62 protein-coding genes (2 of these 62 only partly in view) are annotated in these 54061 nt (G+C 67.8%); 25 read left to right on the top strand and 37 right to left on the bottom strand.

Annotation, left to right across the window (positions count from 1 at the left end; translation table 11 throughout):
• A protein-coding gene (locus Q0044_RS08900; protein WP_298161550.1) for an Hsp33 family molecular chaperone crosses the window boundary here: on the bottom strand, positions 1-530 show its 5' portion. The gene continues 412 nt to the left of window position 1, outside the view; only the first 530 of its 942 coding nucleotides appear in the window; it begins with the start codon at positions 528-530; its stop codon lies beyond the left edge, outside the window.
• A 172-nt stretch (positions 531-702) separates the two neighbouring features.
• On the opposite strand from Q0044_RS08900, the gene Q0044_RS08895 reads away from it, so the two are divergent.
• The 6 genes from Q0044_RS08895 (at position 703) to Q0044_RS08870 (ending at position 9228) form a co-directional block, all read left to right on the top strand.
• On the top strand, positions 703-2148 hold the full coding sequence (locus Q0044_RS08895) for an SDR family oxidoreductase (protein ID WP_298161549.1): 1446 nt from the start codon (positions 703-705) through the stop codon (positions 2146-2148).
• Positions 2149-2197: 49 nt separating this feature from the next.
• Entirely contained in the window at positions 2198-4090 is a 1893-nt protein-coding gene (serA, locus tag Q0044_RS16990; RefSeq protein WP_298161548.1) for a phosphoglycerate dehydrogenase, read from the top strand.
• Between the two features lie 91 nt (positions 4091-4181).
• Entirely contained in the window at positions 4182-5987 is a 1806-nt protein-coding gene (locus Q0044_RS08885) for an SGNH/GDSL hydrolase family protein (protein ID WP_298161547.1), read from the top strand.
• Between the two features lie 215 nt (positions 5988-6202).
• Positions 6203-6811, top strand: a complete 609-nt coding sequence (locus tag Q0044_RS08880) for a M23 family metallopeptidase (protein WP_298161546.1) — start codon at positions 6203-6205, stop codon at positions 6809-6811.
• A gap of 69 nt (positions 6812-6880) precedes the next feature.
• The gene (locus Q0044_RS08875) at positions 6881-7846 is read left to right on the top strand and encodes an ABC transporter ATP-binding protein (RefSeq protein ID WP_298161545.1); all 966 of its coding nucleotides are present in this window, start codon (positions 6881-6883) and stop codon (positions 7844-7846) included.
• Positions 7843-9228, top strand: a complete 1386-nt coding sequence (locus tag Q0044_RS08870; protein WP_298161544.1) for an ABC transporter permease — start codon at positions 7843-7845, stop codon at positions 9226-9228. The genes Q0044_RS08875 and Q0044_RS08870 overlap by 4 nt, the downstream gene beginning before the upstream one ends.
• A gap of 256 nt (positions 9229-9484) precedes the next feature.
• Here the strand turns inward: Q0044_RS08870 and rpsU are convergent, their stop codons facing one another.
• Positions 9485-9724 (bottom strand): 30S ribosomal protein S21, encoded by a 240-nt coding sequence (rpsU, locus tag Q0044_RS08865; protein WP_298161710.1) that lies wholly within the window; start codon positions 9722-9724, stop codon positions 9485-9487.
• Positions 9725-9909: 185 nt separating this feature from the next.
• On the opposite strand from rpsU, the gene Q0044_RS08860 reads away from it, so the two are divergent.
• Positions 9910-10587 carry a COQ9 family protein gene (locus Q0044_RS08860; protein ID WP_298161543.1) on the top strand — a complete coding sequence of 226 codons (678 nt, stop codon included), beginning with the start codon at positions 9910-9912 and terminating at the stop codon, positions 10585-10587.
• 25 nt (positions 10588-10612) lie between these two features.
• Here the strand turns inward: Q0044_RS08860 and Q0044_RS08855 are convergent, their stop codons facing one another.
• Together Q0044_RS08855 and purE are read right to left on the bottom strand one after the other, a co-directional pair.
• On the bottom strand, positions 10613-11713 hold the full coding sequence (locus Q0044_RS08855) for a 5-(carboxyamino)imidazole ribonucleotide synthase (protein ID WP_524536154.1): 1101 nt from the start codon (positions 11711-11713) through the stop codon (positions 10613-10615).
• Positions 11714-12205, bottom strand: coding sequence for a 5-(carboxyamino)imidazole ribonucleotide mutase (gene purE, locus Q0044_RS08850; protein WP_298161542.1), 492 nt, complete (start codon positions 12203-12205; stop codon positions 11714-11716). It lies immediately after the preceding gene.
• A 121-nt stretch (positions 12206-12326) separates the two neighbouring features.
• Between purE and Q0044_RS08845 the strand changes: the two genes are divergently transcribed.
• A complete protein-coding gene (locus Q0044_RS08845; protein ID WP_298161541.1) occupies positions 12327-12905 on the top strand; it encodes a GGDEF domain-containing protein in 579 nt (192 codons plus the stop codon).
• A gap of 117 nt (positions 12906-13022) precedes the next feature.
• On the opposite strand, the gene Q0044_RS08840 is transcribed toward Q0044_RS08845, so the two are convergent.
• Genes Q0044_RS08840 through Q0044_RS08830 form a run of 3 tightly spaced genes read right to left on the bottom strand, consistent with a single transcriptional unit; the run spans position 13023 to position 14361 of the window.
• A complete protein-coding gene (locus Q0044_RS08840; protein ID WP_298161540.1) occupies positions 13023-13247 on the bottom strand; it encodes a YdcH family protein in 225 nt (74 codons plus the stop codon).
• A 39-nt stretch (positions 13248-13286) separates the two neighbouring features.
• Entirely contained in the window at positions 13287-13766 is a 480-nt protein-coding gene (locus Q0044_RS08835; protein WP_298161539.1) for a TIGR02444 family protein, read from the bottom strand.
• Positions 13759-14361 carry a UbiX family flavin prenyltransferase gene (locus tag Q0044_RS08830; protein ID WP_298161538.1) on the bottom strand — a complete coding sequence of 201 codons (603 nt, stop codon included), beginning with the start codon at positions 14359-14361 and terminating at the stop codon, positions 13759-13761. Before Q0044_RS08830 ends, Q0044_RS08835 begins: the two co-directional genes overlap by 8 nt.
• Before the next feature lie 138 nt (positions 14362-14499).
• Here Q0044_RS08830 and Q0044_RS08825 point away from each other — a divergent pair, with 138 nt between their 5' ends.
• Complete coding sequence (locus tag Q0044_RS08825; protein WP_298161537.1) at positions 14500-14673, top strand: YdcH family protein; 174 nt, start codon at positions 14500-14502, stop codon at positions 14671-14673.
• Positions 14674-14811: 138 nt separating this feature from the next.
• Here the strand turns inward: Q0044_RS08825 and Q0044_RS08820 are convergent, their stop codons facing one another.
• Positions 14812-15477: a DUF1013 domain-containing protein gene (locus Q0044_RS08820; RefSeq protein ID WP_298161535.1), complete on the bottom strand. Its 666-nt coding sequence runs from the start codon at positions 15475-15477 to the stop codon at positions 14812-14814.
• A 215-nt stretch (positions 15478-15692) separates the two neighbouring features.
• On the opposite strand from Q0044_RS08820, the gene Q0044_RS08815 reads away from it, so the two are divergent.
• Positions 15693-16451, top strand: coding sequence for a beta/gamma crystallin-related protein (locus Q0044_RS08815; protein WP_298161534.1), 759 nt, complete (start codon positions 15693-15695; stop codon positions 16449-16451).
• 43 nt (positions 16452-16494) lie between these two features.
• Here Q0044_RS08815 and Q0044_RS08810 read toward each other — a convergent pair whose 3' ends face one another.
• Complete coding sequence (locus Q0044_RS08810) at positions 16495-17484, bottom strand: NAD(P)H-quinone oxidoreductase (RefSeq protein WP_298161705.1); 990 nt, start codon at positions 17482-17484, stop codon at positions 16495-16497.
• A 40-nt stretch (positions 17485-17524) separates the two neighbouring features.
• Here Q0044_RS08810 and Q0044_RS08805 point away from each other — a divergent pair, with 40 nt between their 5' ends.
• Together Q0044_RS08805 and rcdA are read left to right on the top strand one after the other, a co-directional pair.
• Positions 17525-17767 (top strand): DUF1192 family protein, encoded by a 243-nt coding sequence (locus tag Q0044_RS08805; RefSeq protein WP_298161533.1) that lies wholly within the window; start codon positions 17525-17527, stop codon positions 17765-17767.
• Between the two features lie 117 nt (positions 17768-17884).
• Positions 17885-18394, top strand: coding sequence for a protease adaptor protein RcdA (gene rcdA / locus Q0044_RS08800; protein ID WP_524536161.1), 510 nt, complete (start codon positions 17885-17887; stop codon positions 18392-18394).
• A gap of 49 nt (positions 18395-18443) precedes the next feature.
• Here rcdA and Q0044_RS08795 read toward each other — a convergent pair whose 3' ends face one another.
• On the bottom strand, positions 18444-20021 hold the full coding sequence (locus Q0044_RS08795) for a L,D-transpeptidase family protein (protein WP_298161531.1): 1578 nt from the start codon (positions 20019-20021) through the stop codon (positions 18444-18446).
• A gap of 155 nt (positions 20022-20176) precedes the next feature.
• The gene (rpmE, locus tag Q0044_RS08790) at positions 20177-20401 is read right to left on the bottom strand and encodes a 50S ribosomal protein L31 (protein ID WP_298161530.1); all 225 of its coding nucleotides are present in this window, start codon (positions 20399-20401) and stop codon (positions 20177-20179) included.
• 139 nt (positions 20402-20540) lie between these two features.
• Here rpmE and Q0044_RS08785 point away from each other — a divergent pair, with 139 nt between their 5' ends.
• Positions 20541-22391: an ABC transporter transmembrane domain-containing protein gene (locus tag Q0044_RS08785; RefSeq protein ID WP_524536160.1), complete on the top strand. Its 1851-nt coding sequence runs from the start codon at positions 20541-20543 to the stop codon at positions 22389-22391.
• On the opposite strand, the gene Q0044_RS08780 is transcribed toward Q0044_RS08785, so the two are convergent.
• The 6 genes from Q0044_RS08780 to Q0044_RS08755 form a co-directional block, all read right to left on the bottom strand.
• A complete protein-coding gene (locus Q0044_RS08780) occupies positions 22388-23398 on the bottom strand; it encodes a glycerophosphodiester phosphodiesterase (protein ID WP_298161527.1) in 1011 nt (336 codons plus the stop codon). The genes Q0044_RS08785 and Q0044_RS08780 overlap by 4 nt on opposite strands.
• A gap of 40 nt (positions 23399-23438) precedes the next feature.
• On the bottom strand, positions 23439-24245 hold the full coding sequence (locus Q0044_RS08775; protein WP_298161526.1) for an inositol monophosphatase family protein: 807 nt from the start codon (positions 24243-24245) through the stop codon (positions 23439-23441).
• A 105-nt stretch (positions 24246-24350) separates the two neighbouring features.
• Positions 24351-24920, bottom strand: a complete 570-nt coding sequence (gene efp / locus Q0044_RS08770; protein WP_298161525.1) for an elongation factor P — start codon at positions 24918-24920, stop codon at positions 24351-24353.
• Positions 24921-25005: 85 nt separating this feature from the next.
• Positions 25006-25563: a tryptophan-rich sensory protein gene (locus tag Q0044_RS08765; RefSeq protein ID WP_298161524.1), complete on the bottom strand. Its 558-nt coding sequence runs from the start codon at positions 25561-25563 to the stop codon at positions 25006-25008.
• 66 nt (positions 25564-25629) lie between these two features.
• The gene (locus Q0044_RS08760) at positions 25630-25872 is read right to left on the bottom strand and encodes a helix-turn-helix domain-containing protein (RefSeq protein WP_298161523.1); all 243 of its coding nucleotides are present in this window, start codon (positions 25870-25872) and stop codon (positions 25630-25632) included.
• On the bottom strand, positions 25872-26369 hold the full coding sequence (locus Q0044_RS08755) for a DUF2975 domain-containing protein (protein WP_298161522.1): 498 nt from the start codon (positions 26367-26369) through the stop codon (positions 25872-25874). The genes Q0044_RS08760 and Q0044_RS08755 overlap by 1 nt, the downstream gene beginning before the upstream one ends.
• Before the next feature lie 92 nt (positions 26370-26461).
• Between Q0044_RS08755 and Q0044_RS08750 the strand changes: the two genes are divergently transcribed.
• The 3 genes from Q0044_RS08750 (at position 26462) to Q0044_RS08740 (ending at position 29100) form a co-directional block, all read left to right on the top strand.
• Positions 26462-27406, top strand: coding sequence for an ABC transporter ATP-binding protein (locus Q0044_RS08750; protein ID WP_298161521.1), 945 nt, complete (start codon positions 26462-26464; stop codon positions 27404-27406).
• Positions 27406-28131, top strand: coding sequence for an ABC transporter permease (locus Q0044_RS08745; protein ID WP_298161519.1), 726 nt, complete (start codon positions 27406-27408; stop codon positions 28129-28131). Before Q0044_RS08750 ends, Q0044_RS08745 begins: the two co-directional genes overlap by 1 nt.
• A gap of 372 nt (positions 28132-28503) precedes the next feature.
• On the top strand, positions 28504-29100 hold the full coding sequence (locus tag Q0044_RS08740; protein WP_298161517.1) for a CPBP family intramembrane glutamic endopeptidase: 597 nt from the start codon (positions 28504-28506) through the stop codon (positions 29098-29100).
• A 2-nt stretch (positions 29101-29102) separates the two neighbouring features.
• On the opposite strand, the gene bfr is transcribed toward Q0044_RS08740, so the two are convergent.
• Positions 29103-29603, bottom strand: coding sequence for a bacterioferritin (bfr, locus tag Q0044_RS08735; protein ID WP_298161516.1), 501 nt, complete (start codon positions 29601-29603; stop codon positions 29103-29105).
• A gap of 144 nt (positions 29604-29747) precedes the next feature.
• The gene (locus Q0044_RS08730; RefSeq protein WP_298161515.1) at positions 29748-29933 is read right to left on the bottom strand and encodes a (2Fe-2S)-binding protein; all 186 of its coding nucleotides are present in this window, start codon (positions 29931-29933) and stop codon (positions 29748-29750) included.
• A 74-nt stretch (positions 29934-30007) separates the two neighbouring features.
• Here Q0044_RS08730 and thiE point away from each other — a divergent pair, with 74 nt between their 5' ends.
• Positions 30008-30685 (top strand): thiamine phosphate synthase, encoded by a 678-nt coding sequence (thiE, locus tag Q0044_RS08725; protein WP_298161513.1) that lies wholly within the window; start codon positions 30008-30010, stop codon positions 30683-30685.
• Positions 30686-30756: 71 nt separating this feature from the next.
• Positions 30757-32442: a sensor histidine kinase gene (locus tag Q0044_RS08720; protein ID WP_298161512.1), complete on the top strand. Its 1686-nt coding sequence runs from the start codon at positions 30757-30759 to the stop codon at positions 32440-32442.
• Between the two features lie 195 nt (positions 32443-32637).
• Here Q0044_RS08720 and Q0044_RS08715 read toward each other — a convergent pair whose 3' ends face one another.
• Positions 32638-33273, bottom strand: a complete 636-nt coding sequence (locus Q0044_RS08715) for a hypothetical protein (protein ID WP_298161510.1) — start codon at positions 33271-33273, stop codon at positions 32638-32640.
• Here Q0044_RS08715 and Q0044_RS08710 point away from each other — a divergent pair.
• Positions 33263-33595 (top strand): hypothetical protein, encoded by a 333-nt coding sequence (locus Q0044_RS08710; protein ID WP_298161508.1) that lies wholly within the window; start codon positions 33263-33265, stop codon positions 33593-33595. The two genes, Q0044_RS08715 and Q0044_RS08710, sit on opposite strands and share 11 nt — an antisense overlap.
• Here Q0044_RS08710 and Q0044_RS08705 read toward each other — a convergent pair.
• The 9 genes from Q0044_RS08705 to Q0044_RS08665 form a co-directional block, all read right to left on the bottom strand.
• A complete protein-coding gene (locus Q0044_RS08705; protein ID WP_298161506.1) occupies positions 33592-33996 on the bottom strand; it encodes a YkgJ family cysteine cluster protein in 405 nt (134 codons plus the stop codon). The genes Q0044_RS08710 and Q0044_RS08705 overlap by 4 nt on opposite strands.
• Positions 33993-34334, bottom strand: a complete 342-nt coding sequence (locus tag Q0044_RS08700; protein WP_298161505.1) for a VOC family protein — start codon at positions 34332-34334, stop codon at positions 33993-33995. The genes Q0044_RS08705 and Q0044_RS08700 overlap by 4 nt, the downstream gene beginning before the upstream one ends.
• Before the next feature lie 196 nt (positions 34335-34530).
• Positions 34531-35520, bottom strand: a complete 990-nt coding sequence (locus Q0044_RS08695; RefSeq protein ID WP_298161504.1) for an alpha/beta hydrolase — start codon at positions 35518-35520, stop codon at positions 34531-34533.
• On the bottom strand, positions 35520-36707 hold the full coding sequence (locus Q0044_RS08690; RefSeq protein WP_298161702.1) for a thiolase family protein: 1188 nt from the start codon (positions 36705-36707) through the stop codon (positions 35520-35522). The genes Q0044_RS08695 and Q0044_RS08690 overlap by 1 nt, the downstream gene beginning before the upstream one ends.
• Positions 36708-36779: 72 nt before the next feature.
• The gene (locus Q0044_RS08685; protein ID WP_298161503.1) at positions 36780-37001 is read right to left on the bottom strand and encodes a hypothetical protein; all 222 of its coding nucleotides are present in this window, start codon (positions 36999-37001) and stop codon (positions 36780-36782) included.
• Entirely contained in the window at positions 36998-37492 is a 495-nt protein-coding gene (locus tag Q0044_RS08680) for a hypothetical protein (protein WP_298161502.1), read from the bottom strand. Before Q0044_RS08680 ends, Q0044_RS08685 begins: the two co-directional genes overlap by 4 nt.
• A gap of 23 nt (positions 37493-37515) precedes the next feature.
• Complete coding sequence (gatA, locus tag Q0044_RS08675) at positions 37516-38994, bottom strand: Asp-tRNA(Asn)/Glu-tRNA(Gln) amidotransferase subunit GatA (protein ID WP_298161501.1); 1479 nt, start codon at positions 38992-38994, stop codon at positions 37516-37518.
• Between the two features lie 2 nt (positions 38995-38996).
• Positions 38997-39284, bottom strand: a complete 288-nt coding sequence (gene gatC, locus Q0044_RS08670) for an Asp-tRNA(Asn)/Glu-tRNA(Gln) amidotransferase subunit GatC (protein WP_298161500.1) — start codon at positions 39282-39284, stop codon at positions 38997-38999.
• 74 nt (positions 39285-39358) lie between these two features.
• Positions 39359-39886, bottom strand: coding sequence for a hypothetical protein (locus Q0044_RS08665; RefSeq protein WP_298161499.1), 528 nt, complete (start codon positions 39884-39886; stop codon positions 39359-39361).
• A gap of 73 nt (positions 39887-39959) precedes the next feature.
• Between Q0044_RS08665 and ruvX the strand changes: the two genes are divergently transcribed.
• From ruvX to Q0044_RS08645, 4 genes are read left to right on the top strand one after another with little or no spacing between them, the layout of a single operon-like run.
• A complete protein-coding gene (gene ruvX, locus Q0044_RS08660; protein ID WP_298161498.1) occupies positions 39960-40439 on the top strand; it encodes a Holliday junction resolvase RuvX in 480 nt (159 codons plus the stop codon).
• Positions 40436-41359, top strand: a complete 924-nt coding sequence (locus tag Q0044_RS08655; RefSeq protein WP_298161497.1) for an AEC family transporter — start codon at positions 40436-40438, stop codon at positions 41357-41359. Before ruvX ends, Q0044_RS08655 begins: the two co-directional genes overlap by 4 nt.
• A gap of 23 nt (positions 41360-41382) precedes the next feature.
• Complete coding sequence (locus tag Q0044_RS08650) at positions 41383-42363, top strand: aspartate carbamoyltransferase catalytic subunit (RefSeq protein ID WP_298161496.1); 981 nt, start codon at positions 41383-41385, stop codon at positions 42361-42363.
• Entirely contained in the window at positions 42360-43637 is a 1278-nt protein-coding gene (locus Q0044_RS08645; RefSeq protein ID WP_298161494.1) for a dihydroorotase, read from the top strand. The genes Q0044_RS08650 and Q0044_RS08645 overlap by 4 nt, the downstream gene beginning before the upstream one ends.
• 288 nt (positions 43638-43925) lie before the next feature.
• Here Q0044_RS08645 and Q0044_RS08640 read toward each other — a convergent pair whose 3' ends face one another.
• From Q0044_RS08640 to Q0044_RS08630, 3 genes are read right to left on the bottom strand one after another with little or no spacing between them, the layout of a single operon-like run.
• Positions 43926-44168, bottom strand: a complete 243-nt coding sequence (locus tag Q0044_RS08640; protein ID WP_298161493.1) for a DUF2164 domain-containing protein — start codon at positions 44166-44168, stop codon at positions 43926-43928.
• Positions 44165-44593, bottom strand: a complete 429-nt coding sequence (locus Q0044_RS08635; protein WP_298161492.1) for a hypothetical protein — start codon at positions 44591-44593, stop codon at positions 44165-44167. Before Q0044_RS08635 ends, Q0044_RS08640 begins: the two co-directional genes overlap by 4 nt.
• Complete coding sequence (locus Q0044_RS08630; protein WP_298161490.1) at positions 44590-46503, bottom strand: ABC-F family ATP-binding cassette domain-containing protein; 1914 nt, start codon at positions 46501-46503, stop codon at positions 44590-44592. The genes Q0044_RS08635 and Q0044_RS08630 overlap by 4 nt, the downstream gene beginning before the upstream one ends.
• A 149-nt stretch (positions 46504-46652) precedes the next feature.
• Between Q0044_RS08630 and ndk the strand changes: the two genes are divergently transcribed.
• Positions 46653-47072, top strand: a complete 420-nt coding sequence (ndk, locus tag Q0044_RS08625; protein ID WP_298161489.1) for a nucleoside-diphosphate kinase — start codon at positions 46653-46655, stop codon at positions 47070-47072.
• A gap of 84 nt (positions 47073-47156) precedes the next feature.
• Here ndk and Q0044_RS08620 read toward each other — a convergent pair whose 3' ends face one another.
• From Q0044_RS08620 to purM, 4 genes are all read right to left on the bottom strand, one after another.
• Positions 47157-49217 carry a M13 family metallopeptidase gene (locus Q0044_RS08620; protein ID WP_298161488.1) on the bottom strand — a complete coding sequence of 687 codons (2061 nt, stop codon included), beginning with the start codon at positions 49215-49217 and terminating at the stop codon, positions 47157-47159.
• A 71-nt stretch (positions 49218-49288) separates the two neighbouring features.
• Positions 49289-49891 (bottom strand): phosphoribosylglycinamide formyltransferase, encoded by a 603-nt coding sequence (purN, locus tag Q0044_RS08615; protein WP_298161487.1) that lies wholly within the window; start codon positions 49889-49891, stop codon positions 49289-49291.
• Positions 49888-51264, bottom strand: a complete 1377-nt coding sequence (locus tag Q0044_RS08610) for a M28 family metallopeptidase (protein ID WP_298161486.1) — start codon at positions 51262-51264, stop codon at positions 49888-49890. The genes purN and Q0044_RS08610 overlap by 4 nt, the downstream gene beginning before the upstream one ends.
• 179 nt (positions 51265-51443) lie before the next feature.
• Positions 51444-52475, bottom strand: coding sequence for a phosphoribosylformylglycinamidine cyclo-ligase (gene purM, locus Q0044_RS08605; RefSeq protein WP_298161485.1), 1032 nt, complete (start codon positions 52473-52475; stop codon positions 51444-51446).
• An 80-nt stretch (positions 52476-52555) separates the two neighbouring features.
• Here purM and rnd point away from each other — a divergent pair, with 80 nt between their 5' ends.
• Positions 52556-53704 (top strand): ribonuclease D, encoded by a 1149-nt coding sequence (gene rnd, locus Q0044_RS08600; RefSeq protein ID WP_298161484.1) that lies wholly within the window; start codon positions 52556-52558, stop codon positions 53702-53704.
• Positions 53705-53707: 3 nt separating this feature from the next.
• Here rnd and Q0044_RS08595 read toward each other — a convergent pair whose 3' ends face one another.
• Positions 53708-54061, bottom strand: the 3' portion of a protein-coding gene (locus tag Q0044_RS08595) for a VOC family protein (RefSeq protein WP_298161483.1). 12 nt of this gene lie beyond the right edge of the window; 354 of the gene's 366 nt are visible here — the last part of the coding sequence; its start codon lies beyond the right edge, outside the window; its stop codon occupies positions 53708-53710.

Here is a 54061-nt window from a genome sequence, read left to right as displayed (position 1 = left end):
CCGACGGCGAGGCGGACCTTGGTCGGGATCTGCTCGGACTGGACGAAATAGTGTTCGGCCGCCAGCGACAGGCTCTCGCCCTCGATCGGGGTGATGCCCTGGGTGCGCTCGAAGTCGGGACCGCGATCCAGGGTCATCACGAAGACGCCCTGGCCCAGCAGGGTCTTCGCGCCGGGACGCGCGAAACCGGAGGAGGCGGCCGCGACCTCGTCCTCGTCGAAACGGCAGTAGCCGCGCAGATGGCCGTCCGTGTCGTAGTCGGCGACCACATATTTCACCGGACCGTCGCCCTGGGCCTGGACGATCAGACGGCCCTCAAATTTGAGAGCGGACCCGACCAGGGCGGCGAGCGCGCAGGCCTCGCCCAGCAAGGCCGCGACCGGCTCCGGATAGGCATGGGCGGACAGGATCGTGTCGATCGCGTCGCCGAGGCGTACGAGGCGGCCTCGCACGGGCCAGCCCTCGATCTGGAAGGCGGCGGCGAGGTTGTCGGTCGGCGCGGAAACGGCGGGGAGCTCGTGATCGGTCACGGCGGGTCCTTAGCAGGCGAAGATGTCGAGAACGGCGCAAGATAGGAAGTCATGGGGCGGTTGGTAAGGGCGATCGCCTGTCGTCTCGCGCGGACGCGCTGGCGTGCTATCTGTCGCAACCGGGCGCACGGTCCGCCCGTTCTCGATGCCGACACCGACGAAAGCCTGTCCCATGCCCGCCAAGCCGAATCTGAAACCCGTCAGCCAGCAGGCCATTGTCATTACCGGCGCCACGTCCGGCATAGGGCTGGCCACCGCCCGCCGGGCGGCCAGGACCGGCGCCTGCGTCTTCCTGATCGCGCGCGGCGAGAGCGACCTGAGGGCCCTGGTCGAGGAGCTGCAGCAGGAGGGGGCGCGGGTCGCCTATGCCGTCGCCGACGTCGCCGATTATGACGCCCTCGCCGAAGCGGCGGACAAGTGCCGGCGGCTGTTCGGCGGTTTCGACACCTGGGTGAACAACGCCGGCGTCTCGATCTACGGCCCGATCCGCGAGACGACGCTGGAGGACCAGCACCAGCTGTTCGAGACCAACTACTGGGGCGTCGTGAACGGTTCCCTTGTGGCCGCTGACCATCTGAGGGCGCGTCCGGATGGCGGGACGATCATCAACGTCGGCTCGGTTCTGGGCGATGCGCCCATGCCGGTGCAGGGCGTCTATTCGGCGTCGAAGCACGCGGTGAAGGGGTTCACCAACGCCTTCCGCATGGAGCTGATGCGCGAGGGTGCGTCGGTCGCCGTCAGCCTGGTCAAGCCCGCAGCGGTGGATACCCCCTATCCGAAACACGCCCGCAACCTGACCGGCTATGCGGTCCAGAACCCCCAGCCGGTCTATGCGACCCATGTCGTCGCCGACACCGTCCTGTGGTGCGCTTCCCATCCGATCCGGGAAATCACCGTCGGCGGAGGAGGGCGGCTCATTGCGTCTTTCTACGCCCTCCTGCCGGGCCTGGCGGAACCTCTCTTCGCCCGGTTCGCTCCTAGCCTCATGCGGGACAGGGGTTCCGCCTACCAGCCGTATGACGACGGGCTCTATGACCCGACCGACGACGGCCTCGACGAAGAGGTTCACTATCCGATGGTCCGACAGTTCAGCGCCCTGGCCGAAGTCCGCAAACACCCCGGCTATGCCGCAGGCTCACTCGCCCTGGTCGCCACGGCGGCGCTTGTGACCTATCTGCTGACCCAGCGGACGGGGCCGCGACGGTTCGAGGATCTGCGCGACCGGTTCGATCCCCGGGGCTGGATCGACGCAGAAGCCCTGCGTCACAGGTTCGATGACATCTCGCGCGGCCTGACCGAGCGGGCCGGGGAGGTCAGCGACCGCGCCGGAGATCTGGGCGATGACGCCCGTCATCAGGCGAAGAAGCTTCTGAAGCGCGGACAGCGGGCGGTGTCGGACAGGCAGCGCCGGAAGTACACCCGCGAAGCCCGTCGCTACGCCGAAGAAACCGGTCGCTCGGCCCGCCGCTATGCCGGCGACGCCGGTCGCTACGCCAGGGACCACGCCCGTGAAGGCGGCGCCCTGCTGGCCGTGGCCACGATCGCAGCGGCCATCGGCGCGGCCGCTCTGGAAAGCCGACGGCCGGACAGCCGGGTGCGTCGCCTGACGGGGCTCTAAAGACCTACAAACCCGTTGCTGCGACTGCGAAGGTCGGCGAAAGAGGGGCATGACCGCCGCTCCGACGCTGATTTTCGACTTCGATTCGACGCTTGTGCGCATCGAAACCCTCGAAGCCCTCGCAGACATCGCTCTTGAGGGGCATGTCGATGCTACGCCGATCCGCGCGCAGATCGCGTCTCTGACCGATCGCGCCATGGCCGGAGAAGTCGATTTCGGCGAGGCCCTGCGGGCACGCCTCGCCCTGTTGCCGCTGACCAGGACCCATGTTCAGGCTCTCGCCGACCGTATCCTCGACGAAGGCACGCCGTCGGTGCGGCGGAACCTGCGCTTTTTCAACGAGAATGCGGCGAACGTCGTCATCCTGTCCGGCGGTTTCCGCGAGATCATCGCGCCTGTAGCCGAGCGCCTGGGCGTGTCGGCGGATCGGGTCATCTGCAATGACCTGATGTACGACGCCGATGGCGTGGTGATCGGTGTCGACGACGCCAACCCCCTGTCGCACGAGAACGGCAAGCCGATCGTGATCAGGGCCTTGGGCCTCAAGGGTCCGGTGGTCATGGTCGGTGACGGCTGGAACGACGCCGAGGTCAAGCTGGGCGGGGCTGCGGACCGGTTCTACGCCTTCACCGAGATCGCGCGTCGGGACAAGGTCGTGGCGGTGGCCGACGGCGAGGCGAAATCCATCGACGAACTCTTGCATGCCGAGGGTCTGGCCGGGCGCTGGTCCTATCCACGCAGCCGCATCCGCATGCTGCTGCTGGAAAACATCCACCCCGCCGCCGTCGAGCGGCTGGAGGAGGCGGGCTACTCCGTTGAAACGATGAAGGGCGCGCTGGACGAGGCGGACCTGATCGAGAAGATCAAGGGCGTCCATGTTCTGGGCATCCGCTCCAAGACCAATGTGACCGAGGCCGTGCTGGAGGCGGCGGATCGTCTGCTGGCTGTGGCGGCCTTCTGCATCGGCACGAACCAGATCGACCTGGACGCTGCGGCGGCGAAGGGCGTGGCCGTGTTCAACGCGCCCTATTCCAACACCCGCAGCGTGGTGGAGCTGGCCATCGGCCTGACCATCACCCTGATGCGCGACGTGGTCGACAAGTCGGCGGCGATGCACGAGGGCCGTTGGAACAAGTCGGCCGAGGGTTCGCGCGAACTGCGCGGCAAGACCCTGGGCATCGTGGGCTACGGCGCGATCGGATCCCAGTTGTCAGTCCTCGCAGAGGCCCTGGGGATGCGGGTCATCTTCCATGACCTGTCGGAACGGCTGGCGCTCGGCAATGCGAAGCGGATGCGCTCGCTGGACGCCCTGCTGGCCGAGGCGGATGTGGTCACCCTTCACGTCGACGGGCGGCGCGAGAACACCAATCTGATCGGACCGGCCCAGTTCCAGATGATGCGGGAGGGGACCCTGTTCCTGAACCTGTCGCGCGGCCATGTGGTCAATGTCGGCTCCCTCGCCCAGGCGATCGGCTCGGGCCGGATCGGCGGCGCGGCGCTCGACGTCTTCCCCGAGGAGCCCCGGACCAACGCCGATCCGTTCGACAGCCCCCTGATGGGCCTGAAGAACGTCATCCTGACGCCCCATATCGGCGGCTCAACGGAGGAGGCCCAGGAGGCCATCGCCGAGTTCGCGGCCGAACGGCTGCTGGGCTATCTTAACCGCGGCGACACGACCTTCTGCGTCAACCTGCCGAATGTGCAGCTGACCGAGGTCTCCGGCGGCCACCGCATCCTGCACATCCACAGGAACCAGCCGGGCGTGATGGCCGAGCTGAACCGGGAGCTGTCGGCGGCCGGGCTGAACATTCTCGGCCAGCACCTGAAGACGGATGAACGCACCGGCTACGTCATCACCGACGTCGACCGAGACTACGATCCCCAGGCTCTCCGGGTCCTGAAGAGTGTGGCCGGAACGCTGCGGTTCCGCCTGCTCCACTAGGAACCTTCCCTCGCGGCATCTTGCGCTCCCGCAAAACGGGCGCAGACTGTCATCCAACGGTCGCGAAATCGACGACCGAGGGAGGAAGACCATGTCACGCTATCTTCGCGGCGCAGCCCTGGCTGCGCTGACGCTCGCCGCATCCGCCGCGCTCGCCACCGCCGCCTCGGCCCAGACCTACGGCCGCCTGGTCGTTCTGGGCGACTCGCTCAGCGACAACGGCAACCTGTATCTCGCCTCGGGCGGGACCCAGCCGCCGTCGCCGCCCTACTTCCAGGGCCGCTTCTCCAACGGGCGGGTGTTCACGGAATTGCTGGGCTTTAATGCCGCCAACTTCAACGGTTCTGTCACCGGCAGCATCAACCTGGCCTACGGCGGTTCGAGGACCGACAACAACATCGCCTTCCCGCCAGGGATGCGCCAGCAGCTGACGACCTATCTCGCCCGCGGCGGCGTGTTCGGTCCCAATGATCTGGTCAGCGTCCTGGGCGGCGCCAACAACATCTTCCAGGCCCTGCCGGCTGCAGGGGCGAGCGCCGCTCCAACCGCCGCGATTACGCCGACCCTGACCGCTGCGGTGGCGGACATGAATTTCCTGGTCAATGACATCGCCGGCCGCGGAGCCGGGACGATCCTGGTCACCAACCTGCCGCGGCTGGGCATCACGCCCCAGTTCCGCACGACAACGGCCTCGCCTTTGGCAGATTACGCGGGATCCACATTCAACAGCGGATTGCAGACGGCCCTGATGGCGACCGCCGCAGCCCGGCCCAACACCAACATCATCCTGTTCGATCTTGCCAAGGTGTCCGACACCCTGGCCGCCAACCCCGGCCGCTTCGGTCTGACCAATGTGACGGACGCCTGCTTCAACGGCGTGACCGTCTGCGCCAACCCGGACAGCTACCTGTATTTCGACGGCGTTCACCCGACCGCCGCCGGGCACCGGCTCGTGGCGACCCTCGCCAACGACTACCTCTACTACGGCGACCGGGCGGCGGGTTCGACCCTGCAGGGCGAAACCGCCTATCGTCACCGCGAAGACGCCCTGGACGGCGTGACCGGCCGGATGTCGGGACATGCGGCCTGGGTCGCGGGGACGTCGATCTCGATCGGCGGCCTCTATGACCGCTCCGAGACCGACGCGCGGGGCACGGTGGCCGCGGCCGAATCCGACGGCTACGGCGCCCAGATGATGCTGGAATCGGGCACCGAGACGATGCGGTTCAGCCTGACCGGCAGCTATCGCAACGCGGATGTCGTCGCCGGCCCGACCAACTTCCAGCTGCAGACCCTCGCGCTGGACGTCGGCGCAGGCTGGCGTTCGGACTCGGCGTTCATCAACGGTGCCTTCGGCCTCGCCAGTGACGACTACAACGACATTGAACGCGTCAGCGCCCTTGCGCCGATCGTTCAGACCGGCACGACCCGGGGCTTCAGCTCCGGTGCGCGTCTGCAGGGCGGACTGTGGTTCGACGCCGGCGGGATCGCCCTCTCTCCGCGGATCGCCGTGACCTATGCCAACGCCGACGTCGACGGCTATGTCGAGCAGGGACCGGCTGCGTCCTATGAATACCGCGACCGCTCTGTGAAGGGCATCACCGCCGAGGCCGTCCTCCGGGCCGAGGGCGACATGGGCGGCTTCGCCGTCTTCGTCGAGGGCGGTTACCGCGACAGCCTCGACGACAGCTCCGACGCCGTGCGGGTCGGCATCGCCGCCAACCCGGCGCAGGTCCTGTCACGTCGCATCGACGATCCGTTCGGCGGCTCGTTCCTGGCCTCCGCCGGGCTGAGCGGCGAACTGGGTCCGCTCGAGGTCGAGGTCGGCTATCGCGGTCGCTTCGGCGATCATGCCGACAGCCACATGGGCGGCATCACCGTCACCCTGCCGCTCTAGGCGAAAGCTCAAGCCCTTCTGCGAAGCGCGTCGGCCCCTGCGGCCGGCGCGCTTTTCGTTTGCCCGGTTCCCGGGGTGCGACGCCTTGGCGCCCGGCCCGCCCCAAAGTCGCCCCAGGAATTGACGACACGGCCGTTCGCCGAAGCGCGCCGGTCCCGGACCCGCGCCCACGGGCGTCCACTGCTTTCGAAAAGCGCCACCGAGCCGACGACTTCATGCGCCGACTGCTTCCGACCGCCCGTGCGTTTGTGACCCACTCCGGCCAGACCGCCGCCCTGATCGGCGTCGCGGTCATGGCCATGGCCATGGCGCCGGCGGACCGGGAGCCCCGGATCCGGACCCTGGCCTTGCCTGAAGTGCCGCCGGTCATGGCGGTGGCCGAACCCGCCGGGCCCCTGACGCGGCCGATGCGGTTCGAGGAGCCGGTGCGCGGCTTCGCCATCAACTCCCGCTTCGGCATGCGCCGGCTGGGCGGGGAACGGGGCGCACGGATGCACAAGGGTGTGGATATCGCTGCGCCTCAAGGCACCGCCGTCTATTCGGCGGCCGAGGGCCAGATCATTCGTATTGGTCACCAGCCCGAGGGTTATGGCAATTTCATCGAGATGCGCCATCCGAACGGCATGACCACGATGTACGCCCACCTGAGCCGTATCGATGTGGCGTCCGGCGACCGTGTGCTGGCAGGCGAACGGATCGGCCTGGTGGGGTCGACCGGCTATTCCACCGGTCCGCACCTGCATTTCGAGGTGCGTCGCGACGGAGCCCAGGTGAACCCGTCCCGCGTCGTGGGTGAGACCTTCCAGGTCGTCGTCGCCGACTGACGTCGAATCCGGTTTCCATGTAAAGCGTCCTTTGCTACCCCTAGGTCTGGTGTTGACCGGGGGATGAGTATGGCGGCCTTGACGCTCGAAGGCGTGAGCAAGCGCTACGGCGAATTTCAGGCGGTGAAGGATCTGAGCTTCCAGGTCCGGAAGGGCGCCATCTGCGGCTTCCTCGGGCCCAACGGCGCCGGCAAGACCTCGACCATCCGGATGATCCTGGGTCTGCAGTCTGCGTCTGCGGGGACGATCGACATCCTCGGCGCCTCCGACGGGCGCAAGGTCCGCGACCGGATCGGTTTCCTCCCGGAGGAGCGCGGCCTCTACAAGAAGATGACGCCCGTTGAGGCGATCGCCTTCTTCGGCTCGTTGAAGGGTCTGCCGACCCGCGAAGGCAAGCGCCGCGCCCGCGAGATGCTCGAAGCCCAGGGCCTCGGCGCGTCGCAGAAAAAGAAGATGAAGGAGCTGTCCAAGGGGATGGCCCAGAAGGTCCAGCTGATCGCCTCGGTCGTGCATCGTCCGGAGTTCGTGATCCTGGACGAGCCGTTCAGCGGCCTTGATCCCGTCAACCAGCAGGGGCTCGAGGCGGTGATCCGCGACCTGGCCGCCAACGGCGCGACGGTCCTGTTCTCGACCCACGTCATGCAGCACGCCGAGCGGCTGTGCGACCAGGTCGTTCTGATGGCGCGCGGGCGCAAGGCCTTCGACGGCACGGTGACCGAGGCGCGGGCGACCTCTCGCCGGTTCCTCGAGCTGGAAGGGGAGATCTCGGCCGAGGCCGTGGCGGCCCTGCCGGGGGTGACCGGCGTCGAGATCGTGTCGGATCAGGGCGGCGTGCGGGTGCTCAAGGGCGCCCTGGCCAGCGGGGCCGGCGGGCAGGAGGCGCTGAAGACCGCCTTCATCAGCGGCCTCGACGTGCGCCGGTTCGAGCTCAAGGAGCCGACCCTGCATGACGCCTTCATCGACCTGACGGGCGACCATCCGGATCAGGACCAGAGCGTGGCCCGACCTGCCGCCAAATCGGAGGTGAGCCAATGAACCGTATCCTGCTGATCGCCCAGCGCGAGTTCCTCGCCTATGCCAAGACGGTCGGGTTCTGGCTGTCCCTGCTGGCCTTCCCCCTGTTCGCCGTGCTCGGCGGGGCCGTGCCCCTTCTGATGCGCGGGGCCGATCCTGTGCGGACGGTCGTCCTGATCGAGGAGGGGCCGGCCGCGACCGGTCTGGCCGCCGCCGTGAAAAACGTCCTGGATGCCGACGCCGAACGTCAGGCCGAACGCGCCCGGGAAGCCGCCGAGAAGGCTGCGAAATCCTCGGGAGCACCTCCCGGAGCCGCCGAAAGCGCGATCGCTTCCATGACGCGGTCGCGTATCCGGTTCGTCGATACGCCGGCCGATCTGTCCGCCGCCGCGCCGGGCGCGGCCCAGGAGGCGGTCGTGCGCCGCTACCTGACCGACGAGACACCCAAGTCGCAGCGACTCGACGCGATCGTCTTCCTGACCCGGACCCCCGAGGGACCGGCGGCCCGAGTCTGGGCGGCGCGGGCGACCGACGACACGGTTGAGGACTTCGTGCGCCGGGCCCTGCGCGACGAGAACCGCGACACCGTCCTGCGCGAGGCCGGGATCGACCGGGCCGTGGTCGAGCGCGTCGATGACTTCCGGCCCGAGATCAATGTGTTTTCGCCACGCTCGGCGGGGGGAGGTGAGGTGTCGTTCAAGGACCGCCTGCCCGGCATCATCGGCCTGGCCTTCAGCTTCATCCTCTGGTCGCTGATCATCACCGGCGCCTCGATCCTGCTGAACAGCGTGATGGAGGAGAAGTCGAACAAGATCCTCGAGGTCCTGCTGTCGTCGGCCTCGGCGACCGAGATTCTGACCGGCAAGGTCCTCGGTGTGGCGATGCTGACCCTGTCGGTGCTGGTCGTCTGGGGCGGGATCGGGGCCGCGGGTCTGATCACGGCGGCCCCCTCGGTGGCAGGCGACGTCGCCTCGGTGCTGATGACCGACGGGCTGATCTTCTACTTCATCGGCTACATCGTCGGCGGCTACCTGATGTACGCCGTGCTGTTCGCGGCCATCGGCGCCTTCTGCGAGACGCCGCGCGACGCCCAGACCCTGATGGGGCCGATCATGATGGTGCTGGTCGTGCCCTTGCTGGTCGTCCAGATGGCCCTGGTGAACCCCGACGCGCCGGCGGTGAAGTTCCTGTCCTGGGTGCCCTTCTTCACCCCCTTCCTGATGAGCGCGCGGGCACCGTCCGGGCCGCCTTTGATCGAGATCATCGGCACGATGGCGGGGATGTTCGCTGTAGCCCTGCTGATGGTGTGGCTGGCCGGCCGGGCCTTCCGGGCGGGTGCGCTGTCGGACGTGAAGCTGAGCTGGAAGAGCTTCGGCCAGGCCATCTCGGGCGGCGGGCGGTAGGCCTGTAACCCTCTCCCCTTGCGGGAGAGGGAGGTCGCGCACGGCGGCGCAGCCGTCGTTCTGGCGCGAGCGGGTGAGGGGTGACGCCGGTCCTTACCGGTGAGGCGGCATGACCCCTCACCCTTTCGGCTGGCGCATCGCTGCGCTCTGCGAGCCTCAAGCCCTCTCCCGCAAGGGGAGAGGGTTTCACGCCATCAAAAAGGCCGCCCCGGTTTCCCGGGGCGGCCTTTGAAATCTGTACCTTACGTCGCGGCCCTTAGGCGCGCGGGACGCGGGGCTTCGGAGGCGGCAGCAGGCCTTCGCGCTGCATGCGCTTGCGGGCCAACTTGCGGGCGCGACGAACGGCCTCGGCCTTCTGGCGGGCGCGCTTCTCCGAGGGCTTCTCGTAGTGCACGTGGCGCTTCATTTCACGGAAGCTGCCTTCGCGCTGCATCTTCTTCTTGAGGGCTTTGAGCGCTTGATCGACGTTATTATCGCGAACGAAAATCTGTACCAGGTTGAACTCTCCTTTGGCCGCCCGCCGCGTCCTTGAGAGGCGGGCAGACAAATAAAATCGGTTCCCGCGGGCGACAGCCCGGCGAGCGAAGGCGTGCGGATACACCAAGCCTTCTGTCCTGTCCAGATCGTCACAGCGCTTCCGTGACGCTCGCGATCCCGCTGTGACGGGCGTATCATGTCCAAATGATCGATACGCCTCACCTGTCGAACACGCCTGAGCCCGCCCATGAACCGGATTGGGCCGACCGGATGGAGCAGTCCGTGCTCGATTCGGCGCTGGATCTGGCTCCGCGCCTGGGCTGGAACGGCCGGATGGTGCGCGAGGCCTGCGCGGCGAACGGCTTGAGCGAAGGTGATCAGGAGCTGCTGCTGCCCAACGGCGCACGCGATCTGGCGGCCCTGCTTTGGCGTCGGCACGACGACCAGGCCCTGGCCGCGCTGGGCGATCCGGCGGCGCTGAAGATCCGCGAGCGAATCGCCAAAGCCGTCTCGACCCGGCTGGAGGTCGCCGCAGCGGATGCGGAGGCCGAGAAGCGGCTGTCGGGTTTCCTGGCCCTGCCGACCAATACCGATCTGGTGCTCAGCCTGACCTGGGCGACGGCGGACCGGCTCTGGCGCTGGGCAGGAGATGCTGCGACCGACTGGAACCACTATTCGAAGCGGACCATCCTGTCGGGCATCCTGATCCCGGCCATGACTCTGCGACTGTTCGACGGCAAGGACGCCTCGGACGCCTTCGTGGCTGCGCGGATCGAGAACGTGATGACCTTCGAGAAGTGGAAGGCGGGCAAGGATTTCGACGCCCCGGTCCGCAAGGTCACCGAGATGCTGAGCCGGCTGCGATATCCGCAGAGAACGTAACCCTGTCCCACCGGGAGAGGGAGAGTCAGAGCGGCTTCACCCGGTTAACGTGCGCCATCTTGCGGCCGGGACGGGCCTCCGCCTTGCCGTAGAGATGGAGGCGCTGGTCGGGTTTGGCGGCCAGTCGGGACCACTGCTCGACCTCGTCGCCGAGAAGGTTGGTCATCTCGACGCGAGCGTGAGCGGCGGTGGGTCCGAGCGGCCAGCCGGCGACGGCGCGAATATGTTGTTCGAACTGGTCGCAGACGCAGCCGTCCTGAGTCCAGTGGCCGGTGTTGTGGACGCGGGGGGCGATCTCGTTGACCAGCAACTGGCCGCCTCCGAGGTCGAACAGCTCGATGCCCACGACGCCGACATAGGCGAGGCCCTCCAGCACGGCGGCGGCGATCGCCTTTGCGCGCTTCAGGGTCTTCGCATCGACCTGGGCCGGGGCGTGGGTGGTGCGCAGGACGCCACCCGAATGGTGGTTCTCGCCCAGCGGATAGACGGCGATCGCGCCGTCACGGCCCCGGGCGGCGATGATGGACAGTTCGCGGGTGAAGGCGGCGCGGGCCTCGAGGATGGCGGGGCGGCCCCCGAGCTCGGTCAGGGCGGCTGCGGCCTGTTTCGGCGACCTGATCCAGACCTGGCCCTTGCCGTCGTAGCCGTCGCGGCGGGTCTTGAGCAGGGCGGGCGTGCCGAGCGTCTCAAGCGCAGCGTTGAGGTCGTCGAGGCTGTCGACGGCGGCGAAGGCGACCGTGGGCGCGCCGACGGCGTTGAGGAAGGTCTTTTCGTCCACCCGGTCCTGGGCGACGGCCAGCGCGGTCGGTCCGGGAGCGACAAGGGCGCCGGCCTCAGCCAGGCGTTCGACCGAGGCGGCGGGGACGTTCTCGAACTCGAAGGTCACCACGTCGCAGACCTGTCCGAAGACGTTCAGGGCCGTCGGGTCGTCATAGGCGGCGACGATCTGGCCGCGCGAGACACGACCGGCCGGGCTGTTTTCCTCCGGGTCGAGGATGACGACGTCGAAGCCGAGCCGCGAGGCGGCCTGCGACAGCATGCGCCCGAGCTGGCCGCCGCCGAGGATGCCGATGGTCGAACCGGGCGGGAGGGGGACGGGCAGGGCTGATTCAGACAGAAAGGGCACTCAGTCTTCGACCGTCTCGTGGACCGACTCGGTCTGGGCTTCGCGGAAGGCGTCGAGGCGGCCGGCCAGGACCTCGTCGTTGAGGGCCAGGATCTGGGCGGCGAGGATGCCGGCGTTCTTCGCCCCGGCCTCTCCGATGGCCAGGGTGGCGACGGGGACGCCGCCGGGCATCTGGACGATGGACAGCAGGCTGTCGAGACCCTTGAGCGCCTTCGACTGGACCGGAACGCCGAGAACCGGAAGCGGTGTCATCGCGGCGGCCATGCCGGGCAGATGGGCGGCCCCGCCGGCGCCGGCGATGATGACCTTGAAACCGGCGGCCTTCGCGCCGTTCGCGAAGTCGAACAAGCGTTGCGGGGTGCGATGGGCCGAGACGACGCGGGCGTCCCAGGCGACGCCCAGACGGTCGAGCATGTCGGCCGCGTGCTTCATGGTGGGCCAGTCCGAGCGGCTGCCCATGATGATCGCCACCGGGGGGGTCGTCGTCGCCATGCTTAGGGGCTCCAGCGAGGAAAGCGGCCCGTTACAGCACGCGCGTTGCGCCCGCAACCAACGGCGTTAGCTTGGGGCGGACGGCGCACGCATTGAGTCGCGCCCGGAGCTGCTTCTCGACGTGACCGACGCGCCGGACATCGACGACCCGCCCGCCGACCTTGGGGCCGAGATCGCCCGGCTGCGCGCCGAGGTGGCGGCCCTGACTGCGCGCGCCGAGGCGGCCGAGGCGGCGGCGGAGCACGACGTCCTGACCCCCGTGCTGAACCGGCGGGGCTTCGTCGCAGCCATGACCCGGACCATGGCCTACTGCACCCGCTACAAGGTCCCGGCGGTGCTGCTGTATCTGGACCTCGACGGATTCAAGGGGGTCAACGATGCGCTGGGCCATGCGGCGGGCGACGCCGCCCTGGTGCGGGTGGCGGAGCTGCTGCTGGAGAATGTCCGGGCGACCGACGCCGTCGGGCGACTGGGCGGGGATGAGTTCGCGATCCTCCTGCTGAACGCCGACATGGATGCCGGCAAGGAGAAGGCGGCCGGACTGAAGGCGGCGCTGGAGGAGGCTGCGTTCACCTACGACGGCCAGCCGGCCTCGCTGGGCGGGTCGTTCGGGGTGCGGGCCTTCGCCGGCCAGACGGACGTGGAGACCTGGCTGGCCGAGGCGGATGCGGCGATGTGGGTTCGCAAGCGCGGAAGATAGTGCGCAAAAACAACGATCTATGCGACAGTGCGCAGACTGGGTCCAAGGCGTTGTACTCTCAGGACTCGGAAAGACAGAGTCCAGCGGGTCCCCCTCCCTGAGAGGGATAGGGATCAGCTAGGCGATGATGTCCGGCAGGATCCGGCTTTCGATTTTCACGATCTCGTCGCGGAGCAGGAGCTTCTTGCGCTTGAGGCGGGCGATCAGGAGCTGGTCCGGGATCGGCATGTGCGACAGGGCCTCGATGGAGGCGTCGAGGTCGGCGTGTTCCAGACGCAGCAGCTTCACCTCTGCGTGCAGGGCGATCTCTTCGTCGGTCAGAAAGGGTTGATCGTCGTTCATGCCGGTCCCCGCGAAGGCGGGCTTATACCTGAGGCCGGGTCAGGCCGGAAGGCGTTCGGCGAGCGTTGTCAGAGCCGGGCGCGGCACGACCCGGCTCCAGACGCGCGCGACGGAGGCCAGGGCGTCTATGGCAGGGCGGGGTGGACCCGTAGGCGCGGGGGCCAGGACCTCCAGTCCGGCCATCAGATGGCGCTCGGCAGCCAGTTCGACGGCCTTCACGGACTCGCGCAGGCTCTCGCGCGCGGCGTTGTCGATGTCGGGATTGGTGTTCTTGAGCGTGCGTCGAAGAGTGCGCAGGGGCGCGACGGCGGCGGCGTCCCATGCGCGGGCGCAGTCGCAGGCGCCCTCGATGGCGTCCTCGTCGAGCAGGCGGCCCGTCGCGGCGGTCCAGCCGGCCCAGAGCAGAAGGGGGACGTTCTGGCCGGTTCCGTCCTGCAGCTGCAGGCAGGCCTCGGGTACGCCGGGAGCGGCATAGGCCTTCAGCGCCCAGTCCCAGAATGTGTCGTCGGGCTCAGGCATCGCCAGGGCCTTTCAGCCCGTCCCAGCGCTTCACCGGGGCCCAGTCGAGCCCGAACAGGTCCAGCGCGCGGCCCACGGACTGGTCGACCATCTCTGCGATCGAGGCGGGTCTGGAATAGAAGGCGGGCAGGGGCGGGGCGATGGTGGCGCCCATCTCGGCCAGGGCCGTCATGGTGCGCAGGTGTCCGAGGTGGAAGGGGGTCTCGCGCACCATCAGGACCAGGGGCCGGCGTTCCTTCAGCACGACGTCGGCGGCGCGGGTCAGCAGGGTCGAGGTTACGCCTGTGGCGATCTCGCTCATGGTCCGGACCGAACAGGGGGCAACGATCATGCCCAGGGACTTGAAGGAGCCCGAGGCGATCGAGGCGCCGACATCGTTGAGCTTATGGACGACCGAAGCTCTGGCCATCAGGTCGTCTGCGCTGAAATCGGTCTCCTGCGACAATGTGAGCAGGGCCGCGCGGGTGACCACCAGATGGCTCTCGACACCGAGCTCGCTCAGGGCGTCGAGCACCCGGAGTCCGTAGATCACCCCCGAGGCGCCGGAGAGTCCGACCACCAGGCGGGTCGGCGGGTTCCGTACGGCTACGTTCACATCATGGTCCAGTTTGGGGGCCAGGTTCCGACGTGCCCGGAGAAATTTTACGTTCTGTTGACGTCACCGAACCGTGATTTCACAGACCGCAAATCCAGGCGCTCACTGTGTGGTCCCTTAGACATGGAGGCGCAAGCCATGACCATCGAAGCTCGTATCCGCGAACTGGGAAATCGTCACCGCCAGCTGGATGAGACCATCCGGCAGGCGTTCGGTCGGCCCGCCGTGGATGAGTTGCAGGTCAGGGAGCTGAAACGAAAGAAGCTTCGGCTCAAGGAGGAAATCACCAGTCTGGAGGCCAGGGCAGGCTAGCCCCGGTCTCCCTCCAGACAAGCGAACGGCCCCGGGAGCGATCCCGGGGCCGTACTTTTTTGTTGCGCTAGCGCTCGCGACGCGGTCGCTCGCTGGTTGAGCGCGGTTCTCCCTCCCCCCAAGGGGAAGGGAGAAGGATTACTCGTTGGTGCCGAACACCGAGGCGGCGGTCGGTTCGGCGGTCCGGCGTTCGCGTTCTTCGGGGACGAACTCGGGTTCGGCGGGTTCGGCTTCGATGGGCTGGAGGGCAGCGCCGCCCTTCTTCGCATCGTCCTTGTTCTTCTTGTCGGCGGCCTTCGAGACCAGTTCGTCCAGCACCAGCTGGCCGACGAGGCCGAGCGTCACCGGGTCCACCGGCTTGATGTTGGGGCTGTTCCAGTGGGTGCGGTTGCGCACGCTGTCGATCGTCGACTTGGTGGTGCCCAGCAGTTTGGCGATCTGGGCGTCGGTGACTTCGGGGTGGTTCTTGACGAACCACATGATGGCGTCCGGACGATCCTGGCGACGCGACACCGGGGTGTATTTCGGCGCCGGCTTGTGGGTCTTCAGAAGCTCGGCATGACGGCTGACGATGGCCTTCATGCGATAGGCATCATTCTCCTGGGCCTTGTCCAGTTCCTCGCGCGCCAGCTGGCCGCCGGTGATGGGGTCCACGCCGCGGATGTCACGGGCCACGTCGCCGTCGGCGATGCCGCGCACTTCCAGCGGATGCAGGCCGCAGAAGTCGGCGATCTGTTCAAACGTCAGCGAGGTGTTGTCCACAAGCCAGACCGCAGTGGCCTTGGGCATCAGGATGTCGGTCATTGGGGCAGTCCCGGAAATGAGGGGCCCGGCGATCCCGGGCTCTGGATACGACGGCGCCCGACCTTTCGGCCGGGCGCTGATGATTTGATATAGGCCTGTTTGGAGCAAAAGAAAACGTCGTCTGTCGGTGTCATACAGCAACGGTTCATGCTGATAGTTGGACACTGTCACATCGGACGCGTTGAGCGGCCTCAGGGATCATCTGGAGGAAGACCATGTCTATCGCACTCACCTCGATCGCCGCCCTGGCGATGCTCGCTGGCGGCGCCCAGGAAAGCGCCCCGGCGATGGCCGACGGCAACGGACCTCAGCGGGTCGCGCCGCGCGGCAGCTTCGCTGACAGCTGCAGCGGATCCTATGTCAATCAGGGCCGGCTCTATGCCGACTGCCGCGATATGCGCGGAAACATCCGTGGCACCTCCATCGAACTGGCGCGCTGCTCGTCCAGCGACATCGGCAACGATAACGGCCTGCTGGTCTGCGCCAATGTTCGCGGCGACTATGAGGATCGCGGGGGGAACAACGGCGGCGGCGGACGACCCGGCGGCAATGGCGGCGGCAACGGCGGCGGCTGGGGTAACGGCGGCAACAACGGCGGCGGCTGGGGCAATGGCGGCAACAACGGCGGTGGTTGGGGCAATGGCGGCAACAATGGCGGTGGTTGGGGCAACGGCGGGAACAACGGCGGTGGCTGGGGCGGCAACAACGGCCGGAGCAGCATCACCGTGTATGCCGACAGCAATTACCGCGGCTATTCGCAGACTTTCCGCAGCGAGATTTCGAATCTGAACAACTCGGGCCTGAATGACCAGATCAGCTCGATGGAGCTCAACGGCCCATGGGAGGTCTGCACCGACTCCAACTACCGCGGTCAGTGCCAGATCGTGACGAACAGCATCCGCAACCTGAACAGCACCGGCTATAACGATCGCATCTCTTCGATGCGTCCGGCCCGGGGCGGCGGTCGCTGGTAGGCGGCTCCGGTTCAGCGACGGTCCGGGATGCGGTCACACCCCGCTAGCTGACCGTAAGGACAATCTTGCCGACATGCTCGCCCGCCTCCAACCGGAGGTGGGCGAGTTTCGTTTCGGCCAGGGGGAAGGTGGCCTCGACCGGCGGCCGCACAGCCCCCGAGACGACCCAGGGCCAGACCACCGCCTCCACAGCCGCCGCGAGACGGGCTTTCTCGTCGGCGGATCGTCGACGGAGGGTCGAACCCGTCAGGGTCGCCTGTTTCATCATGATCCGCATCAGATCGACCTGGGCGAGCGCTCCGCTGAGCGTCGCGATCACGACCCAGCGTCCGCCGGGCTTCAGGGCGTTCAGATTGGCCTCCGCATAGGCCGCGCCGACCATATCGAGGATGACGTCCGCGCCGCCGGCGTCCCGGATCGCTGTCTCAAGGTCTCCTGCCGAGGCGTCGAGGCTGACGTCTGCCCCAAGCGCGAGGGCCGCACCGGTCTTGGCCGCGCCCCGTGAGGTGGCGATGACGCGGGCGCCCGCCGCCTTCGCCATCTGGATGGCCGTCACGCCGATGCCGGAGGTGGCACCGTGGATCAGCAGGGTTTCGCCGGCCTTCAGCCCGCCAGCCTCGAACACATTGGCGAAGACAGTGAAGACTGTCTCGGGCAGGGCCGCCGCCTGGATGAAGTCCAGATCGTCGGGGATCGGCAGGGCGTGCCGGGCGTCGACGATTGCATACTCTGCATAGCCTCCGCCGCCCAGAAGGGCGCAGACCCGGTCGCCGACCCGCCAGCGGGCCCGGGCGCCGGGTGTTGAATCCGGACCGACCTGGTCGACCACGCCGGCGACCTCCAGCCCCATGATGTCGGATGCGCCGGGTGGGGGAGGGTAGGCGCCCGCGCGCTGAAGGAGGTCGGGGCGATTGACCCCGGCGGCGTGCACGCGGATGCGGATTTCACCATCCCCGGCAAGAGGATCCGGGCGTTCGGAGAGGTGCAACGCCTCGGCGGAACCCGAGCCGCCGTCGATCTCGATGATCCGCATATCGTCCAAGCCTTGCAATCGTCCGTGTCCGGGAGCGTAAATGGGCTTCTTCGGGGTTCTGGCCAAGGAGGCGACGATGACGTTTGAGGATCTCGATCCGCGCCCGCAACGCGGAGCGGCCATGGCGGCCCTGGGGCGCGAGGATCTGGACCTGTATTCGGTCGATGAACTGGGCGAGCGGATTGAGGCCCTGGAAGCCGAGATTGCCCGGGCGCGCGCGGCCATCGCCGGCAAGGCCGCGAAGAAGTCCGCCGCCGACGCCCTGTTCAACTTCGGCCGCTGATGCGGTTCCGCAGAGGCCCTTTCCGTGGCATGGCGGTTGCAGGCGGACGGCGTGCGGCGCCGTTCCGGCCCGATAGACGAGCGGACCTTCCGGATCACGATGAGTATGGCTGAGTTGATGGGCGACGATAATCCCGCGCCGAATACGGCGTCCCGCGCCGGAGAGATTCGCGATTTCGCGCGCTCCGAACTGTTCGAGCGCACCTTCCAGGAGGGGATGGATCTGGTCGAGGAGACCGCCGCCTATCTGGATGGCGACGGGCGCCGCGAATCCAAGCTGCTGTCGCGCTCCGCCGCCCTGGCCTACGCCGCCGAGAGCATGAGACTGACGACGCGCCTGATGCAGGTGGCGTCCTGGCTGCTGGTCCAGCGCGCCGTCCGCGAAGGCGACATGGCTCCGGAAGCTGCCTGCGAGCCGCGCTATCGCCTCAGCGAACGCAAGGTCGAGAGCGAGCCGAGCCATTCCGAGATGCCGATCGCCCTGGTTGAATACCTCGTCCGCGCCGAAAAGCTGCACGACCGTGTCCTTTATCTGGACAGGCGCATGTATCTCGACGCCGCGCCCGAGCCGGACGCGAACCCGGTGCTGAGCCAGCTGGGGATGCTGGAAGCCGCGTTCCGGACCTAGACCTCACACTTCTCCCTCCCCCAGGGGCGGGAGAGGTGCGCGCTATAGTCTACGGGCCGACGTCGTTGGCGACGGCAGTCCCGTCATCCACCACCGTCGGCAGGCTGACGGCGATGCCGAGGGCCTCGGCCAGCTTCTGGTCGCGGCGGTAGACGTCCTCGCGGAAGGCGACGCGCCCCTGGCCGTCGACGAAGGCGGTCCAGTAGAGCAGGCGCACGGTGATCTCGCGGCCGGTCTGGATACGCCGGGTGTCGCGGCTGACCTGGGCGTCGTCGAACTGGCCGAGCAGGGTCGGGTCGGGCGAGAGCAGCAGGCGGGCGAACTCGACAGCGTTCTGGACGCGGACGCAGCCATGCGACCGCTGACGCATCGACAGGTTGAAGGCGGCTTTCGACGGGGTGTCGTGCAGGAAGATGGCGTAGCTGTCGCGCAGTTCGAACTTCACATAGCCGAGGGCCGCTCTCGGCCCGGCGCGCTGGATAACGGTGCCGTTGGATACATACATGTTCTGCGAGGCCAGGTAGGCGGGGCCGCGGGGCAGGATCTCGCGGCGGGCGATCCCGGCGGGCACATACCAGGGTGGGTTGGCGACGACCGAGGCAAAGGGCTTCTCGAGGCTCGGGGTCTGGGTCGACGGGGCGCCGCAGACGACCCGGTTGGAGTGAACCGGGCGGCCGTCCTTCCAGTAGACCATGATGGCCGCAGCCGTATTGACCTCGATACGCTCGGGATTCAGGTCCCGTTTCAGCCAGCGGCGACGTTCCAGATTCAGGGCGATCTGGCGGGCCCGGTCCTCAGCCGAGGCACCGAGCGAACTCTGGGTGCCGGCGCCGATGCGGCCGTCAGCGGCCAGTCCATGACGGGCCTGGAAGCCGCGCATCGCGGTCTGGAGTTCCGGGCCATAGACCAGACCCTGGGCGGTCAGGCGTGCGCCATCGGCGGCGCTGAGGTCGCCCTCGGCCACCAGGCGGGCGATCATGGCGGGCACGCGATTGTCGCTTGAGCCCGGCTCGATCGTGCCTGCGCGGGCGACGAAGCGCGGCCAGCCTCCCTCGCGGATGATTCGGCGGTAGCGGACATAGCCAGCCGACAGGTTGGTGTAGCCGATGTCGGTCGGCGCCAGACCCTCGTACCATTCGACGATCTTGTTCTGGGCCAGGGCGTCGTTCAGCCCGACCGGCAGATCGACGCGGTTCTTCTGCATCTCCCAAAGGTCCTCGACCGTCTCGGGACGGACGCGGCCCTCGGCCAGGACGCGGGCATAGGTGAGGGCGGCGGCCGTGGTGCGGATGTCCGCACTGTCCGGATCGGCGGCCAGGCCCACGAAGTCGAAGAAATCGGACCGCGACAGCCCATGACGCTCGGCGCGCGCCGAGGCGAGGTTCAGAGTGCGCAGACGGTCGGCGGTCCACATTGGACGCCAGCCGTTGAGCTCGTAGAAGGCGCGCACGTCGGGCTGGATCGCAGCGGGCAGGCGCGTCAACTGGGCGTTGAAGGCGGCGTAATAGGGGCTGGTCGGCGCGGCGACGGCCGCCTGGGGCGGGGCGCCCATCGGCACCGTCTGGGCCGCAGCCGGGCCGGCGAGAGCCGAAACGGCGGCGCCGAGGGTGAGTTCGCGTCGATTCATGGTCTCTTGCCTTGGTTCGACGCCTGGTGGAGCCCCGTGTCCACGCCCGTGCGCCGGACGGGGTGATGTTATCGACGTTCCGGACAAACAAAAAGCGCCGGTCGGGCGACCGGCGCTCTTCGTGTCGTCTTTGTCGCACCCTGTGGTGCGGAGAACTACTTCTTGATGAAGCCGCCGAACTTGTTGTTGAAGCGCGAAACGCGACCGCCGCGGTCCAGCATCTGCTGGTTGCCGCCGGTCCAGGCAGGGTGGGTCGAGGGGTCGATGTCCAGGTTCAGCGTGTCGCCCTCTTTGCCGTAGGTCGAACGTGTCTGGTACGTGTCGCCGTTCGTCAGGGTGACGGTGATGAAGTGATAGTCGGGGTGGGTATCGGCCTTCATGGTCGTGTTCCGGTCTCTTGGGCGCGGTGACGATGCCGACCGTCGGTGCGCGAAATGACAAATCCCGCCAGTTGTCCAGCGGGAATGAGCGGCGGCGTTTACACCGCAGGGCGTTCCGGGGCAAGAGCCGCGCATGAGCATGCCCTCGCCGACCCCTGACGCCTATTCCAGCACGGAGGCGGTTGGACGTCCCGGCGCCGGTGCGGTCCTGATCGAGCAGATGGGCGAGGCCGGCGCCCGGCGCGAGAAGCGCAAGGATGTGCGGCCCCTGCTGCGGCTCTGGCCCTATCTGATGCAGCACCGTCTGGACGCCCTGATCGCGGGCTTCTGGCTGCTGGGCTCGACGGCGGCGTCGCTGGCACTGACGGCGACGGCCCGCGGCGCGATCGACCACGGGTTCGAGAACGGCGGCGCCGACATCAATCGCTGGTTCCTGTTCCTGGGTCTGAACGCGGTGATCCTGGGGGTCGCGACGGCGGTCCGGTATTTCTACGTCACAAAGACCGGCGAACGGATGATCGCGGACCTCCGGAAGGCCCTGTTCGACCGCATCCTGACGCTGGACCCTGCCTTCTTTGCGCGGATGCGGACCGGTGAGGTGCTGAGCCGGCTCACGACCGACATCGCCCTGGTCGAGACCCTGCTGACCACCTCGGTGTCGTTTGCCCTGAGGAATTTCCTGACCCTGCTGGGCGGCGTCGCCCTGTTGTTCGTGGTCAGCCCCAAGCTGACCGGCCTGGTCCTGCTGACCGCCCCCTTGCTGATGGCGCCGATCTTCCTGTTCGGGCGCAGCGTCCGGAAGCTGACCGTCCGGTCGCAGGACCGATTCGCCAACGCCGTCGGCTTCGCCGGCGAGAGCGTCGACGCCATCGAGACGGTGCAGGCCTTCGGCCGGGTGCGCAGCGCGGCGGACCGGTTCGGGGCGGTGGTGGAGGAGGCGTTCGGCGTCTCCATCGTGCGGATGCGGGCACGGGCCTGGATGACCGCGGTGGTCATCGTCGTGATCTTCGGCGGCGTGACCCTTGTGCTCTGGCTGGGGGCCCAGGACGTGGTGCGCGGCGCCATGACCCCCGGCGCCTTGCTGCAGTTCGTTCTGCTGTCGGTGTTCACGGCCGGCGCCGTCGGCGCGCTCGGCGAGAGCTGGGGCGACGTCCAGAAGGCGTCCGGCGCCATGCAGCGGATCGACGAACTGATGAAGGCCGTGCCCTCGATCATGGCGCCCGCCTCGCCCGTGGCCCTGCCGAGCCCGCCGGAGGGCCGGGTGGCCATGGCCGGAGTCAGGTTCGCCTATCCGGGCCGACCCGACCTGCCCGCGCTGAAGGGGTTCGACCTGACGGTGCGCCCGGGCGAGACCGTGGCCCTGGTCGGGCCTTCGGGAGCCGGCAAGTCGACGGTCTTCCGCCTGTTGCTGCGCTTCTACGACCCGCAGGAAGGCGCGGTCAGCGTGGACGGCGTCGATGTGCGCGCAGCCGATCCCGCCGAGGTGCGCGGGCGGTTTGCCTGGGTGTCGCAGGAGGCGCCCCTGTTCTCGGGCTCATCGCTGGAAAACATCCGTTTCGGCCGCGAGGCGGCTTCGGAAGACGAGGTGCGCAAGGCGGCCGAGGAGGCCCAGGCGCTGCAGTTCATCGACGCCTTGCCGGAAGGGTTCGCCACGCCGCTGGGCGAGCGCGGCAAGAGCCTGTCGGGCGGTCAGCGCCAGAGGCTCGCCATCGCCCGGGCCCTGGTCCGTGATGCGCCGATCCTGCTGCTGGACGAGGCGACCAGCGCCCTGGACGCGGAGAATGAGCGGCTGGTGCAGGCGGCGCTGGATCAGGCGATGGAGGGACGCACGACGCTTGTGATCGCCCACCGTCTGGCCACCGTCCTGCGCGCTGACCGGATCGTGGTCATGGAGGACGGCATCGCGGTCGAGGAGGGCACCCACCACGAACTGGTGGCCCGCGGCGGTCTCTACGCCCGTCTGGCGGAGCTGCAGTTCCGTGAGGCTTAGTCCCGCGCCTTGACCGCCACGCCCGGGAAGTCGCTGAACACGGCGTCGACGTTGAGGTCGTAGAAGCGCCGGATCCATCCGGGAAGGTCGCCGCGGTAGTCTGCGGGCAGGAACAGGTCCTCGGTGCGGAAGGTCCAGACGACGACCTTCAGCCCCGCCACATGGGCGTCCTCGACCAGGGTCGTCGGCGTTCCGGCGGCGCCGGCGGGCGTACGGGGAAGGATCAGGGCGGTCTCGACCCCGACGGCATCGGCATAGGCGGCGATCCCGGCGAGTCCTTCCGGGGTTGCCATGGCGGCATAGGTCATGTCCGGGTGATCGGCCGGGCCGCCGGACGGCGACATCAGCTGGAGCAGCGGGGCCTCGGTCTGCTGATTCAGGGATTGCAGGCAGTCGATCTCGAAACACTGGATCATGATCGGGCTGTCCGCGCTCATCAGGTCGTTGGCGCGCAGGACCTCGATGAACGGCGGCTCCATCGGCAGGCCCAGACCGACGAAATAGCTCGGATGCTTGAGCTCGGGCGCGACGCCGATGACCCGGCCGGTGCGGGCCGTGGCCGCGCGGGCGATGTCGATGACCCCCTGGAAGGTCAGGATCGTCTCGTCGGCCCAGGCCGTATTGCCCGGGCGCAGGCTTGGCAGGCGTTCGCGGGCGCGCAGGGACCGTAGTTCAGCCAGGGTGAAGTCCTCGGTGAACCAGCCAGTGGTCGGGACGCCGTCGATCGTTTTCGTCGTGCGACGCTCCGCGAATTCGGGAAGGTCGGCCACGTTCGTCGTACCGCCGATCTCGTTCTCGTGCCGGACGATCAGCTGGCCGTCCTTCGACATGACCAGATCCGGCTCGATGAAATCGGCGCCCTGTTCGATGGCCAGGTCATAGGCCGCGCGGGTGTGTTCCGGCCGCTCGCCGGACGCGCCGCGGTGGGCGATGACGAGGGGGTGCGGCATGGTCTGGGCCGTGACCGGGCTGGCGATGAGCAGGGCGGCGAGGATGATGCGGATCATGCCCCAGCGGTAGGGGAGGGGCGTGACGCCCCTGTGAACCCTAGGCGGCCTGGAGCACCTTGCGCAGCTGCGGATGCAGTTCGGGGTTGGACGCCAGCACCGAGACGCCCGTCTTCGGGTCGCCGTCCTGTTCGATCGTCGTGACCAGACCGCCGGCTTCGGTGACGAACAGGATGCCCGCCGCCACGTCCCAAGGCTTCAGATTGCGCTCGAAGAAGGCGTCATAACGGCCGCAGGCGACCCAGGCGAAGTCCAGCGCCGCCGAGCCCAGGCGACGGATGCCCGCCGTGCGCTGGCCAATGGCGTGGATGTCCTTGATCGACTGGGCGTGGCCCGACTTGCCGATGAAGGGCAGGCCGGTGGAGATCAGGCTTTCCGACAGGTCTCGGCGGCCGGCGACGCGGATGCGCTGGTCGTTCAGGTAGCAGCCCTTGCCCTTCTCGGCCCAGAACAGCTCGTTCATGATCGGATTGTAGGTGACGCCCGCGACGATCTCGGAGGACCCGTCCGGCGCATAGCGCTGCAGGCCCACGGTGATGGCGAAATGGGGCATGGCGTGCATGAAATTGGTCGTGCCGTCGATCGGATCGACCACCCAGGTGTGGGACTTGTCGGTGCCCTCGATCATGCCGCGTTCCTCGCCGAGGAAGCCGTAGCCGGGGCGGGCCTTCATCAGCAGCTCGAACAGGGTGTCCTCGGCCTTGATGTCGGCGGCGGTGACGAAATCGCCGGGGCCTTTGCGCGACACCTGCAGATGGGCGACCTCGCCGAAGTCACGCAGCATGGGGCGGGCCGTCTTGCGGACGGCGTCGATGATGACGGAAACGAGGGCGGAGGCGAGGGCCATGGGGATCTCCTGGTCCGTGTGTCCTGAAAAGGCTTTGGCGCCCGGGCAGACGGAGAAGTTCACAGGGGCGCGACATGCGCCTCCGGTCGTCGGTTGTGCGTCGGCCTATTCGGCGCGGCGGACGTATTCGCCGGTCGTGGTATCGACGATGATGCGCTCGCCGGCCGACATATACGGCGGGATCATGATGCGCACGCCGTTGTCGGCGATGGCGGGCTTGTAGGACGACGAGGCGGTCTGGCCCTTCACCGTCGGCTCGGTCTCGGCGACCGTCACGGTGACCTGATCGGGCAGGCTCAGGCCGATTGGACGGTCCTCGTGCATCTCGATGACGACCTTCATGCCGTCCTGCAGGTAGGGGATCGAATCCTCGCCGACCCAGTCCTTCTGCAGTTCGATCTGCTCGTAGGTGGCGTCGTCCATGAAGACCAGGGCGTCGCCCTGTTCATACAGGTAGGAGAAATCCTTCTGTTCCAACGTGACGCGCTCGACCTTGTCTTCCGAGCGGAAGCGTTCGTTGAGCTTGTTGCCGGTCTCGAGGTTCTTGGCCTCGACGTTGGCGAAGGCGCCGCCCTTGCCGGGCTTGACGTGGCTGGCCTTGGTCACGACCCACAGGCCGTTGTTGTGTTGCAGGACCATGCCCGGCTTGATGGTGTTGCCGTTGATTTTCGCCATGGGAATCACAGGGGGTTGGGGCGCAGCCGGTACGACGCGCGAAATCGGGCGCGATCCCTAGAGGAAGCAGGTCGTCAGGGCAAGTTCAGTGGACGGTCGTCTCACGGACCCCGGCCTTGCGGTCGACGGCGTTGGCGAAGGCGACCCCGCGCGCGGTGGGATTGGCGAGCTTGCCTGCGGTCGAATCCAGCTTGCGCGCCTCGTGGGCAAAGGCGGCGGCGAGGCCTGCGGAGGTCATCGCGGCGGCGATCTGCATGCCCCGGCCGGCCGGTCGAAGGGCGATCCACAGGGCGTTGATGGCCTGCGCCCCGGCCCAAAGGATCAAGGCGCTGTTGCGGGTCCTGGTGGACGGCGCGTTCCAGACCCGGACCGCCGAAAGCGTGGTCGCCGAGAAGACCGCGGGCAGGATCAGGCTAAAGGCTCCGCGCGGGCGCTCGGCCACAGGGGCGTCGCCGTCCCGCAACTGGGCGACTGTGCGGCGCGGAGGTTGGACTGCGCCGCTGGCCAGGGCTGTGGCGAGGAGGGCGAACCCCACGGTCGCCGCGACCCCCAAGGCCACGTGGGCCGGGCTGCGCTGACCGGCGTTGAGGAAATCAGCGGCGGCCTCGCGCACGTCGTCCAGGGTCTCGTCGATGTCGGCCATGGCCTCGCTCCTGCAGTCCGGAGCGGAATGGCCGGCGCGCCTTGCGGTTCCGGGGGCGGTTCCGGCTCAGGTGGCCTCGTCATCGTCGCGCGCGAGATCGGCCGGGTCGTGGTCGTAGTCGAGCAGGTCGCCGGGCCGGCAGTTCAGGGCGGCGCAGATGCGGGCGAGGGTCGAAAAGCGGATGCCCTTCACCTTTCCGGAGCGAAACAGGGACAGCTGGGTCTCGCTGAGCCCGACCTCGGCGGCGAGGTCCCGCGCCTTGAGTCCTCTTGCGACGATCAGCCCGTCAAGGGTGACACGGACCGGCATCAGATCATCTCATCCAGCTCGGACTGGATGCGATCGGCCTGATCCACCACCCGGCCGAGCAGGAACAGGGCACCGCCGATCATGCCGAGGGTCATCCCGGCGACGTCGAAATAGGCGAAGCTGCCCTGGCCACCCAGCAGTCTCGAGATGTTCGCAACGCCGAACACGCTCAGCAAACCGCCGAGACCCAGGGCGATCCCGACATGACGCAAGGCCCTGCCCAGAATCGGCTGGATCAGACGGCCTCTGGCGAGCTGACCCATGGCGGACCCGATCGACCAGACCGCGAAGAGATAGAACAGGGTGGGCGTCGCCCAGACAGCCTGTTCCAGCCAGACGGCGGGGTCGATCCGGGTGTCGCCCCGCGCGGTCAGGACTGCCGGCGCAATGAGGTGCATCAGCGCCAGGATGGCCCCCACGCTGCACACCATGAAGACGGCGAGCCAGCGAAACTGGCCGCACATGCGGCGGAAACGGGTGAAGTCCTGGGTCGTCATGGATCGCGGGTTTCCTGTCTCATCTTTAATCTTGACTTAAAGAAGCGATCTTTGCAACTTTATATAAGACTTAAACGAAACGGGGCGGACGGATGATGGCGGCGATCGAAACCGAGGGGCTGACACGACGGTTCGGCAAACATCTGGCGGTCGATGCGGTGTCCATGACGGTGCCGGAGAGGGCGGTGTATGGCTTCCTCGGGCGCAACGGGGCGGGCAAGACTACGACCCTGAAGATGCTTCTCGGGTTGCTGCAACCGACGGCGGGCGCGGCGCGGATCTGCGGCATCGATGTCGGCCGGGACCGGATCGGCGCGGGGCGCAAGGTCGGGGCCCTGCTGGAGGCCCACGGCTTCTACGGCAATCTGACCGGACGGGAGAACCTGGACCTGACGCGGGTTCTTTTGGGCCTGCCGGTGGCGGAGATCGATCGGGTGCTGGAGGTCGTCGACATGACGGGCAACGGAGGTCGGAAGGTCGCGGACTATTCGCTGGGCATGCGTCAGAGGCTCGGTCTGGCGAGGGCGATGCTCGGCGCCCCGCCGGTTCTAATCCTGGACGAACCGACCAACGGTCTCGATCCCGACGGCATCGCCGACATGCGACGCTTCCTCAGGAGCCTGCCGGATCGGACGGGGGCGACGGTGCTCTTGTCCAGCCACCTGCTGGGCGAGATCGAACAGACGGCGACCCATATCGGCATCGTCCACGACGGGCGACTGGTGCTCGAGGGCGACCTGACGGCGCTGAAGGCGGACCTGGCGCCGGAGATCGGCCTGCGAGTCGACGATCCGGACCGGGCGAGGAGGGTGCTGAAGGCGCACGACCTGACGCTGACGTCGGACGCGGCCGGGCTGGTCGCGCGGCTGAGGCCCGGGGCGGACCATGACGCGGTGACCGCGGCCCTGAACAACGACCTCGTCAATGCGGGGGTCATGGTCTTCGCCATCGGCCCGCGCAGCCCCTCGCTGGAGGGCATTTATCGCAATGTCACGGCGCCGCGCGACGCGGCCCCACGCCAAACGGAGACCGTCTGATGCTTGCCGTCCTGTCCGTCGAAATCCGCAAGCTGAACCGGTCGCTGGCCGCCGTCCTGGCCGTCGTCGCCCCGTCGCTGATCGCCGTCTTCGGCTTCTTCATGGTTCTGCGCAGCACGGAGCCCCGGCCCTGGGAGATGTGGATGATCAGTGCGATCGGCATCTGGTCCTACTTTATGCTGCCGATGAGCGTGACGGCCCTGACGGCCCTCGTCGCCCATATGGAGCACGGCCCGAAGTCGTGGGACCACCTGCGCAGCCTGCCCCTGCCGCGCTGGCGTCTCTATGCGGCCAAGGCCGTGATGGTCCTGGCCGTGGTCGCGATCATGAGCGTCCTGACCCTGGTCCTGACCTGGGGCGCGGTCATGCTGGCCGCCACGATCAAGCCGGACCTGACGCCCACCGGGCCGTTCGAGCTGGGCCGATACGCCGCGACCATGGGCAAGGTCTTCCTGGCCGCCATCCTGATGGTCGCCATCCAGCTATGGACGGCGCTGCGCTTCGCCAGCTTCGTGCCGGCGCTGGTGGTCGGGATCGGCGGGACCTTCTTCTCGGTCGTGGCGACCTCGGCGAAGCAGGGGGTGTTCTTCCCCTGGCAGATGCCGGTCAACATGCTGGCCACAGAGGCCTGGCGCGTGAACACGGCGCTGGGGCTGGGCTGCGGTCTGGGCCTCGTCGTCCTGGCCCTCGCGGTCGCCCATCTGAGCCGCCGCGAGGTGCTCTAGCCTTCGGCTGCGGAGGCTGCTTACATAGGGTTGTGGATCGGGGTGCGCACACGTTTCTGGGCCATCCATCGCCGGACACGCCCTTGACCTTGCGCAGACTGTCACAACTCCTCGCCCTTGCCCTGGCGACGCTCACCTGGTGGGTCATGGTTTCGCGACCGGGCGTCGTGGACCCCGAATTCGCTGTGGAAATCCACGCCGGATTTGCTGCGGTCGTGGCGGTCGTATTCGGCTTGGCGTTCGTCGCCTTACGTTTCGCGACCGGCGGCTCGATCGCCTTCTGGAGCACGAAGAGAACAGATCAGTTGTTCCCGATCGGATGGCTCATTCTCGCGATTCTGGGGGTCATGCAGGCCGGGGACGCAGCCTTTCATGCATCAGGACGCGCCGATCCCGCCTCGGCCATGGTCACCTATCTTCTGGCAGGCACGCTGGTTCCCGCAATTTTTTTTAAAGTGCAAGCTCATCACCTGGCCCTCCCGACTGAGGTATCTGGGGCCGCTGAGGCTGTTCCTCTTCGGCGGACTCGCGATCTGCCTCGCAGCGGCATGGAGTTACGCCGCATATACACTGTCGCCCGAGGCGTCGGGTCTGCCGCCGGCTCATGAGCTGATCGTCACTGTTGGCGCAGTCATCATCGGCGCGACGTTCGAAGAGATACTGTTCCGGGTCCTGCTCTTGACGGCGCTGCTCGACCGGACCGGTTCACGCTTTCAGGCCGTGTTCCTGTCCAGCGTCGTCTTCGGGCTGATGCACGTCCCGGGGGCCCTGACGGATCCGATCATGCACGGCGATTGGGCGTTCCTTCAGCAGGTGGCTTTCGAATACGCGCCAGTGTTCCTGATGCAGACGGTGTTTGGCCTGCTTCTGGGCGTGCTCTGGTTGCGAACGGGATCGATAACAGTCATTGCCGCGACCCACGCGATGCTGAACCTGGGCAGTGACATCGCGAATGGTTTGCTGGCCTAAGGCTAGTTGCCCGTCGCGCTCTTGTCCGGGGCGATCTCGGTCATGGCCGACTGCAGATAGTTCTGCTCGCCCAGCTGTTCGATCAGCTTGAACTGGGCCTCGAGGAAGTCGATGTGCTCCTCGGTGTCGGCCAGGATCTCCATCAGGATCTGGCGGCTGACGAAGTCGGAAGCCGCCTCGGCCTGGGCCACGCCGGCGACCACGGTGCCGCGACCACCGAGCTCCAGCTGCAGGTCGGCGCCGAGACATTCGATGGCGGTCTCGCCGATCTTGAGCTTGTGCAGGTCCTGCAGATTGGGCAGGCCGTCGAGGAAAAGGATCCGTTTGATCAGCTTGTCGGCGTGTTTCATCTCGCCGATCGACTCGTCATAGATGATCTGGCCGAGGTGCTTCAGGCCCCAGCTTTCGAACATCCGGGCATGCAGGAAATACTGGTTGACCGCCGTCAGCTCGTTGGTCAGCACCGCGTTGAGGGTGCGGATGATCGCGGGATCGCCCTTCATGGCTGTGTCGTCCTTGCTCTAGGGGCGGCCCCGGCGGAGCCGTTCATTCGGGGTGACATAGCACAGGAAAACGCCTGTGTTCAGTTGCGAGCGCTTATCGGCACATTGATATTGCGAATGATTTTGGTCCGCAGACCTTGAGGCCTACTCGGCGGCGAGGGCGTAGATCTCGCGGCTTTCCGAAATCATCTGGCGCATTTCGCAAACGCATTTGGCGCACTGGGCTTCGCATTGATTGCGCTGGAAAACTTCGCGTGGGCGGGTCGCGCCCGCCTCGATCGCGCGCGCCACGTCGCGCTGTCTCAGGCCGTTACAGTTACACACGTACAAGGTGGGCCGCCCCGAAGCATCAGTTGCGATTGGTTCGCTATAGCAGGACCAGGGGCGATTGCAACGCGTTCGCAATGGTCCGGGTTGACGCAGGCGCCCCGGCGTCGCACCTGCGCATCATGTCCGCGCCCGCCTGCCAGCTCTATCTGATCACCCCGCCCGTCATCGACGACCTGGAGGCTTTCGCCCGCCTGCTGGAAAGCGCGATCGACGCCGGTCCGGTCGCGGCGCTGCAGATCCGGATCAAGCCGGCGTCCGACGCGCAGATCGCGGCGGCTGTGCGCCGTCTCGCCCCGGTCGCCCAGGGCCGCGGCGTGGCGGTCATCCTGAATGATCGGCCGGATCTGGCCTCGGCCCTCGGTTGCGACGGAGTTCATGTGGGGCAGGGCGACGCCTCGGTGGCCTCGGCGCGCCGGATCATGGGCAAGACCGCGATGATCGGCGCGACCTGCCATGACAGCCGCCATCTGGGCATGGAAGCGGCCGAGCAGGGTGCCGACTACGTCGCCTTCGGCGCCTTCTATCCGACCGCCACCAAGCAGACCGTGCATCGGCCCGACCCGGAAATCCTGACCATCTGGCAGGAGACAATGGAGATCCCGTCGGTGGCCATCGGCGGCATCACCATCGACAACGCGGCCCCCCTCGTGGCAGCAGGGGCCGACTTCCTGGCGGTGAGCGCCGGGGTGTGGTCCTATCCCGGAGGCCCTGCCGAGGCCGTCCGCAGGCTGACCGCGATCCTGGCCGGATAGTCCTGCTTCAGGGGATATTAGGAAGCTGTGGTTAAGGGACGATCCCGTGTCCCCGCCCAGAGTTGCTTTCAATGCCTCAATCCCGCGCGATAACGGAGACCGATGCGGAGGCTATCGAGCCCGCCGCCTCCGCGCGTCCGGGTCGAACATCCACCGCAGCCGCGCTGTTCGCCCAGCCTCTGGCCCCGATGCTGACGGTCCTGGCCGTCACCGTTCTGGTGATCCTGGCGATTTCAACCGCACGCACGGCCGACATGATCGCGGCGTTGTGGGCGGCCAACGGCCTTGCCGTCGCCGTCTGGCTGAGGAGCGGCCGGGGCGTCGGCTATGATTTCGCCTTCGGCGGGCTGATCGCTTTCGGCGTCCTTGCCGGTGAGTTCCTTGCCGGCAACGGCCCGATCCTGTCGGTCGGGTTCACGGCGCTCAACATGCTGGAGATCGTGCTGGCCGTTTGGCTGGCCCGGCGCTTCGCCCCCACCCTGAACCTGGCCACGGTGGACGGCGCCTGCCGGTTCATCCTGTGCACCGCCGGCCTCGCGCCGGCCGTCGCCGGACTGGCCGCCGGGGCCTTCCTGTTGCTGGCCCGCGGGACGCCCTTCCTGCCGACCTTCCAGACCTGGTGGTTCGGCCATGCCCTGGGCCTGGCGGTGGTGGGATCCTTCATCCTGGCCCTCGACATGCGGGCCGTCCGGGCGATGTTCAATCTGTGGCGCGCGCTCGAGACCGTGCTGTTGTTCGGTCTGCTGATCGTCGTCTGCGTGACGATCTATTTTCTGGTCGACATCCCGCTGGGCTTCGTCATGGCGCCCATGCTGATCGTCATCGCGGCCCGTTTGAGGGTCCTCGGGGCGACTGCAGCGCTCGTGGTCATTTCCGTGATGGCGCTGAGCTCGCTGATGCTGGGTCAGGGCTCATGGGGGCTGGCCGTCGGCGACCTGGCCGAGCGTGCCGTCCTGCTTCAATTGACGATCCTGTTCGGGTACCTGCCGATCGTGCTGGTCGCCTCGCTGCTGGAGGAACGTGACCGTCTGTCGGCGCGGGCGAGGGCGGGACAGGTGCGCGCCGAGAAGGCCTCGGCCGCCAAGTCGCGGCTGCTCGCCAACGTCGCCCATGAAATCAAGAGCCCCATCGGCGGGGTCATCGGCATCGGAGACCTGTGGTCGACCGGACAGCTCGGTCCCGTAACCGAAACCCAGGCCGAGATGGCCGCCATGCTGGTCAGGACGGCCCGTCAGGTCGAAACCCTGTCTCACGATCTGCTGGACGTCGCCCGTGCGGAGTCGGGCGCGGTCAAGGTCGAGATGCGCCCGACCGACATCCCGGGCATCCTCGAGGATGTGCGACGAACGACGGCGATGCGGCCGGAAGCCCGGGCGCTGTCGATCAAGGTCATCTGCGAGGGCGACGGTCTGGTGGCCCTGGCCGATTCCCAGCGGCTCTCACAGGTCGTCGGCAATCTGGCCACGAACGCCGTGAAGTACGGCGCTGCCGGGGGGGAGGTCCTGTTCCGCGCCCGCCGGGTCTATGACGGCGTTCGTATCGAGGTCAGCGACAAGGGGCCTGGCCTGTCCAGCGACAAGCAGGCGCAGTTGTTCGAACCGTTCAACCGGCTCGGGCTGGAGCGGTCGGCGATCGAGGGGCACGGCATCGGCCTGGCCCTGGCCAAACGCCTGATCGAGCTTCAGGGCGGCTCTATCGGCGTGGAGTCCGTGGTGGGCGAAGGCGCGACCTTCTGGATCGAACTGCCCGCCGCCTGACCGGCGCCCTCTGTCTCCGGCGACCGCAGTTCGCCTTCTCGATCTCCGTTTACATCCTTTGCCGGCCTTCTTGATCAGGCGGGCGGCCCGTCCGGCCGCCGAGACGCTTGCCGTTCATGGGCTGAAAGGCGATGGTCCGGCCATGTCGCATGCGCTCGTCCTCGCCGCCCTCCTGATCGCCGGAGCAGGGCAAAGTCAGCCACCGGCCCAGTCCGCGCCGTCGGTCGGCAGCGCCCTGACCCGCAGCCTGAACTCGGCGCCGCCTGCGGGCGCCCTGGCGCCGCGCCCGATCTCGCCCACCTCGCCCCCGATCACCACCGCACCGCCTCCCGGCCGCGTCGCGCCCATCCCTGCGGCCCCGGTTTCGCCGCCCCCGAGGACCGGGCCCCTGACCCCGCCGGCGGTCGCCAACCCGCCCCGGACACAGCCTCTGGTGACGCCCGCGCCCGTGACGGCCGCGCCGGTAGCCCCGACCCGGGCCCCCGCGCCGACGACCCCGCCTGTATCCGCCGCACCCGGGGTCTCGACGCCCGTTACGGCGACGCCGACGCCGACGCCGCGCCCGACAACGCCTTCGCCGGCCGTCGCTGCGCCCATGCCTCGTCCCGCAGCAGTCGCACCCGCGACGGTTCCGACTCCTCGCGCCATGGTCCCTGCGCCGGCGACAGCAGCGCCTGCGGCGCGCCCGACGGCCCCGGCAGTGGCGGCGCCGATACCGGCGCCGCGCGCTACGCCTCCCGTTGCGGCCGCGCCCGTCGCTGCACCCGCCGCGCTGCCTCCGCCGCCGGTGACGGTGCTGGACGCTCCGGCGATCCGGGCCTTGCCATTCACAGTCGACCTGCCGGCCGGGTTCACGATCACGACGGGTCGGCCGGGTCCGAACTTCAACATCTGGACGATCCGCCGGGGTCAGCAGCCGCTGGTCATGGTCTATGCCGGTCCAGCGTCGCAGTTCCCCATCTACTCGGGCGAGATGGTCGAGGTCGGGGCCCGCGCCTCGGTTGTGGCGACCGAGGACGGCCGTCGGGTCGCACTGGAGCATCTGTTCACCCGCACGACCACCCCGCAGGAGGTTCACGTCTGGATCACCAGTGTGGAAGGTTCCGACCGGACCCTGGCCGAGCAGATCGGCCAGTCTATCGACGTCCGCTAGGCCCGCCTGACCGGCGTATCGGTCGCGCCTAGCCGGACCCCGCGCTTGCCGGCGAAGACGAGGACTTCCTGCCCCTCGGCGGAGGCCCAGCGACGAAGTTGGGCCTCATAGGGCTCACGCCGCCAGTCGTGAGGACGAGCGGCGTCGCATTCGACGATCAGCCGCGCGCCGCCCAGCTCGGAATGAAGGACGAAGCCGGAGGTCGTCGGCTTCCAGCGGTCGTCCAGCGCCTCGGTCAACAGCCACAGGCAGTTGAACACGCGGCAGTCGCTCGGGCGATCCTCGTAGATGGCGCAGCCGGTCGTCTTGCCGAAGTGGCGGCACCAGCGGCCCGCGGGCTTCTCAAGGGCGGTGACACCCATGATCTTGCAGCACAGGCCGCAGTCGCCGCAGGCCTTCATCCGCCCTCGGACCAGACCGCCAGCTCGTTGCCGGACGGATCGCGGAAGTGGAAGCGCCGGCCGCCTGGGAAGTCGAAGATGGGCTTCAGGATGGTGGCGCCGGCCGCCTCGACCCGGGCCAGCATGGCCGGTAGGTCTGTGGCGTAAAGCACGGGGAGGGGGGCTTGCGGCCGCTCGGGATCGGCGTCGAAACCGCCGTCCAGGCCCTCGTTAAAGGCGGCGTAGGTGGGGCCATAGTCCTGGAAGGACCAGCCGAAGGCGGCCTCGTAGAAGGCCTTCGTCTCCGGCAGGCCGGTCGAGGGCAGCTCGAGATAGTCGAGTTTTCCGTCGCTTCGCATGGTCGTAATCCGATTGAAAAAGCCGCCGGGGATCGGCTTGCCACGGCGCGGAAGATGGCGCAATGTTGCGAACGACTCGCAAAAACAGTTGTGACGGTGATCGTTCTGTCGACAGGCCCTGAAGCCCTGATCCGCCTGATGCGGGAGCCGCAAAGGCGTTCCGCGCTGACACCGCCGAAACCTGCGGATCGGGCGGTCAAGCGGTAAGCCAGCCGTTCCGTCGACCGAAGGCCAGCACCAGTTCCGGCCAGACGGCGGCGGGCTTCCCGGTGATCAGGCGGATGCCGAAGCCGTGGCCGCCTTCCTGAAACAGATGGGCCTCCGTCACGACGGCAGAGGCGCGCAGGGCGGCGAGCAGCTGCAGGCTGTTTTCGGGCGGCACGCTGGCGTCGTCCAGGGCGTGGATCAGGACGGTGGGGCCGACGCCGGTCCAGTCCATCCGCTCCAGCGACCAGGCGGCGATCTGCTCGGCCGTGGGCGCGGGGCCTAGCAGATGCTCGCGCGATCCCTTATGGGCGAACGGATCGGCCAGGGTGGCGACGGGGTAGAGCAGGATGTTCAGGTCGGGCCGGTGCGAGACCGCGTCGGCCGCGTCCACGGCCTCGTAGGTCGCGTCGGACCGGGCCGCCAGCAGACCGGCCAGATGGCCCCCGGCCGAGGCCCCCAGACTGGCGATGCGGGCCGGATCGACGCCGTAGTCGGCGGCGTGGGCGCGGATCAGGCGAAGCGCCCTCTGGGCGTCCTGTAACGGTGCGTTCGGCCCCGCGGCCCATCCGTCGGCGGGCAGGCGGTAGCGTAGGACGAAACAGGTGACGCCGGCGGCCGCGAAGACCCGGGCGCAGTCCAGTCCCTCCTTGTCCACCACGGCCCAGCGATAGCCGCCGCCGGGGATCAGCAGCAGGGCCGCTCCGTTCGGCCGCCCGGGCCGCAGGACGGTCAGGATCGGGTCGGTCGTGTACTGGGCGTACCGGTCGTGGAAGGCCGGGTCGGTCGAGCGTTCGGGCACGATCGGGGTGACGGTGACGTTTTCGCCCCCCGGTGCGCCGTTGGGCCACAGACGCACGACTTCCGTCGGATCAGGCGGGGCGATGGCCCCATTTCCGGAGTTCTGGGCCTTCACAGCGCCGGCCGATGCGGCGGTCACAGCCGCCGCGCCGAGTAGGGAACGACGGCTGAGATCGATCATCAGGCCAGTTCGACCGCGAGCGCCACGGCCTCGCCGCCGCCGATGCACAGGCTGGCGACACCTTTCGACTGGCCCCGGGTCTGCAGGGCCGAGATCAATGTGGTCAGGACCCGCGCGCCGGACGCCCCGATCGGGTGGCCCAGGGCCGTGGCACCGCCGTTCACGTTCAGCTTCGCGTGGTCGATGCCCATCTCCTGCATCGCGATCATGGGCACGACGGCGAAGGCCTCGTTGATCTCCCACAGGTCGACGTCGTCCACGGACCAGCCGGCCTTCTTCAGCGCCTTCTGCATGGCGGGGACCGGGGCCGTGGTGAACAGGCCCGGCTCATGGGCGTGGGCGGCGTGGGACACGATCCGGGCGACGACCGGCAGGTTCAGCGCCCGGGCGACGCTCTCGCGGGTCATGACCAGGGCGGCGGCGCCGTCACTGATCGAGGAGGCGTTGGCAGCGGTGATGGTGCCGTCCTTCGAGAAGGCGGGCTTCAGGGTCGGGATCTTCTCCGGCATGGCCTTGCCGGGCTGTTCGTCCTCGGTGACCGAGACGGTCCCCTTGCGGCCCGCGACCTCGACCGGGGTGATCTCGGCCTTGAAGGCGCCGCTCTCGATGGCCTTCAGCGCGCGGCTGAGGCTTTCGAGGGCATAGGCGTCCTGCTGCTCGCGCGTAAACTGATAGGTCGCGGCCGAGTCCTCGGCGAAATTCCCCATCAGCTTGCCGGGCGTATAGGCGTCCTCGAGTCCGTCCATATACATGCTGTCGACGATGACATCGTGGCCGATGCGGGCGCCGCCGCGGTGTTTGTTCATCAGATAGGGGGCGCCGGTCATCGACTCCATGCCGCCCGCAACGATGATGTCGGCGCTGCCCGCCGCAAGGCTGTCAGACGCCATCATCACGGCCTGAAGGCCCGAGCCGCACATCTTGTTGACCGTCGTCGCCTCGACATGCTGGCCGAGCCCCGCGCCGATGGCGGCCTGACGCGCGGGCGCCTGACCGAGGCCGGCGGGCAGGACGCAACCCATGTAGATCTGCTCGATCCGGTCCGGCGACACGCCCGATCGCTCGACCGCCGCCCGGACCGCTGTGGCCCCGAGCTCGGTCGCCTTCACGCCGTTGAAGGCCCCCTGGAAGCCGCCCATGGGCGTGCGGGCGAAGGCGACGATGACGACGGGATCGGACATGGACAGGCTCTCACGGTGACGTGGAGCGGATGTAGCGTTCACTGAAGGGGATTGCGAGGGGAGGGCTCATGGTCGGTGTCACGCCTTGGGGGGAGGCTTCCACTGAAGCCACGGCCACGCACAAAGCGCCGCTCCAGCCAGAGCGAACACCGCCGCGATCAGCCATGCGGCAGCGGCGTTCGTGGCATAGCCTTCCAGCACCTTTGCGAAGACGACCCAGACAAGGCTGGCGCCGAAGGCCGCAATGCCGGCCACGACCGACAGGCCTTTGATCAGAACGCGCCAGCCGTCGCGGTTCAAGATTTCGGCTCCACTATATCCGCCTCTTCAGGGGGCGCACGGCGCACGACGCGGATGAATGGCAGGGTCAGAGCCAGCCCGAAGATGAGCGACAGAAATCCAACGATTGCCGTTCCAAGCGGCCAAGGACCAGCAGGTCCCGCCTCGGGGTCGAACGTCAACCAAAGGCCGATGCCGATCCATGCCGCTCCGAGAAGAGCAACAACGAGACCGGCAATCGCCAACAGGCCGAGTGGCGCAATCACACGCAGAACCCGGCCCGCCGATGGCGTGGCATAGCCGAGAGCTCGGCTATTCAGCCATAGTCTCCAGCCGATCAGGGCTGCGAAGGCCGCGAAGCCGAGGGCGTAGACCCACGACGGCAGCGGCCCCTCATACTGATTGCCGGGGAGAACCGAACCGACCATGGCCAGCAGGACCAGCGGCAAGGCGATCCAGTAGATCACCGTCAGCACGCGCTTGAAGGATCGGGAACGCGTGAACGATTTCATTCCGCGTTCCCGTCCATCCTAGATCACCACCAGCGCTCGGCTCGACCCACACCGCCGGCCGCCTGTTCCAGCGCCGCGCCGACCTGAAGAACGGTCGCCTCATCCAGCGCCTTGCCGATGACCTGAAGCCCCAGCGGCAAGCCGTTGGTATCGATGCCCGCAGGCACCGAAATCCCGGGCAGGCCGGCGAGGTTGGCGGTCACCGTGAAGACGTCGTTGAGGTACATTGTCACCGGATCGATCTGCTTGTCGCCCAGGGCGAAGGCGGCCGAAGGCGTCGACGGCGTCAGGATGGCGTCGACCTGGCCCCAGACCTTGTCGAAATCCTCGGCGATGCGACGGCGGACCTTCAGGGCCCGGACGTAGTAGGCATCGTAGAAGCCGGCCGACAGCACATAGGCCCCGATGACCAGGCGGCGCTGGACCTCCTTACCGAAGCCCTCGGCGCGGCTGGTCTCATAGAGGTCGGTCAGGCTGGTCGCCTTTTCGGCGCGATGGCCGAACCGCATGCCGTCGTAGCGCGCCAGGTTCGACGAGGCCTCGGCCGGGGCCACGATATAGTAGGTCGGCAGGGCGTATTTCGTGTGGGGCAGGGAGATGTCGACGATCTCGCAGCCCGCGTCACGCAGCCAGGCCACGCCCTGGTCCCACAGGGCCTGGATCTCGGCGGGCATGCCGTCGACGACGTATTCGCGCGGCACGCCGATGCGCAGACCCCTGACCGACTGGCCGACGGACGCCGACCAGTCGGGCGTGGGGATGTCGAGGCTGGTCGAATCCTTGACGTCGAAGCTGCACATGGACTGCAGCATCAGGGCCGCGTCCTCGACCGTCTTGGTGATCGGCCCGGCCTGATCCAGCGACGAGGCGAAGGCGACCATGCCGAACCGGCTGGCGCGGCCATAGGTGGGCTTGATTCCGACCGTGCCGGTGAAGGCGGCGGGCTGGCGGATCGAGCCGCCGGTGTCGGATGCCGTCGCAGCCAGGCACAGGTCGGCGGCGACGGCCGACGCGGACCCACCCGAGGAGCCGCCGGGCGTCAGGTCGGCGTTGGAGGTCTTCGACTTCCACGGGTTCACGACCGGACCGAAGGCCGAGGTCTCGTTGGACGAGCCCATGGCGAACTCGTCCATGTTGAGCTTGCCCAGCATGACCGCCCCGTCGCGCCAAAGATTGGCGGTCACCGTCGATTCATAGGGCGGGACAAAGCCCCGCAGCATGTTGGAGCCGGCGGTCGTCTGCACACCCTCGGTGCAGAACAGGTCCTTGATGCCCAGGGGCGCGCCTTCGAGGGGGCCGGCGGTTCCGGCGGCGATACGGGCGTCTGAGGCTTTCGCCATCTCGATCGCCTTCTCCGGCGTCGTCACGACATAGGCGTTCAGGGTCGGGTTGGCGGCCTCGATGTTCGAGACGAAGGCGCGGGTGATCTCTTCCGAAGAGAAGGCCTTGGCCTTGAGGCCGTCGACGGCGGCCTTCAGGGTCAGTTGGGTCAGGTCGCTCATGACTATTCGACCACCTTGGGCACGACGTAGAAGCCGTCCGCGGACTGCGGCGCGTTCGACAGCACAGCCTCGACTCTGGCGCCATCGGTGACGACGTCGTCACGGAGACGCAGGGGCTGGGCGACGTTCGAGGTCATCGGCTCCACACCGGCCACATCGACCTCATTCAGTTGGTCGATCCAGGCCATGATGCCGTTCAGTTCACCGGCCAGCGGCTCCAGCCGGTCTTCGGCGGTCTTGATGCGGGCGAGGTGCGCGACCTTCCTCACCGTCTCTGCGTCGATGGCCATCCGGCCCTCCGATAGTCTCAGTGCAAGCGGGCGGGATTAGCCGCCCGTGCCGCGCTGCACAAGGACCGCAGGGCTTACCGTGCGGGCGTGACGGCGACATTGGTCGGAGGCGAACCGTCGTCCCCGGGCGTCCAGGTCACGATCACCTTGCGGTGGTGGCTGCCGAGCTCGCCCGTGGCCTCGTCGAACGTGGTCTCGTGAATGTCCAGATCGACCCTGCCGATCTCCGAGGCCAGGACGGTATAGTCCAGGATGTTGCCGAGATTGTAGATCACCCAGCCGTCGCCCGGCGAGGTGAAGAACGCGATGTAGGTGTACAGGCCGTTCGCGGCCGGATCGCCGCCGGCCGTCCCGAACAATTTGGCCCCTCCCGCGGCCACCCAGTCGATCCGGACCACGCTGGCGGCGGACATCAGGCTTTCGTCCGTCTCCGGCTCTGCGGTCAGCGTCTCGGCTGGGCCCGAGGCGGTCAGGGGTTCCGCCTGGGGCGGCGTAGCGGCCGCGGGATCGGCCGCAGCGGGCGCCTTCGACACGGCGTCGCAGGCGCTGAGCGAAAGCCCTGCCGCCACGACACCCGCCAGGATTTGAACGCGCACCGACATTCTGAGCCTCCCAATTCAGCGATTGCTCACCCTCGCCTTTGACAGTCGCAATGGCAACGCCTACCGCCCACGAATGCCTGTTGTGGATCTCGTCGACCTGCCTGAAGCCTGCCCGCCGGACACGGCGTGGATGGGGCTGGACCTCGGAGAGGCCACCATCGGCGTGGCCGTTTCGGACACGACCCGGCTGATCGCCAGCCCGCTTCAGCTGATCCGGAAATCGAAATTCACCCTGGAGGCCCAGGCCCTGTTCAAGCTGATGGACGCCCGCAAGGTCACGGGCCTCGTGATCGGCCTGCCGGTCAATATGGACGGGACGGAAGGGCCGCGCGCCCAGTCGTGCCGTGCCTTTGCGAGGAATCTGGACAGGCTTCGGCCCACCAGCGTCGCCTTCTGGGACGAGCGGTTGTCGACCAGCGCGGTCGAGCGGTTCCTGATCGACGAGCTGGATCTCTCGCGAAAGCGCCGGGCAGGCGTGGTCGACCGGACCGCGGCCGCCTGGATATTGCAGGGCGCGCTGGACCGCGTCCGTGATCAGAAGAGCTGGATATGACCGCCCTGTTCGCCGGGGTCGTCCCGGTCTTCATCCTGATCGCGCTGGGCTATGTGCTGAGGAAGTCCGACTTCCTGCCGGATGCGACCTGGCGGCCGATCGAGAAACTGTCGATCAATCTGCTCTACCCGGGCTTCCTGGTCCCGGCGATCTGGAACGCGGACATCTCCGGCGGCGGCGCCAGCGCGGCGGGTGCGGCGGCGGTCAGTTCGGTGGCGATCATCGCAGCGGCGACCTTGCTGGTCCGGCCTCTGCTGAAGCTTGACGGGCCGGCCTATACGTCGGTGTTTCAGGGGGTGATCCGCTGGAACAGCTTCGTCTTCCTTCCGGTGATCCAGGCCGTCTATGGCCCCGACGGCCTGGCGCTGGCGGCGGTCGTGATCGCGGCCATGATCCCGGTGACGAACATCCTGTGCGTGATCGTTCTGGAACACTGGGGAGCCGACCGGCGGGATATCTCGCCGTGGTCTCTGGCCCAGGCGATCCTGTCCAACCCGATCCTGCTGGCCTGTCTGATCGGCCTCGCGTTGAACCTCGCCCATGTGCCGCGGATCCCCGGGATATCCCAGACCCTGGAGTTGCTGGGCGGCGCCGCCCTGCCGCTGGGGCTGATCGTAGCCGGGGCCGGCCTGAGCTTCGCCGAGGTCGCGCGCCGCCGGGTCACCATCACGGGCGTGTCCTTCGTCAAGCTGGTCATCACGCCGATCCTGATGTGGGGGCTGTGCCGTCTGTACGGCGGGGACGAGACGGCCCAGGGAATCGCCCTGCTGTGCGGCGCCGCTCCGGGCGCGGCGGCGTCCTACATCCTGGCGCGTCAGATGGGCGGGGATGCGCCGCTGATGGCCGGAATCGTGGCCCTGACGACGGTCGGCAGCGCACTGGGCATTCCCCTGCTTCTGGCCCTCTTCCATCTGGCGTGACCGGGACGTATAGCCGGGCTTTGATGACCCAGACTGATGCAGCCGCCGACCTGATCGCCGACCGGCTGGTCCCGTTCCCGAAACCCCATTTCCTGGCCTCGGCGGATCTGAACCCGCCGTTCGTGCTGAGCCTGCTCGATCTGGCGGACGGGTTCGTCGATCTGAACCGGCAGTCGACGAAGCAGCTCGACCTGCTGCGAGGCCGCACGGTCATGAACCTGTTCTTCGAGAACTCGACGCGGACCAGTTCCTCGTTCGAGATCGCGGCCAAGCGTCTGGGCGCCGATGTGGTGACCATGCCGGTGCAGGCCAGTTCGGTGAAGAAGGGCGAGACCCTGATCGACACGGCGGTCACCCTGAACGCGATGAAGCCCGACATTCTGGTGGTGCGGCACGGGGCCTCGGGGGCGGCGGCCCTTCTGTCCCAGAAGGTCGGCTGCGCGGTGGTCAACGCCGGTGACGGCCGCCACGAACACCCGACCCAGGCCCTTCTGGACCTGCTGAGCCTGCGTCGCGCCTTCGGCGAGGTGGGCGGGCTGACCGTCGCCATCTGCGGCGACATCGCCCATAGCCGGGTGGCGCGGTCCAATGTCGCCCTCCTGTCGATGATGGGCGCGCGGGTGCGTCTGATCGGGCCTCCGACCCTGGTGCCCGGCGACGCCGACCGCTGGGGCTGCGAGGTCTTCCACGACATGCGCGAGGGGCTGGCCGGCTGCGACGTGGTCATGATGCTGAGGCTGCAGCTGGAGCGGATGGACGGGGCCCTGGTCCCGTCGACGCGCGAATATTTCCGCTTCTGGGGTCTGGACCGCGAGAAGCTGGCCTGGGCCGCACCGGGCGCGAGGGTCATGCACCCCGGGCCGATGAACCGGGGCGTAGAGATCGATTCCGACGTGGCTGACGACCTGTCCGTGTCCCTGATCCAGGACCAGGTCGAGATGGGTGTCGCGGCGCGCATGGCCGTCCTGGCCTCGCTGTCCGCCCGTCTGGAGGGCGCGGCATGAGTTCCAGGGCCATCATCAACGCCCGTCTGCTGGACCCGGCGACCGACTACGACGGCCCCGGCTCGGTGGTCATCGAGGACGGTGTCATCACCCGGGTCGAGCGGGGTTCGGTCGCGGTTTCGGCCACAGAGATCCTCGACGCGCGCGGTCTGTGCCTGTCGCCTGGCCTGATCGACATCCGCGTCCGCACCGGCGAGCCGGGCGCGGAGCCCAAGGAGACGCTGAAGTCGGCCAGCCTGTCCGCAGCGGCGGGCGGGGTCACGACCGTGGTCATCCAGCCCGACACCGACCCGGCTGTGGATGATCCGGCAATGGTTGATTTTATCCAGAGGCGGGGCGCGGCCCTCAACCTGGTCAACGTCCGCGCGGCGGGCGCCGCCACGAGGGCGCGCGACGGCAAGCGGATGGCCGAGATCGGCCTGATGCATGAGGCCGGCGCCCTGTATTTCACCGATGGCGACCATGTCATCGCCGACAGTCGTGTGCTGCAGCGGGTGATGGCCTATGCCACGGCTTTCAATGCCTTGATCGCCTGCCGCCCGGCCGATCCGTGGCTGAGCGAAGGCGCCGTGGCCACCTCGGGCGAGCTGGCGACCCGTCTGGGACTGTCGGGCGCGCCGGCCATCGCCGAACGCATCCAGCTGGAGCGCGACCTCGCCCTCGTCGAACAGACGGGCGTGCGGTTCCTTGTGGATCAAATCTCGACCGAAGCGGCGCTGGAGGTGCTGGCGCGGGCGCGGGGCAGGGGGCTTGAGGTCGCGGCCTCGGTCTCGATCAACCACCTGTGCTTCAACGAGATCGACATCGGCGACTACCGCACCTTCTTCCGGCTTGAGCCGCCGCTGCGGCCCGAGAGCGACCGTCGGGCCCTGATCGAGGCGGTGCGCGATGGGTTGATCGAGGCGATCACCTCGGCCCACACGCCCGCCCCCGCCGAGGACAAGCGCCGCCCCTTCGCCGAGGCCGCGCCGGGCGCCGTGGGTCTGGAGACCCTGCTGCCCGCCGCCCTGGGCCTGCATCACGAGGAGGGGCTGGACATTCTCGACGTGCTGCGGCCCCTCACCCACGGCCCGGCGACCCTGCTCGGGCTGGAGGCCGGCGTGCTGGAGGCCGGAGCCCCGGCGGACCTGATCGTGTTCGATCCCGGCGCGCCGGTGATCGTCGATGCTGCGGCGCTTCGGTCCAAGTCCAAGAACTCGCCATTCGACGGCCGCAGACTTCAGGGGCGGGTGGAGATGACGATCGTCGGCGGGCGGGTCGTGTTCGAGCACTAGGCTCGCGCGGTGAAAGTGGGGTTTCGTCCGTCTGTCCGGACGAAAAACACCCTGACGAAACGGACGAAACGGACGAAATCGCCGCTGTTCGCTCTCTCCGCGAACCGTGATTGGGAATTATAGGGCCGCGGCGAACCAGGGCGCGCAATTCGCGGTGCGGATCCCGCTGTGATTGACCAGATCGGGATTTCAGCGTCGCACAGAAAAATTTATGCGACCTGATTCGGCCCCTGACTCCGCTCTATCCTCCGTGCACCCTGGCGAAGGGCGGAGAGCACGGCGCGGGATTCAGGGCTTCTGCTCCAGCGCATAGAGGGCTTCCGCCATCTCGTCGGCCTTGGCCGCGATCAACGCCTGGGCGTCGTAGATCGCGCGATTGTAGACGGCGTGGCCGAGGGTGTTGGCGAAAAAGTCCATCAGCATCGATGCCTGCAGGTCGCCGATCTCCTGATCCAGTTCGTCGCGCACGAAGGCCTTGATGCGCGGGATCAGGTCGCGCTGCTCTTCCTTCGAGAAGACGATCGGCTTCATGTCGCGGGGCGGATCGACACCTGAACCTTGTCCCAGGTTTCCGACGTCGTCTGGATCGAGGCCTCGCTGTCCCGAGACAGAATGATGCTCGGTCTCGACTCGACCACCCGTTGTTGCCCGTCCTCTCGGGAGAGCTCGGTTTCCAGCAGAAGCCGTCCGTCATCGGTCGACGTCAGGGTTGCGTCGATCCGAAATCCGCCATTGACTGTCAGTTGGGCCATGCCGCCGACACGCATTCGGACTGATGGCGAGAACGGCTCACACCCTTCCTCCGTCAGGACAAAGTCGATCGTGTAGGCTCGATCCGGTTCGGCGCGGGCTCCCGAGGGCGTCAAGGCAAGGGCGGCCAGAAGGACGAAAAGCGTGTTGCGCATGGGGCGGTCTCCCGTATGACGGGAGACTAGCACCCCTTCGGCTGCTGTCACGCGATCTCGGCCAACGCTTCCTCGGCGGCCATCCAGGCGGCTTCGGCGGCATCAAGATCGGACTGGGACTTCGCCCGCGCACGGGTCAGGCCTTCCAGCGCCCTCGGGTTCGAGACGGCGGCGTTGGCCAGGTCGTCGTCGATGCGGGAAATCTCGGCGGTCAGGGCTGTGACGCGCTCCTCGGCCTTCTTGACCGCATGGCGAAGCGTGGAGGGCGAAGGCCCGCCCTTTTTGTTGGCCCTATCGCTCGCGCCGCGGGCGCTCGCTGCTTGAGGGCCGGAGTTGTTCGCGGCGGCGACCGCTGCCTCTTCCTTCTTCACCTGTGTGGGCTTCACCGCCGCCTGTTTGGCGCGGTCGAGGACGAACCGGGCGTAGTCGTCCATATCGCCGTCGAAGGGCTTCACTGTGCCGTCGGCGGCCAGCCACAGGCGGTCGGCGACCATCTCCATCAGCGAGCGGTCGTGGGTGATCAGGATGACCGCGCCCGTGTAGTCGTTCAGGGCGTCGAGCAGGGCCCGGCGGCTGTCGATGTCCAGGTGGTTGGTCGGTTCGTCGAGGATCAGGACGTGGGGCGCCTCCATGGCCACCATGTTCAGCAGCAGGCGCGCGCGCTCGCCGCCGGACAGGCTGTCGACCGTGGTTTCCTGCTTCTCGTAGTTCAGGCCGAACTGGGCCAGTTTGGAGCGGCGCGCGCTTTCGGGCGCATCCGGCATGGCGCGACGGATGATCTCCAGCGGCGTGTCGGTCGGGTCCATCGCCTCGATCTGGTGCTGGTGGAACCAGCCCACCCGCATCTTCTTGTCGCGATGCAGCACGCCCTCGAAGACGTTCAGGGCGCCCGCGATCATCTTGGCGAAGGTCGACTTGCCCGCGCCGTTGACGCCCAGCAGGCCGATACGGTCGTCCAGGTCCATCCGCAGGTTCAGATTGCGCAGGATCGGCCGGCCCGGCTCATAGCCGACATTGGCGCGCTCCAGCCGGATCAGCGGCGGCGCCAGGGGACGCGGCGGCGAGGGCAGGGTGAAGGGGGCGACCCGTTCCTCGATCGTGGTGGCGACCGGCTGCATCTTCTCCAGACGCTTCATGCGCGACTGGGCCTGGGCGGCCTTGGAGGCCTTGGCCTTGAACCTGTCGACGAAGGACTGGAGGTGGGCGCGCTCCGCGTCCTGCTTGGCCTTGGCCGACAATTGCAGGCGGGCCTTCTCGGCCCGCGCCTTTTCGAACTGGTCGTAGTTGCCGGTGTAGATTTCCAGCTTGCGGTTCGCGAGGTGCAGGATGTGGGTGCAGACCTCGTTCAGCATCTCCCGGTCGTGGGAGATGATCAGGGCCGTCGCCGGGTATTTCTTGAGCCGCGCCTCGAGCCAGAGAGCGCCTTCCAGGTCGAGGTAGTTGGTCGGTTCGTCGAGCAGCAGCATGTCGGGCTGGGCGAACAGGGCGGCGGCCAGGGCCACCCGCATGCGCCAGCCGCCCGAGAACTCCGACATCGGTCGCTGCTGGTTCTCGTGGTCGAAGCCGAGACCGGCCAGAATTTCGGCGGCGCGGGCGGGGGCGCCGTCGGCGTCGATTTCGATCAGGCGCGACCAGATCTCGCCCATCTCCTCGGGCTCTGCGGTCTCAAGACGGCCCAGCAGGTCGTGGCGTTCGGTGTCGGCCTCCAGAATCGTCTCGACCACGCTGACGGGGGTGGCCGGGTGCTCCTGATCGACCGAGCCGATGCGGGCCGTCTTCGGCAGGGACACTTCGTCGCCGTTGCCGGCCAGCTCGCCGAGGATGATCTTGAACAGGGTCGATTTGCCGATGCCGTTGCGACCGACAAGCCCGACCTTGGAGCCGGGCGGCAGGCTGACCGAGGCGTCGTCCAGAAACTGGCGACCCCAGGCGTTGAACGTCAGGTTGGTGATCTGGAGCATGGCGAAGACAAACGTCCGAAGGGCGAAAATCCGCTCCTCAAGCAGCTTGTCGCCGCGCGGAGAGCGATAGGAGCCAACATCATGTTGGAAACCGGGGAGGCGGCGTCTATAAGCCCGCGACCTTCAAACTCCCAACAAGAAGTCTCCTCATGACCGACCGTACCTTCTCGATCATCAAGCCCGACGCCACGCGCCGCAACCTGACCGGCGCCATCAACGCCGTGATCGAAGGCGCCGGCCTTCGTATCGTGGCCCAGCGCCGCATCAAGCTGACCGAGGCCCAGGCGAAGAAATTCTACGAAGTCCACGCCGAGCGTCCCTTCTACGGCGAACTGGTCGGCCAGATGATCGCCGAGCCGGTCGTCGTCCAGGTGCTGGAAGCCGAAGGCGCCGTCGCCAAATACCGCGAAGTCATGGGCGCCACGAACCCGGAACAGGCCGCTGACGGCACGATCCGCAAGCTGTTCGCCCTGTCGATCGGCGAGAACTCGGTCCACGGTTCGGACTCCGAAGAGAACGCCGCGATCGAGATCGCCCAGTTCTTCACCGACGCCGACATCGTCGGCTAACGCTCAGGACGCGCGCGACCGCGTCGTCCGCGGTAGCGCCGCAAAGAAGAAAGGCCCCGGATCGCTCCGGGGCCTTTTTCGTACCTACCAGATCCGGGCCCGGGCTTCGGGGGCCAGATACTGTTCGTCGCCGGGCTCCACGCCGAAGGCGGCGTACCAGGCGTCGATGTTCCGGGGCGGAACGGCGGCGCGGTACATGGCCGGGGCGTGCGGGTCCGTCGTGACCTGCTGGCGCAAATAGGCGTCGCGGCTGTTGGTCCGCCACACCTGGGCCCAGCCGAGGAAGACGCGCTGGTCGCCGGTGAGGCCGTTGATCACCGGGGCCGGCTGGCCGTTCAGCGACATGTGATAGGCGTCCAGCGCCATCAGCAGGCCGCCGAGGTCGGCGATGTTCTCGCCCATGGTCAGGTCGCCGTTGACGTTGGCGCCTTCCACCGGCGACAGGGCCGAATACTGGGCGCCGAGGACCGCGGCCCGCTCCTCGAACTTGGCGGCGTCCTCGGCGGTCCACCAGTCCCGCAGAACGCCGTCGCCGTCGGTCTTGCGGCCCTGGTCGTCGAAGCCGTGGGTGATCTCGTGGCCGATGACGGCGCCGATGCCGCCGTAGTTGACCGCCGGATCGGCGCGCGGATCGAAGAAGGGCGCCTGCAGGATGGCGGCCGGGAAGACGATCTCGTTGCGCGGCGGGTTGTAGTAGGCGTTCACCGTCTGGGGCGTCATGCCCCATTCCAGCGGGTTCACCGGGCGGTCCAGCTTGGACAGGGCGAACTCCCACTCGAAGGCCGACGAGCGTTCGACGTTGCCGTACAGATCGCCGGCCACGAGGTTCAGCCCGTCATAGGAGCGCCATTCGTCAGGATAGCCGATCTTCACCCCGAAACGGCTCATCTTGTAGAGGGCCTGCTCCTTGGTCTCCGGGCTCATCCAGTCGAGGTTCTGGATCCGGACGGTCATGGCGGCGCGCAGGTTGGCGACCAGGTCCTCCATCTGGGCCTTGGACTCGGCCGGGAAGTGACGGGCGACATATTCGCGACCCAGAGACTCGCCCAACGATCCCTCGACCAGGGTGACGCCGCGCTTCCAGCGGGGCTGGATCTCCTGCTGGCCGCTCAGGGTCTTGCCGAAGAATTCGAAGCGGGCCTCGACGAAGGGCTGCGACAGATAGGGGGCGGCCTGGTCGATGACGTGGAAGGCTTCCCATGACTGCAGGGTCGAGATCGGAGTCTCGGCGAAGATGCGGGCCATAGCGGGGAAGGCGGTGTTGTTGGCCGCGATCAGGGTGCGGTCCGTGCCGAGGCCCGCGGCGGTCGCCCAGGCGGCCCAGTCGAAGCCGGGCGCGGCCGTGGCCAGTTCGGCCACGGTCATCGGATTGTAGATCTTGTCGATCTGGCGGTTTTCGACCTGGGTCCAGTGTTCCTGGGCGATCGCGGTCTCGAAGGCGAGGATGGCGTCGGCGGCGGCCGCCGGCTCGGGCCAGCCGGCCAGGGTCAGGGCCTGCTCGACATAGATGCGGTAGGCGGCCTTCTGGGCCGCAAACCGGTCTTCCAGATAGTAGTCGCGATCGGGCATGCCGATGCCGCCCTGGACCACATAGGCCGAGGTGCGATCCGGGGTGCGCAGATCCTCGAAGGTCTGGACGCCGAAGAGGCTGGAGCCGAAGCCGTACTGGGTCCGCCCCATCAGGGTCGCCAGCTTCTCGCGGGTGTCGGCGGCCCGGACCTCGGCCAGATCGGCCTGCAGCGGCGAGGCGCCCAGGGCGTTGATCGCGGCCTCATCGAGGAAGCTGGAATACATCGAGCCGATGCGCGCGGCGTCGGCGCTGGCGCCCGGGTTGGCCGCGCTCTCATCGATGATGGTGCGCAGGTTGGCGTCGGAACGGTCCCGCAACACGGTGAACATGCCGTAGGAGGCCTTGTCGGCGGGGATGGGCGTGTTGGCCAGATAGGTCCCGCTGGCGTAGCGGTTGAAGTCCTGACCGGGGCGGATCGAGGTGTCCATGCCGTTCAGGTCGAAGCCGAAGACGCCGATCTCGGCCTGATCCTCGGACGGGATCTCGACCGGGAGGGGCGCGGTCTGGGCCAGAACCGGCGAGGCGAGCATGAGGGCGGCGCCGGCGGCGCAGGCCATGAGGCGAAGTCTGGACATGAAGGATCCCTGTCTGAATTCCGCGGACACTGACTCCGGCTCGCCCGGTTGTCGCGGGCAAAGCGCGATGATTACGAAGTTATAATCCGCGCCCGGCAGAAGTCGGCCAGGGCGCGGGGGTAGAGGGCGTGTTCGGCCGTGAGGACCCGCTGGGCGAGGGTCGCGGGCGTGTCGCCCGGCAGTATCGGGACGGCCTGCCGGTCGAGGATGGGGCCCTCGTCGAGGCCTTCGGTCACCAGATGGACCGTGCAGCCCGCCTCGACGTCACCGGCGGCCAGGGCCCGGGCATGGGTGTCGAGCCCGGGGTATCTCGGCAGCAGACTGGGATGGATGTTGAGCATCCGGCCCTCCCATCGTTGCACCAGGAAGGGCGTCAGCAGACGCATATAGCCGGCGAGGGCGATGACCTCGATCCCTCGCGCTTCGAGCCCGGCCTGCAGGGCGGCTTCGTGGGCCTGCCGGTCCTTGCCGAAAGGGCGGTGATCGACGGCGAGGGTCGGGATGCCCTTGGCGGCGGCGATCGCCAGTCCTCCGGCGTCCGGATCGTTGGACACGACGAGCGCAACCTCGAACGCCGAATCGGCCGCCTGTCCCGCGTCGATCAGCGCGGCCATGTTGGATCCGGCCCCGGAGATCATGACCGCCACGCGCACGCGGCCCCCGGGCAGGCTCATCGGGCGGCGGGCGCCGGCGGGTCGCCGACCGAGACGAAGGCGCCGGCCGGGCCGGGATAGACGACCGGGCTTTCATAGCCGTCGTCCGAGATGGCCGAGACGCCGAAGAAATAGTCGTCGATGGGCACGCCGGTCAGGACCAGCGACGTCGCCGTCCCGGCCGAGCGGTTGAAGGTCCATTGCGGGGCCGTCGTCGAACGCCACCAGACGCGATAGCCGGCCGCACCGGGCACGGCGGACCAGCGCAGGGTGGTGTCGGGCTTGACCGCGCCCTCGATGGTCACATCGGCGGGGACCATGGGGGCGGAGGCGAGCGCCGCCATGGTGGCGATGTTCAGCCGCGCGACCTGGGCCAGATAGTCGAAGTCGACGCCCTCGATCGTGTCGCCGTATTCGACCCCGTTCTCGGTGCGCAGGTCCTGGTGCTGGCGGTCGTAGTTCTCGGCCCCCTCGGAAATGCGGACGGCGGGGAAGCCCGCACGCAGCATCTCGACCTGGTCGCCACCGCGGCCGAACCGGTCGGTGCGATAGATCATGTCGACGTCGAAATTGGTCAGATAGCGGTCGGCGATGCCGTCGACGTAGCGGGCCAGGTTGCGCGATGACGAGTCGACCTCGCCGCCGTTGTAGCGCCGACGCTCGGCCTGCAGCGCGGTCTCGACCGTCTTGGTGCCTTCGGAGAAGACCCGGACCCGGGTCGTGTCGCGGACGCCCGACTGGCCTTCGGAGTTGCCGACGATGTCGTTGTTCAGATTGGCCTCGACCACCCAGCCCTGGGCCTTCGCATAGTCGGCCAGGATCTTGCCGCCCAGCAGGCCCTGCTCCTCTCCCGACAGGACGGCATAGACCAGGGTCGCGTCGAATTGGTGCTTCGACAGAACCCGGGCGGCTTCCAGCACGGCGGCCACGCCCGAGGCGTCGTCGTTGGCGCCCGGCGCGTCGGCAGTGAAATTCATCACGTCGGTGACGCGGCTGTCGATGTGGCCCGAGATGATGATGACGCGGTTCGGATCGCTGCTTCCGCGCTGGATGGCGACCACATTGACGACCTCGGTCGGGGTCGGGACGCGGGCGCCGGTCACGGTGTCGGCGGGCAGGGCGATCTCGAGACAGGTCCCGCACCCGGCCGAGATGCGGCGGAACTCCCGCTCGGTCCAGCGGCGGGCGGTGCCGATGCCGCGCGTCTCGGAAACGGTGTCCGACATCGTGTGGCGCGTGCCGAACCCGACCAGGGCGGTGATGTCGGCGCGCATCCGGTCGGCCTCGACCTGGGACACAACGGCGTGCAGCAGCGGCTGTTCGACGGCGGCCGGGGTCTGGGCATGAGCCAGCGCCGGGAGGGCCAGCAGGGCGGCGAGGGCGATCAGGCGCATGGACGACTCCAACAATGTATCCTTCTCCCCTTGGGGGAGAAGGTGGGCGGCTGAGCCGCTCGGATGAGGGGACTGGTTCACCAGATCCCCAGTTCGACATGGAGTCCGCTTCAGGCGCCCCCTCATCCGTCTCGCTTCGCGAGCCACCTTCTCCCCCGAGGGGAGAAGGACGCAATCCCCTAAACCAACTGCCCGCAGACGAACGCCGCTTCACCCGCTTCCAACAGCCCGGCCAGCACCTCTTCGGCGTTCTCCGGCGCGACGATGAGGATGAAGCCGACGCCGCAGTTGAAGGTCCGGCGCATCTCGTGATCCGAGATGCCGCCCGTCTCGGCCAGCCACTCGAACACCGGCGGAACCGGCCACGCGTTCCAGTCGAACGACGCCGACAGACCCTCGGCGACGCAGCGGGGCGGGTTCTCGATCAGGCCGCCGCCGGTGATGTGGGCCGCTCCCTTGATCAGGCCCGCCTTCATCAGCGGCAGGACCGGCTTCACATAGATTCGCGTCGGCTCCATCAGGGCCTGGGCCAGGGACCGGTCCTTTGCGAAGGGCGCATCGTCGCCCCAGGCCAGGCCCGAACGGTCCACGACCTTGCGGATCAGGGAATAGCCGTTGGAGTGGGGGCCCGAGGAGGCCAGGCCGATGATCAGGTCGCCGGTGTTCTGCAGGTCCAGCCGGGGCAGGGCGTGGCCTCGTTCGACGGCGCCCAGCGAGAAGCCGGCCAGGTCGTAGTCGCCGCCCGAATACATGCCCGGCATCTCGGCCGTCTCGCCGCCGACCAGGGCCGCGCCCGCCTGACGGCAGCCTTCGGCGATTCCCGACACCACCCGGCGCGCCGCGTCGATCTCGAGCTTCCCGGTGGCGTAGTAGTCGAGGAACAGCAGGGGTTCGGCGCCCTGGGCCAGCAGGTCGTTGACGCACATGGCGACCAGATCGATGCCGACGCCGTCGTGACGGCCCGTCTCAATGGCGATCTTCAGCTTGGTGCCGACACCGTCGGTGGTGGAGACGATCAGGGGATCGACGAAACCGGCCGCCTTGAGGTCGAACAGCGCCCCGAATCCGCCCAGGGACGGCTCCGAACCGGGACGGGCCGTGGACTTCGCCAGCGGCTTGATATGCTCGACCAGCATGTCGCCGGCGTCGATGTCCACACCGGCATCGGCATAGGTCAGGCCGTTCGGCAATGGGTCTTTGGTGTCGCTCATCGCTCACGGGCCTGGAATCGGTGCGGAAATATGGTCGCGGCTCTTGCCACGACCGCGTCGCGGGGGGCTATAGCATTTCAATGACGCCGATCACCACAAATGACGCTCTGGCCGCGTTCTGCGCCGCTGTCGCCGACGCCCCGTTCATCGCCGTGGACACCGAGTTCATGCGCGAGACCACTTACTGGCCCAAGCTGTGCCTGATCCAGGCCGCCACGCCCGAGCACGAGGCCATCATCGATCCCCAGGCCGAGGGGCTGGATCTTGAGCCGTTCCTGGACATCCTGCGCGATCCGAAGATCGTGAAGGTCTTCCACGCCGCGCGTCAGGACACGGAGATCTTCGTCAAACTGGGCGCCATGCCCAGGCCGATGTTCGATACCCAGGTCGCTGCGATGGCGGCCGGATTCGGCGATCAGGTCGCCTATGACGGGCTGGTCCGCCAGATGCTGCGCATCGACCTGGACAAGGGCAGCCGGTTCACCGACTGGTCGCGCCGCCCCCTCTCGGACGCCCAGCTGACCTATGCCATCGGCGACGTGACCCATCTGGCGGCCCTCTATCCGAAGCTGCGCGATCGGCTGAAAAAGGAAGGCCGTCTGGACTGGGTCACCCAGGAGATGGAGGACCTGGTCGATCCGGCCCTCTACGACACCGATCCGGAGAAAGCGTGGAAGCGGCTGAAGCCCAAGAAGTACAACGCGAAATACCTCGCTGCCTTCAAGGCGACGGCGGTGTGGCGCGAGAAGGCGGCCCAGGAACGCGACCAGCCGCGCGGCCGAATCCTGAAAGATGAGGCGATCGACGAGATCGCGACCCAGGCCCCGATGGACGTCGAGGCCTTCAACCGCCTGCGGTCCGTGCCCAAGGGGTTCGGCGGATCGCGCCTCGGCCTCGAACTGACCGAGGAACTGAAGCGGGTCATGGCCGATCCGGAGGCGCATGCGCCCAAGATGGACCGTCCGGCCCACAACCAGCCGGCCCCGCCGTCGGTGGTCGAGCTGCTGAAGGTGCTGCTCAAGGCCAAGAGCGACAATGCGGGCGTTGCCTCCAAGCTGATCGCCAACGTCGCCGACCTTGAGCGAATCGCCATCGACGACAACGCCCCGGTCGAGGCCCTGACCGGCTGGCGTCGGCAGCTGTTCGGCGAGGACGCCCTGAAGCTCAAGCGCGGCGAGCTCGCACTTGTCCTCAACGGCGCCCGCGTCGAGGTCGTCGAGATCGAGTAGGCCTCAGGCCGGCGTCGCCGGCTGCCACAGCTCGATCGGATTGCCCTCGGGGTCGTGGATGCGGGCGAACCGGCCCACCTCGGGGCTGGCGTCCCATTCCGGTTTGGTGATGACCTCGATCCCGGCGGCGGCGAGGCTGGCCTTGAGCCCGTCCAGATCGTCGACCCGCAGGTTCAGCATCCACGACTTGTCGGCCGCGAAATAGTCGGTGTCCGCCCTGAACGGCGAGAAGACCGTCGGCCCGGCCTGCTGATTCCAGAGAAAGACCCCCTCGGGCGCGCCCACGCCGAGATGGTCGAGATACCAGGCCGCCAGGGCCTTGGGGTCGCTTGAGCGGAAAAAGAACCCGCCGATGCC

Origin of the sequence: Brevundimonas sp. (assembly GCF_027484365.1) — a bacterium.
Classification (GTDB): Bacteria; Pseudomonadota; Alphaproteobacteria; order Caulobacterales; family Caulobacteraceae; genus Brevundimonas.
The sequence above is the reverse complement of the archived record's forward strand: the minus strand, read 5'-3'. Positions and strand labels throughout refer to the sequence as shown.

Bases quoted from the DNA above. Each gene is read 5' to 3' on its own strand.
- Q0044_RS08895 (WP_298161549.1), top strand. From the start codon at position 703: ATGCCCGCCAAGCCGAATCTGAAACCCGTCAGCCAGCAGGCCATTGTC.
- serA (WP_298161548.1), top strand. From the start codon at position 2,198: ATGACCGCCGCTCCGACGCTGATTTTCGACTTCGATTCGACGCTTGTG.
- Q0044_RS08885 (WP_298161547.1), top strand. From the start codon at position 4,182: ATGTCACGCTATCTTCGCGGCGCAGCCCTGGCTGCGCTGACGCTCGCC.
- Q0044_RS08880 (WP_298161546.1), top strand. From the start codon at position 6,203: ATGCGCCGACTGCTTCCGACCGCCCGTGCGTTTGTGACCCACTCCGGC.
- Q0044_RS08875 (WP_298161545.1), top strand. From the start codon at position 6,881: ATGGCGGCCTTGACGCTCGAAGGCGTGAGCAAGCGCTACGGCGAATTT.
- Q0044_RS08870 (WP_298161544.1), top strand. From the start codon at position 7,843: ATGAACCGTATCCTGCTGATCGCCCAGCGCGAGTTCCTCGCCTATGCC.
- Q0044_RS08860 (WP_298161543.1), top strand. From the start codon at position 9,910: ATGATCGATACGCCTCACCTGTCGAACACGCCTGAGCCCGCCCATGAA.
- purE (WP_298161542.1), bottom strand. From the start codon at position 12,205: ATGGCGACGACGACCCCCCCGGTGGCGATCATCATGGGCAGCCGCTCG.
- Q0044_RS08840 (WP_298161540.1), bottom strand. From the start codon at position 13,247: ATGAACGACGATCAACCCTTTCTGACCGACGAAGAGATCGCCCTGCAC.
- Q0044_RS08835 (WP_298161539.1), bottom strand. From the start codon at position 13,766: ATGCCTGAGCCCGACGACACATTCTGGGACTGGGCGCTGAAGGCCTAT.
- Q0044_RS08825 (WP_298161537.1), top strand. From the start codon at position 14,500: ATGACCATCGAAGCTCGTATCCGCGAACTGGGAAATCGTCACCGCCAG.
- Q0044_RS08820 (WP_298161535.1), bottom strand. From the start codon at position 15,477: ATGACCGACATCCTGATGCCCAAGGCCACTGCGGTCTGGCTTGTGGAC.
- Q0044_RS08815 (WP_298161534.1), top strand. From the start codon at position 15,693: ATGTCTATCGCACTCACCTCGATCGCCGCCCTGGCGATGCTCGCTGGC.
- Q0044_RS08810 (WP_298161705.1), bottom strand. From the start codon at position 17,484: ATGCGGATCATCGAGATCGACGGCGGCTCGGGTTCCGCCGAGGCGTTG.
- Q0044_RS08805 (WP_298161533.1), top strand. From the start codon at position 17,525: ATGGGCTTCTTCGGGGTTCTGGCCAAGGAGGCGACGATGACGTTTGAG.
- rcdA (WP_524536161.1), top strand. From the start codon at position 17,885: ATGGGCGACGATAATCCCGCGCCGAATACGGCGTCCCGCGCCGGAGAG.
- Q0044_RS08795 (WP_298161531.1), bottom strand. From the start codon at position 20,021: ATGAATCGACGCGAACTCACCCTCGGCGCCGCCGTTTCGGCTCTCGCC.
- rpmE (WP_298161530.1), bottom strand. From the start codon at position 20,401: ATGAAGGCCGATACCCACCCCGACTATCACTTCATCACCGTCACCCTG.
- Q0044_RS08785 (WP_524536160.1), top strand. From the start codon at position 20,541: ATGCCCTCGCCGACCCCTGACGCCTATTCCAGCACGGAGGCGGTTGGA.
- Q0044_RS08780 (WP_298161527.1), bottom strand. From the start codon at position 23,398: ATGATCCGCATCATCCTCGCCGCCCTGCTCATCGCCAGCCCGGTCACG.
- Q0044_RS08775 (WP_298161526.1), bottom strand. From the start codon at position 24,245: ATGGCCCTCGCCTCCGCCCTCGTTTCCGTCATCATCGACGCCGTCCGC.
- efp (WP_298161525.1), bottom strand. From the start codon at position 24,920: ATGGCGAAAATCAACGGCAACACCATCAAGCCGGGCATGGTCCTGCAA.
- Q0044_RS08765 (WP_298161524.1), bottom strand. From the start codon at position 25,563: ATGGCCGACATCGACGAGACCCTGGACGACGTGCGCGAGGCCGCCGCT.
- Q0044_RS08760 (WP_298161523.1), bottom strand. From the start codon at position 25,872: ATGCCGGTCCGTGTCACCCTTGACGGGCTGATCGTCGCAAGAGGACTC.
- Q0044_RS08755 (WP_298161522.1), bottom strand. From the start codon at position 26,369: ATGACGACCCAGGACTTCACCCGTTTCCGCCGCATGTGCGGCCAGTTT.
- Q0044_RS08750 (WP_298161521.1), top strand. From the start codon at position 26,462: ATGATGGCGGCGATCGAAACCGAGGGGCTGACACGACGGTTCGGCAAA.
- Q0044_RS08745 (WP_298161519.1), top strand. From the start codon at position 27,406: ATGCTTGCCGTCCTGTCCGTCGAAATCCGCAAGCTGAACCGGTCGCTG.
- Q0044_RS08740 (WP_298161517.1), top strand. From the start codon at position 28,504: ATGCATCAGGACGCGCCGATCCCGCCTCGGCCATGGTCACCTATCTTC.
- bfr (WP_298161516.1), bottom strand. From the start codon at position 29,603: ATGAAGGGCGATCCCGCGATCATCCGCACCCTCAACGCGGTGCTGACC.
- thiE (WP_298161513.1), top strand. From the start codon at position 30,008: ATGGTCCGGGTTGACGCAGGCGCCCCGGCGTCGCACCTGCGCATCATG.
- Q0044_RS08720 (WP_298161512.1), top strand. From the start codon at position 30,757: ATGCCTCAATCCCGCGCGATAACGGAGACCGATGCGGAGGCTATCGAG.
- Q0044_RS08705 (WP_298161506.1), bottom strand. From the start codon at position 33,996: ATGAAGGCCTGCGGCGACTGCGGCCTGTGCTGCAAGATCATGGGTGTC.
- Q0044_RS08700 (WP_298161505.1), bottom strand. From the start codon at position 34,334: ATGCGAAGCGACGGAAAACTCGACTATCTCGAGCTGCCCTCGACCGGC.
- Q0044_RS08695 (WP_298161504.1), bottom strand. From the start codon at position 35,520: ATGATCGATCTCAGCCGTCGTTCCCTACTCGGCGCGGCGGCTGTGACC.
- Q0044_RS08680 (WP_298161502.1), bottom strand. From the start codon at position 37,492: ATGAAATCGTTCACGCGTTCCCGATCCTTCAAGCGCGTGCTGACGGTG.
- gatA (WP_298161501.1), bottom strand. From the start codon at position 38,994: ATGAGCGACCTGACCCAACTGACCCTGAAGGCCGCCGTCGACGGCCTC.
- gatC (WP_298161500.1), bottom strand. From the start codon at position 39,284: ATGGCCATCGACGCAGAGACGGTGAGGAAGGTCGCGCACCTCGCCCGC.
- Q0044_RS08665 (WP_298161499.1), bottom strand. From the start codon at position 39,886: ATGTCGGTGCGCGTTCAAATCCTGGCGGGTGTCGTGGCGGCAGGGCTT.
- ruvX (WP_298161498.1), top strand. From the start codon at position 39,960: ATGCCTGTTGTGGATCTCGTCGACCTGCCTGAAGCCTGCCCGCCGGAC.
- Q0044_RS08655 (WP_298161497.1), top strand. From the start codon at position 40,436: ATGACCGCCCTGTTCGCCGGGGTCGTCCCGGTCTTCATCCTGATCGCG.
- Q0044_RS08650 (WP_298161496.1), top strand. From the start codon at position 41,383: ATGACCCAGACTGATGCAGCCGCCGACCTGATCGCCGACCGGCTGGTC.
- Q0044_RS08645 (WP_298161494.1), top strand. From the start codon at position 42,360: ATGAGTTCCAGGGCCATCATCAACGCCCGTCTGCTGGACCCGGCGACC.
- Q0044_RS08640 (WP_298161493.1), bottom strand. From the start codon at position 44,168: ATGAAGCCGATCGTCTTCTCGAAGGAAGAGCAGCGCGACCTGATCCCG.
- Q0044_RS08630 (WP_298161490.1), bottom strand. From the start codon at position 46,503: ATGCTCCAGATCACCAACCTGACGTTCAACGCCTGGGGTCGCCAGTTT.
- ndk (WP_298161489.1), top strand. From the start codon at position 46,653: ATGACCGACCGTACCTTCTCGATCATCAAGCCCGACGCCACGCGCCGC.
- Q0044_RS08620 (WP_298161488.1), bottom strand. From the start codon at position 49,217: ATGTCCAGACTTCGCCTCATGGCCTGCGCCGCCGGCGCCGCCCTCATG.
- purN (WP_298161487.1), bottom strand. From the start codon at position 49,891: ATGAGCCTGCCCGGGGGCCGCGTGCGCGTGGCGGTCATGATCTCCGGG.
- Q0044_RS08610 (WP_298161486.1), bottom strand. From the start codon at position 51,264: ATGCGCCTGATCGCCCTCGCCGCCCTGCTGGCCCTCCCGGCGCTGGCT.
- purM (WP_298161485.1), bottom strand. From the start codon at position 52,475: ATGAGCGACACCAAAGACCCATTGCCGAACGGCCTGACCTATGCCGAT.
- rnd (WP_298161484.1), top strand. From the start codon at position 52,556: ATGACGCCGATCACCACAAATGACGCTCTGGCCGCGTTCTGCGCCGCT.